Here is a 57,671-nt window from a genome sequence, read left to right as displayed (position 1 = left end):
CTTCCGATGAATTGGTCTTGGCCTTTCTTTCTGGTATTCCAAGTGACTCTGTTCGCAACTATAGGCGAATATTATCATCTCGCATGATAAATGTTCGCACTTTGCGAAATGATGCTGGAGAGATTCACTTGTTGGATCTAATCAAAAAGGTAACTAAAATATCTCTTTCTTTAAAAATCTCCTTATCAGAAGGAGTATCTGCAGAAACCATGCTTAATCGTGCAACATCGTTTCTATTTTCTGTAGCATATAATACAGATACCGCCGTCAAAATAATCCACTCTGTAAATGAACTCGAATTTGAAAGAGGTCATTTTTCATCTCGTCGTAGCACCAATTTGAGAAACTTTGAGTCTCCAAAACTTTTTTATAATCACGAACTCATTGAACAGTATAACCTGTCCTTAACTTCCGAAGATCCGTTTATCAAGTTTATCGGATACTATCATATACTGGAGTATTTCTTCGATGCGGTTTATACTGACGAATTGATTAACAGCGTAAAAGATATCATCCTGCATCCTGGTTTCTCTACAAAAAAGCCTAAGGAAATCAATAAAATTATTGATACTGTTCGCAAAAAAACAAGAGCGAATCAAGATGCTTTCCAAGGCACAGAGCTCGAAGCGCTTGAACTAACAATAAAACGGTTTGTCTCTTTGGAGCAACTCCATGAAGATTTAGCAAATTATCGACCAGACTTGATTGCTTATTACAAATCCCATGAAATTAGTTTTTCGAATGGCGATGCGATTGATTTAGATAACTATACAAGCGATAAATTGCCTAAAAAAATCGCAGCTCGTATCTATAAGACTCGAAACGCTTTGGTTCATCACAAATCAAACACCGCCCGTCTTAAAGAGCGCGGAATATATCATCCATTCAAGGATGAGGCTGAGTTGTCAAATGAAATACCTTTAATGCGTTTTGTCGCTGAAGCCATTATAATCAAAACTGCAACTGAGATTTAATGTTGAATACCACTTCTCCATATAGTTTTTCACTACAAGGCTTTATTGGCCACTCCTATTTTCTCCATCACAACCCCATCTATCTCTTCTTCCAGTTCCAGCACTTTCTCCTGTAACGCAGAAATGTGGGCGTCAAGGATTGGTTTCCTCAACGCCCACATTTTTTGCATCTGTGCCAGTTTCTTCAGTTCCTCCGTGCGGCTCTCACGAGCCGTGGAAACGAGCTCCCATACCCTCGCATCCAGTGTTTCCTCATGGATACGGTGGGAGGCGCAATAGGTTTTTCCATTCCGGTGGTATCCACGGCATACATATTCCACACGGCTCTTGCCATTCCAGCAGCGGATCATAGGAATGAACGTATTCCCACATTCCTGGCAGGCCAGCAGTCCCGCGTAACGGTGCTTGCTCTGATTACCGTTTGCAGGTCGTGCCTGCCGCTTGAGTAACGCCTGTACCTGCTCCCATTCCTGTTTTTCTATGATCACAGGAAAGAATCCCTCGTGGCGATACCAGTCGGTTTTGTCTATATGCTTGGCTTTTCCGTTGTTGTATTCTCTGCGGTGGTTGTTCAGCACGCCGGTATACGCCTCCTCCACCAGAATGTTTTTCACACTGGCGTATGTCCATAGGAACTGGCCGTCACGGGTTTTGTGCGTTTGTCGTACTTCTCTGCCGCACCGCTCGGCCCGGAGCTGTGCCGGTGTCTTTCGCCCCGCGGTATTAAGCCGCCGGGCGATCTCTTTCTGCCCACAACCCTGCAAGTACAGAGAATAGATGAGCTGCACTGTGACCGCCGCTTCTGTGTCAACCTTGATCTGCCCCGTGTTTTTGTCTTTCCAGTAGCCGAAGGGCGGCGTGATCACGATGCCGTCTTTCTGCTTCTGGCGGTATCCCGCCCGGATCTTTTTGCCAATATCCTTCGCATAATAATCATTCATCAGGCCGCGGACGCCGATGATCAAATCATCTTCGTCGCAGAATGTATCAACGCCCTCCGTGGCAGAGATCACGCGCACCTGGTGTTCCCGCAGGTAATCAATAAACAATGCAGTCTGGGTCCTATGGCGGCCAAGCCGGGATAGGTCTTTTACGATGACAGCGTCAATTTTATCAGCGTCCACAGCCGCCATGAGCTCGTCCAGCCCACGGCGGTCAAAACTCATGCCGCTTATGTTGTCATCGAAGGACTGTCCCACGATGATGTACCCGTGCTGTTCGGCAAACGCCTGGCAGATCTCCCGCTGATTCAGCAGGGAGTTCATCTCACGGTCATCATCGTTAGAAAGCCGCGCGTAGAGCCATACCCGCACCTGTTATCACCTACCCCGCATAATAATCGCCATAAATTGCCGCACCCAGCCGGTCATAGTCAAAATCCGTTGAGGCGAAGCAATCTGTCTGCTCTCCGTTTTCGAATACATCCAGATGGTCGCGGAAGGGTGCTTTCAGCCGGATCTCCAAATCCAGCTTGCCGTCCTCTTCATGAACAAGGATCTTCTCCACCAGCATCCTCAGATGTGCTTCTGACATTTTGCCCTCTCGCAGGATGTCGTCGATCAGGCTGATGTCCCGCTTCAGCTTGGCCTGTCGGCTGCGGAGCATTTCTGAGATGTTTTGCAGATCTTCGATTTGCTTCTTGGCCTCCGCAATCTGCTCCTCGCGCTTGGCGATCATGCGGTCGTAGCGTTCCGCGTTGGCCTTATCCCAAATGCGTTCCATCAGGATCACCTCCACTTCCTCCTCCAGTAAGAGAATTTGTTCTTGCAGTTTACTTATTTTGGCGCTGGCCGTGGAAGCTTTCGGCGTCCATCTCTCAATGAGCCATTCCATCCGCGACCAGTTTTCCTCATACATTTTCTTTGTTCGCAGGATCTCCGCGCCGATCAATCTGTCCAATGTTTCCTCGTCCACCATGTGAGAGGAGCAATGTTCTTTGCCATACCGATGGTAGGTGTCGCAGACATAGGCGACCCGTTCCCCGCTTTTCAGCTTGATTCGTTTTCCGATAAAGGTTCGGCCACAGTCCTTGCAGCGGAGTAATCCGCCGTACCGGAGGATACCACAGTTGGTACCAGCACGGACATTTTTCTCTTTGCGTTCTGTAAGGAGCGCCTGTGCTTGTTCCCATATCTCACGAGTCACGATCACTGGCAGATAATTCTCATGTCGGAACTGCTCCTCCGGGTCTGTGAAGCGGAAGGTCTTATTGATCTTATTGCGCTCGCTCTTGTGGCAGATCAAAGTGCCGATGTAGCTTTCATCTCTCAAGATTCGCGCCACCATCGTTGCGTCCCACAAATATTTCTTGAGGATGCCATCCTGGGTGTTGGGCAGGCGCTTATTTAGCAGTTCCGCCTGCATAAGCGCCGGCGTTTTCCTCCTCTGTTCATTCAGTGTGCGGGCAATGGCTTTCATGCCGCTGCCGCCGACATAGGCAGAGAAAATCAGTCGGACCGTTTCGGCGGCTTCTTCTACGACAACGACCTTTTTTGTGTTCTTATCCTTGAAGTAGCCGAAGGGCGGGATGGTCACGATACCTTCCTTTTGCTTTTGCCGGTAACCGGTTCGCACACGGCGGCTACCGTCGCGGGCATAGAAGTCGTTGACCAGCCCCTTGAAGCCGATGATGAGATCATCGTTCTCGTTAAAGGTGTCGATATTTTCCGTTGCGGATAGGACCCGCACATCATGTTCTCGGAGGTAGTCAATAAAGAGTGCGGTCTGCGTCCGGTGACGGCCCAGGCGGGACAGGTCTTTAACGATGATCGCTTCGATCTTGCCCGCTTCGACCACCTCATAGATTTTGTCGATGCCCTCACGGTTGAAGTGCATACCGCTGACATTATCATCGAAGGATTCGCCCACCACCTCGTGACCGTTGCTGACGGCAAAGTTGTATATGATTTTCCGCTGGTTGTTCAGAGAGTTCAGTTCTTCATCCTCATCTCTGGACAGCCGGTAATAGAGCCAAACTTTCATAATCGTTCCTTTCCGCTATGGTGTGCCGATCATGCACGACACACCATAGCACACAAGTTTCGCAATAGCTATCAAAACAAATCAAGCGACTTCTGTTTCTACTTTAACAACAAAATCGGCGGTTCGATTTGTATATGGATGATCCACAGACAGATAGTCGTGGATCATCATTTTCAGAAAATCATCAAACTGATCGTCCGTACCCACATAGGAGTACATGACGCTTGCAATATTGGATTCTTTTTTCTTTCGGCCCATAGAACTCCTTCCTCCCGAAACCAATTCGGGCAACAAAAATAGCAGACCGTCACATGGTCTGCTGCCAGTCATAACTCACCTCGTCCTCGTGGTCATCAGCCTTATGACCGAGGGCGATTTTCTTTTCCCTTTCTTTTTGCAGTGCCTTTCTGTCGGTGTAGTGCCGCGCAGGAATCACAGGCTCAGCAGGCTGGAGCTGCTCAAGACGGTGCCCAAGCCCCACCAGAGCAGAAGCAACGCCCCCGTCCCCATCAGCAGAACCGCCCATGTGGGACCATCCAGGTGTGGCAGCCGCAGTCTGGGTAGCCTGATGCCGGGCAGAGAAAAACGCTTCTCGTTCCGTTTCCCATCCTGTTCGCTCATCTGCTCCAGACGCTTCACCGCTTTCAGCAGCTCGTCCATCTGCGTCCGTGTGGGAAGCTGCGACATCTGCCTGCTGATACTCTCCAACAGATCCGTCTGCCGATCCGCATGGTACCACAGTGTATCCAGATCGTTCATCATTCGCCCCCAGTCCGCTTTCGTGGGACTCGCTTCGTGAGGCGTTGTCAGCGTCGGAAGTACTGCCTGCTGGGTGTTGCGCTGCTTGAGTTCTTGCATAGACAATCTCTGCCCGTATTCTGAATTCATGCTCCATGGCCTCCTTGCAATACTTTTCCTCGTGTAATTTGTTGTCGCGGCACTTTAGTCCGTCCGGCGTGGTGTAGGTGATGTACTTGCGCCCGTTCTCCCAGCGGACGGCGCAGCCTTCGGACGCCATCAGGGAAACGAAAGCGTCCCTGTCAGCGGCATAGCGCATACACTCGTCTATCGCATTTGTCAGCCGCAGTTTCCAGCTTTGTCCCTTGAGTGCGACATGATACTCCGCGCCGCTCATGCCGCGGGCCTGATGTGTGGTCGGCTCAAAGACCGGCAGGCCCATTTCCAGACAGATCGCGTCGTTGCGCCGCATCAGCTCCTGCAGTTGTTCCTTCGCCATGTGCAGCTTTTTGCCAGTTTCGAAGTTAACGGAGTTGATGACGCAGTGGGAGTGAATGTGCTCGCGGTCAACATGGGTGCAGACCAACACCTCGCAGCCCTCGAAGTATTCTGCCAGCCGCCGCGCGGCTTCGTGGGCCTGTCGGGGATCGACCGCCGCGCCCTTCGGAAAGCTCTGCACCATGTGGTAGAACATCACGCCGCCGTCCTTGTGGTAGAGCAGCTTGGTGTTCAGAAAATCGTCGTAGACGCTCTGCGGCTGGCAGTTGATGCCGCTGACGAGCGGCTCGCCCTCCCATGCGGTTTTCTTTTCCTGCATGACGTAGAGCATCACGCCGCGCATGGCGGCGCGGGACTGTGTGCCCCGCTTGTAGTTCACAAAATGTACGATGGCCATACGGCTCACCGCCCTTCCATGACTGACCGCAGGGCGGCGCTGACCTCGGATAATTCCTGTGCGGCCTTGTCGAGACCGATGACCTGCACCTTGCCCATGTTGGCGAGGACAGTGAGGCGGTTGATGTTGCCGCCGATGCCCTTGAGCTGGCGGAGCAGTTCCTTCTGCTCATCGATGACGGTGATCCGCTTACCGAGACAGCAGGCGGTGACATAATCGCTCATGGACATGTGGGCCTTCGCCGCCAGTGCCCTGATCTTCTCGCGGTCAGCGGACGCCATGCGCGTGCTGAATTTAATATCTTTTTTCATGCTTTTCTCCAATCGTAGCTAAAAGTGGGTCCGGGCTTCCGCCCGGAATTTGGGTGCAGGGCTTTGCCCGCTCGGTGCATTTGGCAGGGCAGCGGCTTCGCCGCAGACCAGACAAATGCGATGCTGGCCGTCGTCCGAGCGGACGACGAATCCCTCGTCCCGCCGCAAGCGGCTGGACTCGCTCTCTCTGTCGCTCGTCCTCTTCCCACCGAAACCGCTTCGCTGGGTTTCGGCGGGAGCCCTGTTGGGGGAGATGATAAGACTCCCGTTTTGCATTTTCGGCATTTCCGTGTGGGGGGTGGTATCATTACTCTCGGCGTGCGCTTCATGCCGTTGTAACGCTGGACGCGCAGGGGGTTTGGCGGCGTATTCGTCGTTTTTATGCCGCCACAGTGCTCGCCCTGTGCGGGCTGAATCTCCCCTCGTCGGGTACACACACCACCCCAGCCTTTAATCGCGCACACAGCGGCTCACACGCCGAAACACGGGGCGTTTTCACCGCCTGAGACATCGGCAGGGTCGATAGGGTCAGCAGCTCGGGTACCCTGCGCATCGTCACTTTCGGCACGGCGCAGTTCAATGAGCCGCTTGCCGTTGCTGCGGCGCACCACGGCGGAAATGCCGATTTTGCTTAGTGCGGCAACGCTTTGCAGGATCAGGCGAGACACCTTCTTCGGCGTGATGCCCTCGCTGCCCGCAGGGTCGATCTGCGCGGACAGCTCCGTGGGAGTGCCGATAAATTCCGTGCGGTCACGCATCAGCTCAGAGAGAAGAATGACGATCCGGCCACCCAACAGCTCCGGCTGCGTCCGGCTGTCCGACACCAGCTCCCACACATTTTCCGCGCTGCGCTCCAGCGTCAGCTCCCGGTACTCGATGTCGCGCCCGATACAGGAGAGTGTTGCCTTGCCGCTGCCGCGCTTGTCTTCCACCAGCGTGAAGCTGGAATCCACCGCGCCGCTGATGGCCGTTGTGCCGGAGATACGGCTGAACACATCGTCGGCAAGCTCCTTTCGCAGATGGTGGATCAGCAGAATGGCGATGCCGTGGGCATCCGCGATGTGCTTCAGCACGGAGAGGTCACGGTAGTCATTGGCGTAGGTGCTGTCATAACCGGCGCCGCGGATCATTTGCAGCGTGTCGATGATGACCAGCACCGTGTCGGGGTGCTCTGAGAGGAACGCGCGGAGCTGCTCCTCCAAGCCCTTGCCAAGGGTGTCGCTGTTTGTGGAGAAGTGGACATTGGCGGGAGCGTCCTCCGTGATCTCGAACAGACGGTTCTGGATGCGGAGGGTGGAATCCTCCAGGCAGAGGTAGAGCGTGGTGCCCTGCTTCACGCCCATGCCCCAGACAGCTTCGCCCTTTGCCACCGTGACGGCCAGCCAAAGCGCCAGCCATGACTTTCCCACCTTGGGTGAGCCTGCGAGGATGTGCAGACCCTGAGAGAGCAGCGTGTCCACCACGAAGTTCAGCGGTGTAAGCGGCTGACTCATCAGCGTTTCTCCGTCGATGGTCAGTAATCGGTTTTCTTTTTTCAATTTCGAATCCTCCTTAAAAATATTGCTCCCATCGGAACGATGAGAGCGAAAAAAGCAGAGGGGCGTTACCACGGGACGGCGCGTGGTTTCTTCCCTCTGCTTGTATTGTGGAGAAATTTATGCTATGCTGAGAAAAAGCATGGACAGATTAAAATTCATGTAGGACAGATTTTAGCAGGAGGGGTACGCATGGAGGGCAGCATCGTTTTCTACACCTATGGCAGTACGCTGGAGCTATACGGTCAGCAGTTCACTGCCGGTATGTTGACCGCCGATCTGCTGAATTTGTCGCCGGACGAATATCGACCCATGAGCAAACGCATGAAGCAGGTCACCAGCCTTGCGGAGGAATATGAGCAAAGCGGGAGCATAGAGCTTTGGTGGAAGCTGAACGAGGAGCTGGCGGCGCTATGCGGAGTGCTGCGCCGCTACGCTGTGTTCCGCTTGCTGCTGGACGAGAGCGAGGACGCTTTTTTCTCTGTCATACGGGAGGTCACGGGGCAGTTCGATTTGTTTCCGAAAGAGGAGCATGAGCCGTCAGAAGAGATACAACGGAAACGACTTGAGCGCGTGGCGAATGAAATCTCCGCGCGCAGTGAAACGGTCAAGGATGTTCCGCTTGGCCTGTTCCATCCGAGCGAAGCAGCTTTAGAAAAAGGCGATGCCTTTTATTACGAAATGCTTCGTGCCATCGGTCCTACCAAGGACGCATGGCGTGATTACAAAAAATACATCCGCCGTTATGAAACATATCTTCACGACATTCGCGCTTTCAACGGTACTATTCGGAATTTCATCAGCTTTAGTCTGTCCAAGCTGAAGCATAACAGCCCAGAGGACTATGCCGCAGCACTCTACGGCTTCTACAATGATGAACGCATTGCGGAAAAGCTCATCGTCAATCCCATCCGCAACAACGGCGACTGCTATACGACCCACGACGCCTACGAGCTTTCCTATGTGCCGCGACCGCTGCCGGACGGCTCTGTCGCTATCTGTCAGGAGCATGTGACAGATAGCTTACAGGCGCTGATGAAAGCCGATTATATGCTGGCGCTGAACAGTGGGCACAACATCCGCCGCTGCATCATCTGCGGACGGTATTTTCTGCTCAAGAGCGGTGTCCACGCGCTATACTGCGAAGGGGCGTGTCCCCACGCGCCCGGCTACACCTGCCGGCAGTTCGGCACGGTGGAGTTGCAGAAGGAACTGGCGAAGGACATTCCCAAGGTCAAAGTCAAGGTGACCGCTTTTGCCCGCTTCACAAAGGATATGCAGCGGGGTGCGATCTCACAGGAGGATGCAAGAAAAGCCAAGGACTATGTGCGGGATCTGCTCTATGATGCCCTGCGCGACGCGAATATCTCCGTAGAGGCTTTCGAGCAGCGTATTTCCTCTGAGCGCGTTTACCAGCACTGCGGGATCACCAGAACGGCCAATCCAAGGGGCCGTCCGCCGAAGGAAAAGGCGGGTGAGCAATCATGACCAACGAGCAACTAATTTACCAATATTATGACGGTGATGAAGCCGCGCTGGAAAAGCTGTACCATAAAAACATCGGTCTGATCCGCGGCATCGCCAAGGAAGCTGCGGCGGAGTTCAACTGCCCGACGGCGGACCCACATCATCCGAATCAGTGTTCCGCGTATACGAAAACGATTCTGGACGATCTCTGCGGCGAGGGTGCGTTGGAGTTCCTGACGCGGATACAGAGCAGAGAATATGACGAGAGCCGCGCCGCGCTCACCACCTACCTCTACCCGCATTTGAGGGGGCGCATGACCCGCTGGCTGGAGCAGAACATTGGCTGCATGGCACTAAGCAAGGACGAGATGTCTGCCGTCCGTCAGGCGCAGAGGCTGTATCATGCCGCATGGAAGGATACTGGTGAAATCGCGGAGGAGTTAGGCGTCCCCGAGGCTCGTGTCAGCCGATATATTCGCTACAACACCCATTTCCTCGGTGTGCATGATCTTGTCCCGGAGAGTTATGACGGCGATCCCTATGAGTGGCTGATGCCGGGGCTACTCTCCGCTTCGGCGGAGCGGGCCGTGTACCGCAAGGTCTGCATCGAGCTTCTCCGGGAGCTGTTCGACGCCCTGCCGAAGAAGGACAGGGACATTCTCGGCAAGACCTGCGGCGTGTTCGGATACCCGGAGGCAACTTTGAAAGAGATCGGGATGTATCACATGATGAAGGAGTCCGCCGTGGAGAAGGCAAAGAGCCGTGCCGTCGAGAAGCTGAGAGAATCCTATCCCGGCAGCAGACTTCAAGCGTGGAGGACTGTTCATCGCATGATGCGGAGACCGGTTCCGCCGCCGGGGGAGGACAGTGAGCTGCGGCGCAATTTTCCGCAGTATGTCCGCGCCTTGGCGGAGGTCTATGGCGTGCTGAACGAAGCCACCTCAGATATAGATAACATCTCTATATAGACAGAACAGCAATACAGACTTTTGTACACCCCCTTATGGTAACATCTATGCAAACATCGAAACCGATGCTATACTATGAGAGGAGATGTCTTTATGCATTATTCCAAAACAAACAAGGTCTGCGCCACTTGCGCCTATTGGACCGGAAGCCGAAATCTGGTGAATTCCGGAAACTCTTCGGAGCCGACCAGCAATAGCGCCAAGTGCCAAATTCCAAGCGGTTCCAATCGGGGCAGTACGAAATTTTGCAGTTCTTCCTGCTCTAATTGGGCTAAGTGGCCGGTACTGAAGTAAAACAACATGGGAGGGACTGCATCATGCTGACGGAAAAAGCCAATGCCATCTGCCTTTTGGAGGTTCTAAAGGAGTATTCCGATGCGGAACATATTCTGCCCATGCGGGAGATCATCACAAAGATGCAGTCCCTCTACGGTATCAAAATCGACCGCCGCACTGTATACGGGGCTGTTGCTCTTTTGATCGAGCTCGGTTACGACATCTCCCTTTACGAGGATAACGGCGTGGGCTATTACTTACGGGAACGGGAATTGGAGCAGTCGGAAGTCCTGCTGCTGACCGATGCGGTATATTCTTTCCCGTTCATCCCGGCAAGGCAGACCGAGCAGCTTGTCCCAAAACTGCAAAAGCAGCTCAGTGTCCACCAGCGGAAAAAGTATTGCCATCTGACCGTTGCCCGGCAGGGACATAAGACCGGAAACCGACAGATATTTTGGAATATTGAGCAGTTGGACGAGGCCATTGCACGCAAGAAAAAAGTGACCTTGGATTACTTGCACTACGGATATGACAAACGGCAGCATCCTACGGCGACCTACACTCTCAGCCCCTACGAGATGGTGTATACCAACGAGCATTACTATCTCATCTGCATTCCCGACCACGACCCCCATACGCGGTTGTACCGCATAGACCGCATGGCGGATATTCGGATACTGGACGAGCCCCGCAGCGAAAAGCCAGCGCAGAAGCAAGAGGCACAAGATGCCGTTTACGCCTTTGTAGGTGCGCCGGAGCGGGTGGTGCTGCACTGCGACCGCGCCGTGCTGGACGATGTGCTGGACCGCTTTGGTACGGACATACAGATTTTTGAGCGGGACGAGCAGACCTTTACCGCCGTATTGACTACCCCGCCGCGCGGTGTGCGCTTTTGGGCACTGCAATACCTCTCCTTTGTGGAGGTGGCAGAGCCCGCTTGGCTGCGGCAGGAGATCATTGAGCGCATTGGGCAAAACTGGTATAGCACGGGAGAACGCTAATATGGGAAATCTCATTTCCGAAGAAACCCTTCATAAATTGGAAGCTGATACATCGTTCCAACAGCTGTCTCAGAAGATGCAAACGCTGAACATTTTTGAGGTCTTGGGTATTACAAATGCCGAGATCCGCCACAGTAATTTCTTGGCATGGCTTCTTGATCCCAACGGCAATCACGGAATGGGAGATAAGTTTTTGCGGGAGTTTGTCTCAAAGTTAGGGCAAAGAGAAGTGGTCCCCGAAAATGTGACAGTCTGTATTGTGAGGCGTGAGTGGCAGCACATTGACTTGTTGGTTTTATGCCAGAAAGAAAAATACTTGCTGTGTGTCGAAAATAAAGTGTTCTCTGAAGAACACGATAATCAGCTTCGCCGTTATCGGGACATGCTATTAGAAGAATACCCCGGTTACACCATGTCGTTTGCATTTCTATCTCCGGATGGAATTGCTCCGTTATCGGCAGATGACCAGCAATACTGGCAGCCAGTCAGCTATGTAGATATTTTAGACGCAATCGAAAGTGCGAAAGGCGGTAGTGCTCTTTTGCCGGAAGTAAATATGCTGTTGGATCATTATACAGCAGCTGTCAGGAGGCACATCGTGGGGGACGATAACATTAAAAAGCTGTGTCAGGACTTTTATGACAGACACAAAGAAGTGCTCGATACCATTTATGAAAACTGTAAAACCTCGCTCAACCCAATCTGTGAAGTAGCGGAAGATTGGTGTAGAGAAAAAAGCGAACAAGGCGAGTTGATTTTCAGTCCTCAGTGGTCCAATAATACATATACCCGATTTACAACCGAGACCATCCGAAAGTTGTTTCCCCAGCACACTAAACCCATCAGTGGCTGGAAAACAACAGATATGGCATTTTATGAAATCATCAAACGCGAAAACTATTTCAAAATCACGCTCTCATTGTGCAGCGACAATCTAACAGATGAGCAACGTGCGGCTTGTGACCGCGTCAGTCAGGCACTGAATCGTCCCGACAGAAAGGAAGATTGGCGATGGAAACGCATCCGGAATTGGCCGCGTCATACAATCGAGTCCGAGCCAAACAGCGAAAACTATAAAGAAGGAATCTATAGATACTTGAATACAAATTGGCGAGAAATACAAAAATTCGAAAATGATTTGCTCAATAAAACAGAGTAATCGCGCGGAACCCTGTACGGACATTTGTACAGGGTGCTGTGCTATTCTATCAGCAGAACAGAAATCGTACGAATGGTGCCGGGACGCGGCGCAAAGAAAGGATGAGCAACTATGAAATACACTTCTGCACAGGCAAATAAGCTGCTGAAAAAGCTGAATGACGAATATTCCGCCCTGCTGGATAAAGAACAGCGCAGCCGGGATTTCCGCGCGGCGATGGGAGAGGACATTGAATCTGTGCGCCCCGCCTATGATTATGCAAAAACACAGGCGCGTCTTGAAGAACTGGAGGGAGCGCTCCGCAGACTTAAGCACGCCATCAACCGCTTCAACACGACGCAGGTCGTGGATGGCTTCGGGATTACGATCGACGAGATGCTGGTCTATATTCCGCAGCTGACCAAGCGGAAGAGCAAGCTGCTTGAAATGAAAAGCAGGCTGCCCAAAGAGCGCGTTGAAGAGCAGTACGGCCGGCAGTCGAACATTATCGACTACACCTACACGAACTACGATCTGGCGGCTGTGGAGGCGGACTATGAAAAGACCTCTGATGAACTGTCTCGTGCGCAGCTTGCGCTGGATACTGTAAATCAGCGGGATTCCTTTGAATTCTGTGAATAAACTCTTTCCGTCGTATCGAGCGGCCTGCCAAAAAGACCGACAGTTCCGTTTCCCACCTGCGTTTAAGGTCATAGACGGGAAACCGTTATTCTTTTTGTTATCTGTTATGACTGCCTAGGTTGAAGGATGGCCACCAACATTGATCTGGCACGGTACTCGACGCGAAAAAACTTTTCGGGAAACTGAAGTACGGTTATAAGTTCCCACACAGAATATGTTCTGCACAAAGTTACGAGTTACTTTCTAAAATCGCAGAGCACCTTGACAGTTTCTACTTTATGGACTTATCATATTAATAAAATCAGCCCTTTGCAGTAGCGTACAACCTAAAGCCAATTTCTTTAGGAGGGACAGCGAGTCGCTGTTCTGGATTTCAAGGTTATCCGCATCGCATAGCGATGCCCAAATCTGATACGCTCCGGCGAATAGCCAATCACTTCATGATTCTCGATTCGCCTCCGCTTAATCAGACCATTTTGTACTGCAAAGGGCTGATTTTTGGGAGGACGCTACACATGAAAATAGAAGGAAGCTGTGTGACCTTTGAGCCGTGCGATGCGGCTTTTGTGAAGAAGTTCGGACCGTTAGAAGCAGCAAATATGGTTTTGGATTACCATTCTGTCCACCCCAATATGCCATTTCTTTATGATGCCGAGCAGCTGGCCGGTTTCTTTGACATAAGCTGTGGTGAATTAAACCACATTGTCAATCACATCCAAAAAGAGTATAAAAAAGCATTTCTCCCCAAAAAAGATGGTACTTATCGCAGCCTATACATACCAAGTATCAGACTTCAATTTTGTTTGGGCCCAATCAAGGATAAAATTCTTTCACAGCTCCCTGTTTCAAAATTTGCAACTGCTTATCAAAAAGGAAGCTCTACTCGCAAAAATGCAGAGCCACATATTGGGAAAAAGAACCTTCTAAAACTGGATATTACCGATTTTTTCGGAAGCATCTCTTTTGAGCAAGTCCTCTGCGCAGCTTTCAACACCCGCTATGTATCGAAGCAGGTCGGCTTTCTGCTGACTTCTCTGTGCTGCAAAAATGATGCTCTTCCACAAGGCTCACCAACATCTCCTGCGCTCTCCAATATCGTCATGCGTCGTTTTGATGACCAGATCGGTCGCTGGTGTAACCAACGCCAAATCACCTATACTCGCTATTGCGATGATATGACCTTTTCCTCCGACCGTCCGCTTTACGGAGTCTATCAAAAAGTCAAAAAAATATTGTTTGAGATGGGCTTTGAATTGAATGAAGCGAAAACACATTTCATCAGCAATGCTGACCGGCAGACAGTAACAGGCTTGGTCGTCAATGAAAAGCTCTCTATCCCCAGCAGCTATAAACGAAACCTGCGGCAGGAAATTTACTATACTTTGAAGTTTGGCATAGAGGACAGCATCGTACACGGTAATCGGTTGAATTTTCTCGAAGACGGTCAACCAATTCGCTGCCCTACATATATGACACACCTAATAGGAAGTGTGCAGTATGTCTTGCAAATCGAACCGGAAAATCGTTGGTTTCTAAATGCCAAGCAAAAGCTGCTGGACTATGCTCGTGCATATTTTAGAGCCGAAGGATTAGGGGAAGAATACTATTTGCATCGCAGTCGCTTACGCGAAAAAGATGAATAAATTGCAGGGCAGTGACCTCGGATTTCGGGATCGCATTCAGATTTATAATGCATCATACTCACATTACCAACCGTGTCATGCGGCAGCAGAAATTTCCTCCCGTAAAGCTATAATCATGCTATACTTTTCCGGCAGAGTATGCTATGATTTAGCAGGTGTTCGGCCGGTCACGACCGAAATATCTTTTGAAACGTTGGAAAAGATGCCCTTCCCTTATGATATGGAGGGCTCTGAAAATCTTTCACTAAGGTGACATACCCCTTAGGTTCTGGTGTCCTCGACGTGCAGGTTCAAGTCCTGTTACCCGCACCAGCAAAAAAACGCTGTGGAATCTCTCCACAGCGTTTTTCTTTTGCTTATTTTTACTTGGACAGCTTGCTCTGTGCCTTCTGCTCAAAGCGCTCCTTGGCTACGATAGCGCGCTGATGCGTGCCCTCACCGATCAGGCCTGCCTCATCATATGCGGCAACCTTGAAGGTGAGCATCTTGCCGTTCGGCGCGATCTCGGTCAGCTCGGTCTCGATACGAACCTCCATGCCCTCCGGCGTAGCGGCAACGTGGCTTACGTTTACCAGCGTGCCGACCGTGGTCTTGCCCTCTTCCAGCTCACCGGCTACACTGCCTGCAGCGGTGTTCTCGATGGCTGCGATCATCATCGGAGTGGCAAACACGGATACCAGACCGCTGCCGACATTGCATGCCAGCTGATCCCTGGTTACGGTAAACTTCTTCTCGCCCTTAATACCAACCTGCATTGGAATCTCTCCTTTTTTCTATAGTAAGGTAAATTACTTTCTGCGGATCTCAGTCATGCCGCCCATATACGGCTGCAGCGGCTTCGGGATTGCAACCGAGCCGTCCTCACGCAGGTTGTTCTCGAGGAATGCGATCAGCATACGCGGAGGTGCAACAACGGTGTTGTTCAGCGTGTGTGCGAAGTACAGCTCCTTCGGATTCTCCTTGCTGCGGACACGGATGCCCAGACGGCGAGCCTGTGCGTCGCCAAGGTTGGAGCAGGAGCCTACCTCGAAGTACTTCTTCTGGCGAGGAGACCATGCCTCTACGTCGCAGGACTTAACCTTCAGGTCAGCCAGGTCGCCGGAGCAGCACTCGAGGGTGCGTACCGGAATATCCATCGTGCGGAAGAAGTCAACCGTGTTCTGCCACAGTTTGTCATACCACATCTTGCTTTCTTCCGGCTTGCAGACAACAACCATTTCCTGCTTCTCGAACTGGTGAATACGGTATACGCCGCGCTCCTCGATGCCGTGTGCGCCGACTTCCTTACGGAAGCACGGAGAGTAGCTGGTCAGGGTCTGCGGAAGGGTTTCCTCATCGTTGATGGTGTCGATGAACTTGCCGATCATGGAGTGCTCGGAGGTACCGATCAGGTACAGGTCCTCGCCCTCGATCTTGTACATCATGTTCTCCATTTCCTTAAAGGACATAACGCCCTTAACGACATCACCGTGGATCATGAACGGCGGAATGTAGTAGGTGAAGCCGCGGTCGATCATGAAGTCGCGTGCGTAGGACAGGATGGAGGAATGCAGACGGGCAATATCACCCTTCAGGTAGTAGAAGCCGTTGCCGGAGGTGCGGCGTGCAGCATCGAGGTCGATGCCGTCGAAGGACTCCATAATATCAACGTGATACGGAACCTCGAAATCCGGAACGACCGGATCGCCAAACTTCTCAATCTCAACGTTCTCGGAATCGTCCTTGCCGATCGGAACGGACGGGTCAATGATGTTCGGGATAACCATCATACGGTTCTTGACTTCCTCAGCGAAGGTCTTTTCGTCCTCCTCGAGCTTGGTCATCTCGTCGGCCATAGCCTTTACCTCGGCCTTGATCTTCTCAGCCTCTTCCTTCTGACCCTTGGCCATCAGACCGCCGATTTCCTTGGACTTCTTGTTGCGCTGTGCACGCAGCTCGTCACAGCGGGTCTTGGCTGCACGGTACTTCGCGTCAAACTCGATGACCTCGTCAACCATCGGGATCTTCTCGTCCTGGAACTTCTTCTTGATGTTTTCCTTTACCGCATCCGGATTGGTGCGGACAAATTTGATATCCAGCATTGTGTCTATATCTCCTTTTACATTATATACGTGTTATTCTTCCGTGTCGTTCGGCTCTGCATCCTGCGCTTTCTCAGCCTGCTCCAGTGCAGCTTTGACCGACTGGAACAGTTTGCTGATGTTCTCATCAAAGCCATCCTCGCTGCTGCCCATCAAACGCTCCTCGCTGTATTTCGTCAGCATTTCGTCACAGGTCTTGCGGGCATCTGCGGTCTGCTTTGCCGCCAGGGAAACGCCGATCTGCGCAAGGTACTGATACACCTCACGCTCCTCCATACGCCGCTCGGTCGCGCCGACTACATCGGTTGCCGCCTGCTCGCTGTCCAGCGTCTTGCGGACCTTATCCAGTGCAGTGTTCTGTATGTCATACTGCTTCTGTAAATCTTCCACTTTCTGGGTTGCGCCCTGTGCCACAGTCTGCTGCTGTGTCAGCTGTGAGCTCAGGTTTTCGACCTGCTTGTCCGCACGCGACTGCGCCACATAGCTGATCAGGATCAGCGCAATCGCTACAGAAAACAGTCCGACGATATAAAAGGTCAGCGTGGTACGGCTGAGCTTTTTCTCCGGTTTGTTCTGTTCCGGCTGCTTATTCTGCTCGTCCATTGCTTGCCTCCTTTATACACGCAGGTTTCGGAGTGCTTCACTGAGCCGCTCCAAATCCTCTGCGCCGTAGTATTCCAACGTCAGCTGGCCGCTGTGCTTGCCCTGCTGAATGCTGATCTTTCGTCCGAGGACGCCCTCCAGCTCCTTCTCCAGCTCGGCAATGTAGTCCACGGAAACCTCGGGCGACTGCTCAGGCTTCTCGACCGGCTTTTTGTTCATGCGCTTGGCCAGCGCTTCCGACTGACGGACCGACAGGCCGACCATCTGTCTGGCTGCCTCTACGCGCTTATCCGCTTCGTTTACTGCAAGGACTGCCCGCGCGTGACCGCCGGAGATTTCGCCTTCGCTGACCATCGTCCGCACCTCGGTCGGCAAAGCCAGCAGACGCAGTGCGTTCGCCACCGCCGAACGGGACTTGACCACACGCTTGGCTACCTGCTCCTGCGTCAGTCCGAACTGCTTCATCAGACGCTCATAACCTTCGGCTTCTTCAATCGGGTTCAGGTCCTGCCGCTGCAGATTTTCGATCAGTGCCAGCTCCATGACCTCGTCTTCCTCAGCCTCAAGCACCATCGCAGGAATGTCTTCCAAACCTGCCTGACGTGCTGCACGCCAGCGACGCTCACCTGCAATGATCTGGTAGTAGCCGTCCTTCTCGCCCTTGCGCACCGTGATTGGTGTGATGACGCCGTGCAGGCGAATGCTCTCTGTCAGCTCGTCCAGAGATACCTGATCAAAGGCCTTCCTCGGCTGATCGGGATTCGGCTCGATTTTTGCCAAAGGCAGGTTTTTTGTGCCGTTATCCAGACTTTCTTCCATTAAATCGCTGGTATCACTGCCGAAAAGGTTGGACAAGCCGCCGCCCAGACCCATTTTTGCGCCTGCCATCAGCTTCTCCCCTTTCGGTCATTTTTCTTCAGAATCTCGTCCGCGAGAGCCAGATAAGCCTCTGCGCCGCGGCACATTCTGTCGTATGCCGTTATGGGCTTGCCGTGGCTCGGCGCTTCACTCAAACGCACATTGCGCGGCACAACAGCCGAAAACACCTCGCCCGGGAAGTGCTTTTTCACTTCCTCAACCACCTGAATCGACAGATTGGTGCGTCCGTCAAACATGGTCAGCAGCACGCCTTCCATCACCAGCTTACGGTTGAGCGCCTTCTTTACCATGCGCACGGTCGTCATCAACTGACTCAGACCTTCGAGTGCATAATACTCGCACTGCAGCGGCACCAAGAAGCTGTCGGCTGCACACAGGCAGTTGAGCGTCAGCAGACCGAGTGACGGCGGACAGTCGATAAATACATAGTCGTAATCGTCCTTCACCTGATCGAGTACGTTTTTCAGACGGTACTCGCGGTCGGACATTCCAATCAAATCCAACTCAGCACCCGCCAGATTGACGTTCGCGCCCAGCAGATCAACCCACTTGGTCGATACGATTGCGCTCTTGACATCCGGCTGATCGGCTACAATCAGGTCGTAAATCGAGGTTTCCAGTGAGCGCGGATCCACGCCAAAACCGGAGGTTGCATTGCCCTGCGGATCGAAATCACACAGCAGAACGCGCTTTTCGCGCTCCGACAACGCTGCCGCGAGGTTGATGGCGGTTGTAGTTTTTCCCACGCCGCCCTTTTGATTGGCAAACGCGATAATCTTCCCCATAGTCATTTCCTCTCGTCCATGGTTTTTTCTACGGATTTCATTATATCACATTGCACTTTTAATTGCAAAGCAATCGCAGTATTTTTACAGCTGTTTCACGTGAAACATCAAGTATTTTGCCGTTTTACAGGATACAACTGGTAAATTCATTGACTTTTGTTTCACGTGAAACAAAAGAGAGCCGTTCGGCTCTCTTACCTTATTATATATACACCTTTACACGCTCTCCAATCCGCTCCCGCCCTATCCAGAATTGCCGTGCATCATACACACAGTAAAACCGTTGGTCGGCACTGTTATGCCGACCCTGCGTAGAGTAGCCGACATGTGTAGCAATACGTTATCTGTGAACTGCGAATCGTTTTTAAAAGCCACGCAAGAATAACCCGACTGCCGTTCCCCTTTTCGCAGCGATCGCCGCTCTCCGATTTTCACCGTGCTATCTAAGGGGAAAGGGAAGAAAATCAGAGGGTGATACTCATTTAATCCGCGCACGGCGCGGAAAAAAGGTTTAGTGGCCTACGGGCAAACCTTGGTGTCTACCCTCTTGTGCGCCCGCGCGGCGTCAGCGCAGATTCCGTTTGCTTCTCAAGTAACTATCCCATGTTTCACGTGAAACAAAATCCGCCCTCCTGTGGAACAAAAGTGTTTCACGTGAAACATCAGCTTTTTGCGTGCGGAATATTGATTGTAAGCGTAATTCCATCCTCGTTTTCCTGCCGGTCTACAGTTGCACCGATTCCGGCGTCCACCATTACGCCGACCGCCCGATTGAGCGTATTCAGGAAAAAACGCACATCCTTAATAAGCCGCACAACATTATCCTTATGCGGCGGCTCGGTCAACTCCGGATGCTTTTTCTGCTCCAGCAGGTTCTCGATATACTCCTCCGATCGGCTGACGTTTAATTCGTTCTCGATAATATAGTGCGTTGCGTTCATCCGTTCCTCATCATCACGCAGACGCAGCAGACAGCGCGCGTGCCGCTCTGTAAGGTTCGCACTGCGAATCAATTCCATATTTTGCGGAGAAAGCCGCAGCAGACGCAGCTTATTCGCCACCGCAGACTGTGTTTTCCCTACTTTACGCGCGGCTTCCTCCTGCGTCAGTCCGTACTGATCGATCAGACGCTTAAAGCCATAGGCTTCCTCGAAAAAATCCAGATCACGCCTTTGCAGGTTCTCCACGAGCGCAATCGCCGAGGAATCCTCGTTATCTGCCGCAATCAGCAGACACGGTACGTCGTTGAGCCCCGCAACACGCGCAGCGCGCAGTCTCCTCTCCCCTGCCACCAACTCGTAACCGCCTCCGGGCGCACGCCGTACGGTCAGCGGATTAAGTACGCCGTACTGCCGAATGCTCTCTGCCAGCTGCGCAATTGCCTCCGGATCAAAATATTTTCTCGGCTGATTGGGATTGCGCGCAATCTCACTCACACGAATACGCCGCAGCGTGCGATCCTCTTTGCCGGAAACCAGCGTTAATACAGACATCATGGTTAACCACTCTCCAATTCGTCTTATTCGTTCATTTTATTCGCGCTTATCTCTGCCGCACTACCAGCAGAATGTCGCCCTCGGTAATAGATTACCATATAATTACATATTGACAAGTAAAATCGACCGCGTAATCTGCAAAATTCAACGAAAATATGACAAATTATATCTGATATCTATAATTTTTCCCTATTTTCGGGCAAAAAATACCCTCTGTAATTTTCCGTACAGAGGGGTACTTTCCGTATATTTCTCGCCTGATTTACAGCGGCGAAGTCTGTATTTTCTTGAAGCGGCGCGGATACTTTTCCGGTGTTTCCTGCGTTTTCTGCAGGCGCACGATGGCGCGGGAAACCTCATCGAACGGCACAGTGTAGTGCAGCACTTCAGCGTCCGGCGCACCGAGAATCGTGCGGGCGTTTGCCGCTGCTTCGACTTCCTCTGTGCAGTCCTCGGCCTTCATGGCGAGGAACGCACCGCCGATCTTGACCATCGGCAGCGCAAGTTCACTCAGCACGCGCAGATCGGCTACCGCACGCGACACCGCAAGATCAAACGTGCCGCGGTTGTCCCTGGCGTAATCCTCCGCACGGGCATGCACCGCCGTGACGTTGGTCAGACCCAGATCGGCGATGACTTCATTTAGAAAATCAATGCGCTTGCGCAGTGCGTCGAGCAGCACAAACTCGGTCTGCGGGCATAGAATCGCCAGCGGCATGCCCGGAAAACCGGCTCCCGTTCCCACATCGAGCACGCGTCCATCCTGCGGCATATATGGTGCCAGTGCCGCGCAATCGAGGAAATGCCGGGTCACGATTTCTGTTGGATCGGTAATGGCGGTCAGATTCATAACCTTGTTTTTCTCACGCAGAATCTCGGAATAGCGCAGCAAGTTGTCCGCTGCAGACGGACACTCTGCGATGCCCAGCTCGCGCAGACCGGCGGTCAAAAGCTCGCGTTCGGTCATGCCTTTTCCTCCTTTTTATGGGTCTCGATGTAGATCATCAGTGCCGTGATATCCGCCGGTGAAACGCCCGAAATACGAGCCGCCTGACCGAAATTCAGCGGCTTGACAGCGTTCAGTTTCTGACGTGCTTCCAGTCGCAGCGAGTCCACCTCGTTGTAGTCCAGATCGAGCGGCAGCGGGCGGCTCTGCAGCTTGCGGTACTGCTCCACATCGCGCATCTGGCGCTCGATATAACCCGCGTATTTGACGCGGATTTCCACCTGCTCACGGATAACAGCGGGCAGCTCCGGACGCTCAGGATCGAACATTGCAAGGTCCGCATAGCTGAGTTCCGGGCGGCGCAGCAGGTCGATCAGCTTGCAGCCCGCCTTGAGCGGTGTGGAGTTTTTGCCCGCAAGAAAGCCGTTCAATTTATCGCTCGGCGCAACGCCAACCGAGGCTGTGCGGTCGATCTCTGCCTGCACGGCTTCGTACTTTTTACGCACTTTTTCTCCGCGTTCCGGCGGATTTAAGCCAACTCGAACACCAATCGGCACCAGACGCTCATCTGCGTTATCCTGCCGCAGAAGCAGGCGATACTCCGAGCGTGAGGTCATCATGCGGTAGGGTTCGCTCGTGCCGCGCGTCACCAGATCATCAATCAGCGTACCGATGTAGCCGTCCGCACGGTCGAGTACAAGTGGCTTCTCACCCTTGATTTTGAGCGCAGCATTGATGCCCGCAACCAGTCCCTGCGCAGCCGCCTCCTCATAGCCGGACGAGCCGCAGAACTGGCCTGCGCCGTACAGTCCGGGCACCTTTTTCGTCTCGAGCGTCGGCCGCAGCTCCAGCGGGTCGATGCAGTCATACTCGATGGCGTACGCCGGCCGCATAATCTCCGCGTTCTCCAATCCCTTGACCGAGCGCAGCATCTCCCGCTGCACGTCGAACGGCATGGACGACGAGAAGCCCTGCACATAGACCTCCTCGGTGTCCAACCCCATCGGCTCAAGGAACAGCTGGTGGCGCGGCTTATCCGCAAAGCGCACCACTTTGTCCTCGATAGACGGACAATAGCGCGGTCCCACGCCCTCAATCTGGCCGCCGTACAGTGGCGAACGGCTCAGATTTGCGCGGATGATTTCATGTGTTTTCGCGGTTGTGTAGGTCAGATAACACACCGCGCGGTTGTCCGGCGGGTGGTCGGTCTCAAACGAAAACGGGATGATCTCATCCTCACCGGCCTGCTCTGCCAGATCGGTATAATTAATTGAACGGCGATTGATGCGCGGCGGCGTACCTGTCTTAAACCGCTGCAGCCGCAGTCCCAGACCGCGCAGCGACTCGGTAAGCGGCTTGGCTGCCGCCATGCCGTCCGGACCGGATTCACGGGTGTACTCGCCGATGATCACACGTCCGCCGAGGAATGTGCCGGACGCAATGACAGCCGCCTTGACCGGATGTCGTGCGCCGATGGCGGTAACAACCGCGGAAACGGCACCGTTCTCCACCTCAACGGAAACGATCTCGTCCTGCATGAGAGACAGGTTTTCCTGCCGCTCAAGCGTGTGCTTCATATACTCTCTGTATTTAATGCGGTCGGCCTGTGCACGCAGCGAGTGCACTGCCGGACCCTTGCCGCGGTTGAGCATGCGGTACTGGATGCAGGCCGCGTCAGCCGCACGCGCCATCTCACCGCCGAGCGCATCTATCTCGCGTACAAGGTGTCCCTTGGCTGTGCCGCCGATTGCCGGATTGCATGGCATATTGCCTACGGCGTCCAAATTGATCGAAAAACACGCTGTTTTTGCACCCAAACGTGCTGCAGCCAGTGCCGCCTCAATACCGGCATGACCGGCGCCGATCACCGCTACATCAAAGCTCTCCGCCGGAAAAACCGTCATTGGCGCTCTCTCCCCTTTCAAAAAATTCCTGTGATTTCGGTTGTGTGAAACCTGTGCGTAATTGTTGATAACTCTGTGGATACTGTTGATAACTTGTGAGTTTTTGACCACAATATTATACTAAATGTTTTATTCATAGATTATTATTACATATAGTTGTTAAATATAGGGCAATTTTTTTAGTTATCCACTATATTTCGTATGCCGCCCGCAGAAAGCTGTGCACAAGGCAAATTCCCCGCTTTTTTCCTGCGGACATACAGTATATATCATACACGATTTCAGCATAAAATAAAAGAGGACGTTTGCACAGATTGCAAACGTCCTCTCTGAATTTTAAGTGCAATTTCTCTTAATAACAGCTGCAGCAGCATCACTTACCGACGCAGAAGTCGCTGAAAATGCGGGTAACGACCGCATCGGTCACGGTTTCGCCGGTGATCTCGCCCAGTGCGGTAATCGCGCCCTCGGCATCCATCACGACCGCATCCGGCGTCATACCGGATTGCGCCGCATACAGCGCCGCTTCACAGCGTTCGGCAGCACGCGCCAGCGCCGCCGCCTGTCTTGCGTTGGTGATGAGCGCACCGTCAAACGCGCCGTCTCCCAGACCCACGGTTCGCGGGATAAGATTGAGCAGCTTATCCAGTCCGTCACCGGTTTTCGCAGAAAGCGGCACGATGTGCAGGAAGTGCTTTTTGAGCAGCTTTTCATCCAGCTGCTGCGGCAGATCGACCTTGTTCACAACCGCGATCGCGCGGTGGCCTGCCGAGCGTGCCAGCACGAGCATATCCTCGTCGCTGATGGGCTTGGAGCCGTCGAACACAGCCAGGATGAGCGAGGAAGCCGAAGCCTCCGCCATCGCCCGGTCAATGCCCGCCTGCTCCACCGGATCGTCCGTGTTGCGCAGACCGGCGGTGTCGGTCACGCGAAGCAGAATCTGTCCGACCTTGACATTCTCCTCGATGAGATCGCGGGTCGTGCCCGGAATATCGGTCACGATCGCCCGCTCGCGGCCGAGCAGCGTGTTCAGCAGCGTGGACTTGCCGGCGTTCGGCCTTCCGAGGATAACGCACGGTACGCCTTCTCTAAGAATACGGCCGCGCTCATAGCTTTCTGCCATGCTGTACAGACGGCTTGTTGTGCGGTGCAGCAGCGCCGCCGCGTCCTCGAACAGCACCGGATCAATGTCCTCGTCCGGGAAATCCACGACCGCGTGAAAATGCGCCACCATGCCGAGCAGCTCATCGCGCATCTGCTGCACGGGAGAGCCGACCGCGCCCATGACCTGTGCCGCCGCATTCTGCGCCGCCTCTGCGGTGCGCGCGGTGATCAGATCATGCACGGCTTCAGCCTCAGAAAGGCCCATTTTGCCGTTTAAGAAGGCGCGGCGAGTAAACTCACCTGCCTCTGCCTGCCGCACGCCCTGCGCGAACAGAGCGTCCAGGCCGGCACACAGCACGGCTGTCGAGCCGTGGCACTGCAGCTCCGCCATCGTTTCACCCGTATAGGTGTGCGGTGCGTGCAGCGCGACAGCGTAGCAGCAGTCGATCACATTGCCGGACTTGTCCGTCAGCGTGCCGTAAACCAGCTTCTGCGAGGGTGCTTCCGTAAGCGGCTTGCCGTTCTTCGCCTGAAAAACGGCATTTATCGCTTCGATTGCGCGTTCACCCGACACGCGGATCAAACCGATCGGTCCGCCGGAGGAGGAAATTGCGGCAATCGTATCGTTCATAACGAATACCCCGATTTAACCGCGGTTGCGATAGCTGTTATCCGGCGCAATAACAACGCGGCGACCCGGCTCGGTGCCGGTCGAATAGGTGGTCACACCGTTGAAGTCCTGCAGCGCGGCATGGATGATGCGGCGCTCATACGGGTTCATCGGCTCAAGCGTCATGGAGCGATGCGCCTTAACGACCTTCATCGCCATCTTGCGGGCCAGACGCTCCAGACTTTCCGCGCGCTTCTCGCGGTAGTTTTCGGTATCGACAGACAGACGAACGTGCTCATCCAGCGCGTTATTCAGCACCAGAGAGCCGAGGTACTGGATAGCATCCAGCGTGTCGCCGCGGCGGCCGATGATCGGGCCCATATCCGGACCGGAAATCTCCAGACGGAGCTGGTCGCACTCTACCTGAGGCAGGGTCTTAACCTGACCCTCAACGCCCATCTTTGCCAGCAGACCGGTTACAAAATCGGTAGCCAGCTTTTCCGCCTGCTGCATGCCTGCTTCGGAAACCGGGATCAGCTCACGCTCCTTGGGAACGGACGGCGTGATCGGACGGTCCTCACGCGGGCGGCGCGGACGGCGGTCACGGCCATTGCGGTCGCCGCGGTCACGGCGCGGACGGTCGCTGCGCTCACGGCGCGGCGGACGCTCAAACTCCAGCTTTTCCGGTACAAAGTCTGCCGGAGCAGCCTTTACCAGACGCGGCGTGTTATCATCCGTGGTGATGGACAGCTTCTGCGGCTTCTCTGCGGGTTTCTCCTGCTTCGGAGCCGGCTTTTCTGCCTTGACAACAGGCTTCTCCTGCTGCTTGGGTTCGGTCTTGGACGCGGGCTTGCGCTCCTCCTTCTTAACCTCCGGCTTTGCCGCCGGAATGTCCGGTGCTTCGTAGGTTACGCGCACGCGTGCCGGCGTTGCGCCGATACCCAGAAAGCCCTTTTTACCGATCTCGAGTACCTCTACCGATACGTCGTCACGCTCCAGACCGAGCTGCTTGAGAGCATTCTCGACTGCTGCGTCACGGTTTTCACCGGTAGCCTCAAAAAACTTCTGCATGATTTACTTGTCCCCCTTTTTGTTCTTTGCGTTCTGGGACTGCTGCTTCTGTGCAGCCTTGTGTGCTTCACGCTTGGCCTGCTTCTCTGCCTCGATGCGGGCAGCCTCAGCAGCCTGCTTGGCCTCCTGCTTGCCGCGGAGCATCTTGGTAAGGATGATCTCCTGTACGCAGGTGAATACGTTGTTGAAGATCCAGTAGATGCCGATCGCACCCGGAAGGATGAACGCGAAGTACAGCGACATCAGCGGCATCATAAAGTTGAGCATCTTCATCTGACCTGCTGCCGCAGAGTTCTGCGTGCCCTGCATCTTCTGCATGATGTAGGAGGACAGGAATGCGGTCAGACCGGACAGGATCGGGATGATCCAGATAATGCTCGGATGAGAGATGGACGGCGTATCAGCCAGATTCAGACCGAAGAAGTGAAAATCCAGCGGGAAAATGGTCTCGCCGCTCTGCAGGCAGTTGGTAACAGCATCCGAGAAATGGCCGCTTCCGTCCACGAAAGCGTTCAGCTTCTCGGCGATCAGGATCTGAACGGTGTAGTTTGCGCCCGCAAGCTGATCCAGACCGATCATCTGCGCCAATGCGATAACTGTCTCGCGGCTCAGGCCGACGATGTACTGCAGCGGCTGCTGAACCGCGTAGTACAGGCCCATCATGATCGGCAGCGGGATAAGGTTGGGCAGACAGCCGCTCATCGGGCTGACGCCGTGCTTCTCATACAGCTTCTGCATCTCTTCGTTCAGCTTGACACGGTTGTTCGCGTACTTCTTCTGCAGCTGCTGGAGCTCGGCGTTCATCGCGCTCATGGCGAGCATACTCTTCTTGCTCTTGATGGTCAGCGGGATGCAGACCAGCTTTACCAGCAGCGCGAACAGGATAACGGCAAGACCGTAGTTCTGTACAATGCTGTACAGCCACTGCAGGAGCAGGCCGAACGGTCGAACGATCAAAATACCGAACAGCTTCGGATCTTTGATCAGGTTAGAAAGTTGATCCAGGGTCATAAAAACCTCCATGTTAAATTGTAAAATGACACAGTGAAAAGGATTTTGCAAAGCAAAATCCTCACTTTACCGCCGTAAGGCAGTATAAAACATGATCCCGTTCCTATTATGGAACCGGATCATAGGGTCCTCTCTTAGAGAAAGGATTGCAGCGGCAGATGCGCTTAAACGCCAGCCAGCCGCCCTTGATCGCGCCGTATTTCTCGATGGCCTCGATCGCGTACTGCGAGCAGGTCGGGATATACCGGCAGCAGGGCGGTTTGTTTGGAGAAATATACCGGCGATAAAACCGGATCATCGCCAGCAGCAGCCGCTTCATGTCCGAGCTGCCGCAACCTTGTTGTCCTTCAAGGCACGCAGCAGCGATTTTTCGATTTCCTGATAGCTTGCGCCTACGGCCCGTACCCGTGCGACCAGCACAAGGTCGATGCCGTCGGCAAATTTGTCCTCGTTAAGACGGTACGCCTCACGGAACAAACGCTTGATGCGGTTTCTTTTCACCGCACACGCCAGCTTGGCGCTGACAGTGAGCCCCAGCCGGTTGTAGCCGAGCTTGTTCCTGCGGCAGTAGATCACAACGTGTTTTCCTGCCGTGGACACGCCACGATGATACAATCGGCGGAATTCATGGTTTTCCTTTAAGGATACTGTTTTTTTCATCTTCTGATGCTCCCGTTTTTTCCTGATGCCCTCGAAAAAAACGTATTTTTTCTTTGCATCTGATGGTTTGCAAAGCTCATTTTACTGTTTCGTTCGTTTCGGTCAGTAAAATCCGAACCTGAATACCGTATTTTCGCTGCATGGACTGCACCCTAAATAGGATGACACCGCTTCAGACAGTGATTGCTTGAGTGGTGTTGCCCGTAAACGAAAAAACGAGCCGCACGAATGCGGCTCGTTACGAACTCTTTTGCGCCGCTGGCGCGAATTTTCGGGAAGTCTGAATACTCCCTTTACAGGCTGTCATTAAGCAGACAGCTTAGCGCGACCCTTAGCGCGACGGCGTGCAAGTACCTTGCGGCCGTTGGACGTGGACATACGCTTACGGAAGCCGTGCTCCTTGGAGCGCTGACGCTTCTTCGGCTGGAACGTTCTCTTCATAACTTTGTGCACCTCCCTGTTCTAAAATTTACAGATGGGCACCGGCATAGGTCCGGCGCAAGACGCGGGCATATGCCGCTGCCTGTCTGCATAATAGGATACGATATTTATTATCCTATATAGGTTCGATTTTGTCAAGCATTTTTCCGACCCTCGGAACGAATTTCAGCAGTTTGCACAGGTTGTCAACATATTGTGGATAAGTAGAAACGTATGCTCCACGGCTTGCGGAATCACGGTTTTCGGCAATCTGTGGATTTTCGGATTTTCGCGGAAAATCCGTCTATTTTCGATGAATTTTTGCATAAATTCCGCAGTTTTCATAAAAAACGCCGTGCATTTTTCCCAATCGGCTTTAATTCTCGATTTTTTTGACGTAAAAAACGCCGATTTTTTTAAATTCCGCGAAGTAAATAAACTAGTTCGGCTGTTCAAAATCATGCTGCCACGCGACACGCCGCCGAACAGTTATCCACATCGACGCATTGAACTTGTGGATAAAATATGCTATTATAAAATAGAATCATTATCGACAGGAGGCGCCCTATGGCAAACAATATATTGGAGATGGCGCTCGAGCAGCTGGACTTCCCTCCTTCCACCATTTCCGCTTGGTTTGACGACGTAACGGTCGTTTCCTTTGGGGATAATCGGCTGGTGCTGCACTCTCCGGTGCCCTTTAAGAAAGAATTTATCGAGTCCAAATTTATCGCTCCTCTGCAGGATGTGCTGCACAACCTGACCGGCGACCCGATCACGGTCGTTGTGGTGACCGGCGAATACACCGCGCCGAGCACGAGCACTTCCCCGTATGACGACTACACATTTGAGCGTTTTATCGTTGGTTCGAGCAACAAATTCGCGCATGCGGCTGCACTTGCGGTTTCGCAGCGCCCGGCGGCAGAGAACAACCCGCTTTTCATCTACGGCAACTCGGGTCTGGGCAAAACGCATCTGATGTATGCGATCGCAAACGTGCTGCGCCGCACCCATCCGGAATACCGCATTATATATGTAAAGGGTGAGGATTTCACCAACGAGCTGATCACCGCCATCCAGGAGGGCAACGTACAGGCGTTCCGCAACAAGTACCGCATGGTTGACCTGCTGCTGCTGGACGACGTGCAGTTCATCGCCGGCAAGGAGCGCACGCAGGAAGAATTTTTCCATACCTTTAACGCTCTTTATGAGGCAAAAAAGCAGATCGTGCTCACTTCTGACCGTCCGCCGAAGGAAATCAACACGCTCGAGGACCGCATGAAGACCCGTTTTGAATGGGGTCTGCTGGCTGATATTCAGCCGCCTGATTTTGAGACCAGAATCGCTATTATCCGTGATAAAGCGGTCAAAATGGGCGTTGAACTGCCCGATGACGTATCCAACTACATTGCAGAGAATATTCAGGCAAATATCCGCCAGCTCGAAGGCGCAGTCAAAAAGATCAAGGCCATGCACGAGCTGATGGGCGAACGCATCACGGTTTCGCTCGCGGAAAACGCGATCGACGCACTGCGCACCGAGAATCCGGGTCTCAATCCGACACCGGAGCGCATTATGGAAGCGGTAGCGAACTACTTCTATATCCCGGTCGAGCAGATGATCTCGCAGAACCGCTCCAAGGATGTGGCCTACCCGCGGCAGATGGCAATGTACATGATCCGGCAGGAGCTTGAATACTCCTTCCCCGATATTGCAAAGATATTCAAGCGCGACCATACCACCGTCATGCACGCCTGCAACAAGATCGAAGAGGAGCGCAAGAATTCCCGCGAGACTGAGGACGTCATCAAAAAGCTGCATAATAATATCCGCGGCGACGGCTGATCTTTGCCGTGCATTCGTGCAAAACAGCTTTTCCACAGCCTAAAAATGCACAGTTCGGTTATCCCCAACCATCCTGTGGATTCCACATGGATAACTCTGTGGATAAACAACAGGGTTATTTTCGCTGTGTATCGTTTATTTTTCATCCACAACCTCCTGTGTACGACATTTCCCGCGCCATACCTGAGGATTTTCGGGTTTTCCCCAATTTCCCCAGGTACTACTACGAATACTATATCCTATCCTTCTGTTATGTGTGATCTTTCGAGTCTCTGGCGACGCAGGCCAGAAGCTGTTCGCCCACTGCGGACATGGTCATTAGATGGTGTGTGTAATCGCACAGTATTCGCCGGTGTGTATTTATAAATATGCAGACATTACATAAATCGACTCTTTGTTTTATTTCCATTTTTGAGAGGAGCAACTATGAAGTTTTCCTGTGAAAAAGAAACCCTGCTGAATCTGCTCAACATCGCCTCCCGCGCAGTAACCGGCAAAAGCTCGATGCCGCTGCTCGAAGGTCTGCTGCTGGCAGCCGATGCAGACACCCTAACCATCACCGGCTACGATCTGTCTATGGGCATCCGCACGACCGCGCAAGTCGATGTGGTAGAGCCCGGCAGAATCGTACTGAATTCCCGCCTGTTCTGTGACATCGTTCGCAAGCTGCCGCAGGACGTGGTCTACCTTGAGACCGACGACAAACTGATGACCACCATCAAGTGCGGCCGGTCAGTGTTCAACCTGATGGCCAGCGAGGCTGACGAATATCCGGCTCTGGCTGATGTGGCCAGCGACAAGGGGCTCTCTCTGCCGCAGCCTATCCTCAAGAGCATGATCGCGCAGACCATTTTCTCGGTTTCGGATAACGAATCCAAGCCCATCCACACCGGCTGCTTGTTTGAAATCGAAGGCAGCCGCCTAAACGTCGTGGCCGTTGACGGCTACCGCCTGTCTGTACGCCGCGAGACCGTCGAGGGCGTTCCGGGTGATATGAAGTTTGTTGTGCCGGGCGCGTCCCTGCGCGAGATCGAACGAATTCTGGGAGATGATGACGATATTGTCGAGATTTTTCCGGATTCCAAGAACATTTTGTTCCGCATCGGCGGCACGACCCTCATCACCCGTCTGATCGACGGCGAGTTTCTCAACTACCGTGCGGCCATTCCGAAGGAGTTCGAGCACGAGGTTTCGGCGGATCGCCAGGAGCTGATCCAGTGCATCGAGCGTGTCTCCCTGATCGTGTCGGAGAAGCTGAAAAACCCGATCCGCTTCCACTTTGACGGCTCGTATGTGCAGATGTCGTGCGTGACCGCGATCGGCAAGAGTTATGATGAATGCCCGTTTGACGGCTCGATCGAGAACCTTGAGATCGGCTTCAACAACCGTTACATTCTGGAGGCGCTGCGCGCGGCCGGCGATGAGCAGGTGAAGCTGCAGCTCAAGGGAGCGCTCAACCCGATGATCATTTCGCCGATGGAAGGCGATAAATACACCTATCTTGTACTGCCTGTGAGACTGAAAGCCAATGACTGAAATTAAAATTGAAACCGAATTCATCAAACTTGATGCACTGCTCAAATTTGCAAACCTGGTAAGCTCCGGAGGCGAAGCGAAGATCCGCATTGCCGAGGGCGAAGTGCTGGTAAACGGCGAAATCTGCACCATGCGCGGCAAAAAGCTGCGTTCCGGTGACACGGTGGAGCTGGACGGTGAGCAGGTCTGCATCAAATAAAATAAACACTGTGTACGATAATAAACGCGATTTTGCGCGTTCGTTATCGTACAAAATGTTCAATACGGAGAAGTCCATGTACATCAAGTCGTTAAAACTGCAGAATTTCCGCAACTACGCGGAGGAATCGTTTGCGTTCGATCCGGCGGTCAACCTGATCTGCGGCGAAAACGGACAGGGCAAAACCAACTTGCTCGAAGCGGCAGCGGCCTGCTCGACCATGCGGCTGTTTCGCACGGCCCAGAAAAAAGAGGGGCTGCGGTTCGGAGAGAATCATGCCTTTATCTTTGCTGATTTTGTCGCGCAGGAGCGCGATATCTCGCTTGAACTGCGGTTTTCCCGCGCAAAAGCGATGGAAATCTATAAAAACGGTGTGCGGCAGAAACGCCAGTCAGACACACAGGGACTGCTCAAAACCGTACTGTTCTGTCCGGAGGACCTGATGCTTGTCCGCGCCGGAGCGGCGGCTCGGCGTCGGTTTCTCGATACTGCGCTGTGCCAGATGCGGCCAAACTATGCACGCTATCTCGAGGAGTACAACCGTCTGCACGAGCATAAAACGCGCATTCTGCGCGACAGCGAAGAAAAGCCTTCCCTGCTCTCCATGTGGGAGGATTTCTCGCTTCGCATGGCGCATATCGGCGCGCAGATTATCCGCTACCGCGCGTACTACTGCCGTAAGCTGCTCAAGGCTGCGGCCGCCGTCTATGCGGATATTGCGCCGCACGAGGTGCTCTCCGGTGTGTATAAGACCGTGTCGAGTGTCAGCGACCCGTTTGCAGACGCACGGACGATCGAAAAGCAACTCATCGACCATGTATTCAGCCATAAGACCGCTGAGATTGCAGCAAAAAGCTGTCTCTCCGGTCCGCATAAGGACGATTTGGAACTGTTGCTGGATGGCCGCAGTGTCGCTTCCTTCGGCTCTCAGGGACAGGTGCGGACCTGCACATTATCGCTTAAACTCGCCGAGCGTGAGCTGTTCTTCGACGAGGACGGCGAGTATCCGGTGCTGCTGCTCGACGATGTGCTCAGCGAGCTTGATCGCCGCCGTCAGGACTTTGTGCTCAACCGCATATCGGCGGGTCAGGTCATGATCACCTGCTGCGAGGATGGTATCTCGGAAAAGCTGCGTGCAGGCGCGGTTTTCCATATTCAAAACGGCGAAAAATCCGCAGAAACATATTAGAATCACATAATTTTACAAACTATTGCACGGCGGGAACAGATACCACCTCGAAATTTCCTGCCGTGCCCTTGTTTTCTTTCAAAAAAACAGAGAAATATTTGTTTTTCCTTAGGTTTAGGGTACACAATTAGTGAAAAAAGTGGTATAATTAAATCCAGTTAGTAATTAGAAATTGGGGTGTCGCGCACGGCGCGATTGTTGAAACGGATAGAAAATCCGCAGGACTTTAATTACGCATTACTAATTTCTAATTATTCCGGAGGAATAGAATGTATTTACATTTAGGTCAGGACTACATTGTGCCCTTGCAGAGCGTAGTTGCGGTGTTTGATATGGACACGGCGACCGCATCCAAGCGCACGCGCCTGCTGCTCGAACGCCTGCAGGACGAGGGACGGATCATCGAGCTGTACGACGATCTGCCGCGCGCGGCTGTGCTGTGCGAAAACGCCCTCGGTGAGACCCTGTACCTGACGCAGCTTTCTCCGCAGGCGATTCAAAGACGTGCGGAAAAGGGCTACGCCGTTTGATAATTGAAAATTGAGAATGGGTAATGGAGAATGAAGGTTCGGCGCGGTGCGCTGTGATTTAATAAAAGCATAACCGCGCAAGGATAGCGGCATTTTCCATTTTCAATTCTCGATTATTTTGTTCCCGCAATTTCTGGAAAGGAAATTTAACGATATGAGTGAAGAAATCGAAATCAAGGACGAAGTGCTCGACCTGAAGGTTACCGAGACCTATGATGAAAATCAGATTCAGGTACTCGAAGGCTTAGAGGCTGTCCGCAAACGCCCGGGTATGTACATCGGCTCTACCTCGGCACGCGGTCTGCACCATCTGGTGTACGAAATCGTCGATAACTCGATCGACGAGGCGCTGGCAGGCTACTGCACGCACATCGAAGTTACGATTGAAAAGGGCGATATCATCCGCGTTGCCGATAACGGCCGTGGTATTCCCTGCGGTATTCACCCGCAGATGGGCATCCCAACGCTCGAGGTTGTACTCACCGTCCTGCACGCAGGCGGCAAGTTCGACGGCTCCGGCTACAAGGTATCCGGCGGCCTGCACGGCGTTGGTTCGTCGGTCGTAAACGCGCTGTCCGACTGGCTGGAGGCCGAGGTCCGCGACGGTCATACCAAGCACTACATGCGCTTTGAGCGCGGTGTAACGACCGTCAAGATGCGCGATACGCCGTGTGAGAGCGAAACCGGCACGACCATCCGCTTCCACGCGGACCCGGAGATCTTCGAGACTACGGTCTATGAATACGATGTACTCGAAAAGCGTCTGCGCGAGCAGGCGTTCCTGAACGCCGGACTCAAGATCACGCTGCGCGACGAGCGCGACGATGAGCCGGTCGAGGAGGTCATGCACTACGAGGGCGGTATCCGTCAGTTCGTGGAGCACCTCAACCGCACGAAGACGCCGCTGCACGATCAGGTGATCTACATGGAGGGCAGCCGCGATACCTCGATGGCCGAGGTTGCTATGCAGTATACCGACAGCTACAGCGAGCTGATGCTGTCCTTTGCCAACAACATCAACACCACCGAGGGCGGTACGCACGAGACCGGCTTTAAGGCCGCTCTTACCCGTGTACTCAACGATTACGGCAAGAAATACAAGCTGCTCAAGGACGATGAGTCCTTCAAGGGCGAGGACGCGCGTGAGGGTCTGACCGCGATTATCTCGGTCAAGCTGCAGGAAGCACAGTTCGAGGGCCAGACCAAGACCAAGCTGGGCAACAGCGAAATGCGTGCGCTGGTGGACGCGATGGTTTCCGAGAAGCTGATGACCTTCTTTGAAGAGAACCCGCAGGTGGCCCGCACCATTATCGAAAAGGCACAGACCGCCGCGCGTGCCCGTGAGGCTGCAAAAAAGGCGCGCGAGATGACCCGCCGCAAGTCCGCACTGGATTCGGCTTCCCTGCCGGGCAAGCTGGCAGACTGCATTGAAAAGGACCCGACCTACACCGAAATCTACATCGTCGAGGGTGATTCCGCAGGCGGCTCCGCCAAGGAAGGCCGCGACCGCCGTCATCAGGCGATCCTGCCGCTGTGGGGCAAGATGCTGAACGTCGAAAAAGCGCGTCTCGACCGTGTTTACGGCAACGACAAGCTCACCCCGATGATCACCGCATTCGGCGCGGGCTTCGGTGATGATTTTGACCTCGCAAAGCTGCGTTACGGTAAGATCATCCTGATGGCCGATGCCGATGTTGACGGCTCGCATATCCGCACCCTGCTTTTGACGTTCTTCTTCCGCTTCATGCGCCCGCTGATCGAGCACGGCCATGTGTTCATCGCACAGCCGCCGCTGTTTAAGAACGAAAAGGGCAAGGATGTCCGCTACACCTATACCGAGGAGCAGCAGCGCGACTGCATCGCTGAAATGGGCGACAACGTGCGCGTACAGCGCTATAAGGGCCTAGGCGAGATGGATCCGCAGCAGCTGTGGGAGACCACCATGGACCCGGAGCACCGCACGCTGCTTCAGGTGACGATGGAGGACGCGGCAGCCGCCGATGAAACCTTTGCGCTCCTGATGGGCGAAAAGGTAGAACCCAGACGCGAATTTATCGAGCGAAATGCAAAATATGTAATGAATCTGGACGTATAAGGGAGAAAACTATGCTGTTTTTTGAAAATGATTACGGTTATGGCGCACACCCCAAGGTTTTAGAACATCTGGCACAGACGAATATGGAGCCGGTTTCCGGCTACGGCAACGATAAATTTACCGCTTCGGCGGCAGAAAAGATTAAAGCAGCGGCGGACTGCCCGGACGCTCAGGTGTATTTTCTGACCGGCGGCACACAGACCAACATGGTCGTCATTGATACGCTGCTCCGTCCGTATGAGGGCGTTGTGGCGTCCTCCTGCGGGCATGTGAATACGCATGAAGCCGGCGCCATCGAGTCCACCGGACACAAGGTGCTGACCGTTCCGCATAAGAACGGCAAGCTGGATGCGGACAATCTCCGCGAATATGTTCAGACCTTTTACGCGGACGCAAGCCATGACCATATGGTATTTCCCGGCATGGTGTACATCTCCCATCCGTCTGAATACGGCACGCTTTACACGAGAAACGAGCTGGAGCGCATTTCTGCCGTTTGCAAGGAGTTTGCCATGCCGCTGTTTCTGGATGGCGCACGCCTCGGCTACGGCCTCACGGCGGATACCGATGTGACACTGGCAGACATCGCAAAGCTCACTGATGTGTTCTACATCGGCGGCACCAAATGCGGCGCGCTCTGCGGCGAAGCCGTTGTATTCACGCACGGAAATATGCCGCGCCAGTTTGTCACGATGGTCAAGCGCCGCGGCGCAATGATCGCAAAGGGCCGTCTGAACGCGCTGCAGTTCGATGCTTTGTTCACCGATGGGCTGTACGAGAAAATCTGCGCACCGGCGGTCAAACTCGCCATCAAGCTGCGGGATGGGCTCAAGGCCAAGGGCTATCGCTTCGCGATCGAGTCCCCCACCAACCAGCAGTTCATCATTGTAGAAAACAGCAGACTGCCTGAACTGAAAACCAAGGTAGTTTACAGCTTTATAGAGAAATATGACGCGGAGCATACGGTCATCCGTCTGGCGACCAGCTGGGCGACGACCGAGGAGCAGGTGGACGAGCTTCTCAGTATCCTCTAAGCGATAAAAACAGTCGTTTTCGGCTGAAAGCCAACACTTTTGGAGGCAAAATTAAAATATGAGTCAAGAATACGAACAGCAGAAAATCATGCAGGTCGATCTCGAACGCGAGATGAAGAAAAGCTACATCGACTATGCAATGAGTGTTATTGTCGGCCGTGCGCTGCCTGATGTGCGTGACGGCTTAAAGCCGGTACACCGCCGCATCCTGTACGCGATGTACGAGGACGGCCTGACCTCGGACAAGCCCTACCGCAAGTCGGCAACGACCGTCGGTAATGTGCTCGGCCGGTATCATCCGCACGGCGACGCATCGGTTTACGACGCGATGGTGCGTATGGCGCAGCCGTTCTCGCTGCACTATCCGCTGATCGACGGTCACGGCAACTTCGGTTCCGTGGACGGCGACCCCCCGGCAGCTTACCGTTACACCGAGGCCCGCATGGCCAAGCTGGCGAACTACATGTTGGCGGATATCAAGAAAAACACGGTCGATTTCCAGCCGAACTTCGATGAGGAGCGCCAGGAGCCGGTCGTACTGCCTTCCCGCTTCCCCAACCTGCTGGTAAACGGCTCGTCCGGCATCGCGGTCGGCATGGCGACCAACATCCCGCCGCACAACCTCGCGGAGGTTATCGACGGTACCTGCTATGTCATCGACCACCCGGAAGCCGAGATGGACGAGATCTGCCAGTTCATCAAGGGACCGGACTTCCCGACCGGCGGCGTTATCATGGGTCGCAGCGGCATCCGTGCTGCCTACGCGACCGGCCGCGGCAAGATCAAGGTTCGCGCAAAGACCGAGATTGTAGATCTGCCGAACGGCAAGAGCCAGATCGTTATTACGGAAATCCCGTACATGGTAAACAAGGCGCGTCTGGTCGAGTCCATGGCAAATCTGGTCAAAGACAAGCGCATCGACGGCATCACGAATATCCAGGACCATTCCTCTCGCGAGGGTATGCAGATTGTCGTGGATGTTCGCCGCGATGCCAACGCGCAGGTCATCCTCAACCAGCTGTTCACCTATTCGCAGCTCGAGGATACCATTTCGATGATCCACATCGCGCTCGTACCGGGTGCGGGCGGAAAACTCCAGCCGCGCGTGCTGACCCTGCGCCAGATCCTCGACCAGTATATCGGCTTCCAGAAGGACGTTGTCGAGCGCCGCACGCGCTTTGATCTCAAGAAGGCGCGCGACCGTGCGCACATTCTGGAGGGTCTCAAGGTCGCAACTGACAATATCGACCGCATTATCGCAATCATCCGCGCCTCCAAGAACGAGGCCGAAGCCAAGGAAAACCTGATGGCAGAGCCGTTCTGGATCGACCAGATTGCGCTGCTCGGCATCGTGGACGGCTCGGAGCACTTCGAGTTCCACCTCGACGAGCCGCAGGCGCAGGCCATCGTAGATATGCGTCTGGGCCGCCTGTCCGGTCTGGAGCAGGAGAAGATCAACGACGAGTACAAGGACCTCGAGAGCCGCATTGCAGGCTTTGAGGAAATTCTGTCGTGCGATGCGAATATTCTTGCTGTTGTCAAGCAGGAGCTGCAGGAGATCAAGCAGAAATACGGCGACGAGCGCCATACGCGCATCGAAAATGTGGCCGACGAGATCGACATTGAGGATCTTATCGAGCAGCAGGACTGCGCCTATACCCTCACCCACTTCGGCTATATCAAGCGCCAGCCGACCTCGGTCTACCGCGCACAGCGCCGCGGCGGCCGCGGTGTTTCCGCGATGAGCACCCGCGAGGAGGACTTCGCGAAGGACATCTTTACGGCCTCCACGCATGATACCATCCTGTTCTTCTCGGACAGAGGCAAGGTATACAAGCTCAAGGGCTATCAGATCCCGGAAACCGGCCGCTCGGCAAAGGGCATGAACATTGTCAACCTGCTGGAGCTTGAAAACGGCGAAAAGATCACCGCCATGTTCCCGATTCAGGAGTTTGCGGACGATAAGTTCCTGTTCTTCGTCACCCGTCAGGGTATTGCAAAGCGTATCGTGCTGAGCGACCTGCAGAACATCCGCCGCGCAGGTCTGCGTGCGCTCAACCTCAACGAGGACGACGCACTGGTTGACGTTCGCCTGACCGACGGCGAGCAGAACATCCTAATCGCCACCCACGAGGGCAAGGCCATCTGCTTTGACGAGAATGAGGTTCGTGCAATGGGCCGTGTGGCTACCGGCGTGCGCGGCATCAAGCTGGCCGAGGGCGATTACGTTATCGGTGCGGCGCGTGCCCGCAAGGACGCATATGTGCTCTCCATCACCGAGAACGGCTACGGCAAGCGTACCCCGGTCGAGGAGTTCACCGTGCATCATCGCGGCGGCGGCGGCATGATGCTGCATAACCTGACCGAAAAGACCGGTCTGGTGGCAGGCATCGCGGTTGTAGACAGCGAAAACGATGTGATGATCATCACCGACGACGGCGTTATCATCCGCACCGGCGTTGAGGAGATCCGCGAATGCGGCCGCGGCTCGCAGGGCGTTATCGTCATGCGTACCGGCGAGGACGTAAAGGTTATCTCGATTGCCCGCACGGACAAGGAGGAGGAAGACCCGGCAGAAGCCGAGGAAGAAACCTCTGAATCCGCTGAAAGCGCAGAGAGTACCGAAGAATAAACAGCAAAAGACGAGTCCGTTTGGACTCGTCTTTTTGTGCCTGAAAAACAGAAAAACCGCCTGTAAAGGCGGTTTTTTGACTTATACAGTTTTACGCGGTAGCGACTGCAGTATCCTCGACCTGCTCGTAAACGATGCTGATGATAGACAGCACCACGGTAGCGGTAGCGATGCAGATATGCTGCAAATCGTCGTTGATGCCATGCGGCTTAGTAGAAGTGCGGTAAGCCTCGTGCATCGTGGAAATGCGGTTCACGAGTGTGTCCACGGTCGTGGGCGGAATGATGGGACTTGCCCATTTCTCAAACTTATCTTCGGTCATACGGCGACGAATTACCAGTGCAACGCGCTTTTCATAAACATAATGCGCGAGCAGATTGTGCTCGTAGATATCGTCGTTGTGCGGGTAGGTGAAAAAGTCGGTCATGTAGTGGCAGATCTCGCCGAGATCAACCGACAGCTCGCGCCCGTTGGTACGCCCGATGGTATACTTGCGCGTAAAAGTGCGGATTTTTTCCATCACTTCATCCATCATAATGGACGGGTTATGGCGTTTGGTGAGGTAAGTACCGGTCAGATCCGGTTTCAGATTGCCGTAAATAAAACCGCTCTGATCAAAGGTCACGCCGCAGGTCTGCTCAACGTAATCCATCAGCAGATTTGCAACGCGAATGTGGGATACGGAATCCATTTATCAGTCCTCCAAGACGGAACATATGTTAATGCTAACAGTAAATATTAAATTAACAACTTCTTAACACCCGAAAAGCATCCTCTCCGCTTTTCACGATTAAAGCTAGTATAGCACACTTTTTGCACATTGTCTTGCTTTTTTGAAAATTGTAACGCAAACAACACAGAATGTTAACAATTTTGCGGATTATCACAATTTAAGTTGCATTAAATTGGTTATCTTGCCCGGTATTGCTCGCTCTTGAATTTGATTTTGCCCTCAAGTGCCTTGCGCAGACGTGCACACATGGCTTCCCTGTCCTGATTGAGCGTGCCCGCCAGATTAACGTAGTTAGACGCGTGATTTGCACGGAAAACACTGCCCTCGGAGTCGATATGCTCGAGCAGGATGAGGGTTTCGTGCGCGATTTCAATCGGGTTCATCAGGTAGAAACGGCCCTCCTGCCAGTCGCGCATGAGCGGTGTCGGCAGCTCAAACAGCAGGGTCAGCAGGCCAATGTACTCCGGCTTCATGCGGGAGAGTGCTTCTGCGGTCTTGATGGCGTGCTCCTCGCTCAGCTCCAGCGAGCCGAGACCCGCAATGCAGGTAACGGACAGCTTCATGCCGGCTTCCTTGACCATCAAACCCGCATGAACGATCTCATCGGCGGTTTCGCCCTTGTTGATGCGGCGCAGTACCTCATCCGAGCCGGATTCCAGACCCAGATAGATCATATCCAGACCCAGATCGTGCAGCATGTTCAAATCTTCCTGCTTTTTGCACAGAATGGACGCCGGAGAGCCATAGCTGGTAACGCGCTCGCACTCCGGAAATACCTTCTTGATGTAGCGCAGGATTTCTGCCATGTGCTCGGGACGGCACATCAGCGCATCGCCGTCTGCCAGAAAAATACGGCCGACACGGCGGTACATGCGGCGTGCTTCATCAAAATCAGCCTTGACCTCCTCCAGCTTGCGCACGCGGAAACGCTTTTCCTTGTACATATCACAGAAGGTGCATTTGTTGTGGCTGCAGCCAATGGTGACCTGCACAATCAGGCTGTATGCCTCAGAGGGCGGACGAAAAACTCTGCCTTCGTATTCGATCATGGGTAAAAACTCCTTATATTAGCTATTTAGATAAACAAAACGGACGGAGTATTCCGTCCGTTTGCTGGTAACATTGGGTTAGTCCTCTTCGGCTTCCGGCTCTTCCTCGGCCTCAGTCTGAGGCTCCTCAGCCGCCGGTTCAGCAGCCTTGGGGGCATCGTCAAATGCATCCTGATATACCGAAGTGTCCGCGCACTCCTCTGCGCATGCGCAGGAGGCACAGTCGGACTCGGCACGCATCATTTCCTCCAGCTCATCCATGGCCTTCAGTTCAGCCTCGTGGTAAACTTCCTCTTCACGCTTTTTCTGAAGCATAACAAGCGCTGCGGTCGCACCGGCTGCACAGGCAAGGCTGGTCAGCAGCAGACCTGCTTTCACCTTGGTAGAATTTTTCACGGTATCCACTCCCTCTTAAATGATGCGGAACTATTGTCATAATAAAAATCAATCAAACAAAATACGGCGTAAATGCCGATTAAGTGCTTTGCCTATACTTTACCATACGGACGGGGCAAAGTCAATGCTAACGGCACATTTAGCCAAGCTCGTAGGCACGCTTAATGCACTTATCGCAGGCTTCCGACACGATTCCGTACAGATCGCGGTCCTCGAGCACCTTCATGCCCTCGATGGTGGTGCCGCCGGGAGAGCACACCGCGCGGATCAGCTCTGCCGGTGTCTTATCGCGGCGCAGCAGCATTTTTGCCGAGCCGATCATGGTCTGACAGATGAGTGTCAGCGCGTCGTCCTCGTTGATGCCGTGCTGCTTTGCGCTCTGCACGAACGCGTCCGCGTAGGCATACAGGTACGCCGGAGCCGAACCGGCATACGGAATGACCTCGTTGAGCATGTTCTCCTGCTCAAACGTGACGGTAACGCCCATGGTGTTGAACAGTTCACAGAGTTCGGACAGCTGCTTGTCGGTTGCGGCCGCATTCTTAACCAGCTGGGTTGCACCCTCGCCGAGCATAAGCGGCGTGTTCGGCATCACGCGGATCATCGCGGTGTCCGCGCCGAGCGCACCCTCCAGCTTGGCGAAGGTCACGCCTGCGGCAATGGATACGACAAGCGGCTTTTCTCCTTCAAATTTCGCCAGATTCGGCAGGATTTCGTCAAAATTCTGCGGCTTGACGGCCAGCAGCACGATCTCGCTTTCTGCGTAGACCTCGGTATAGTTACCCGTGACGGCGTAGCTCTTGGCTGCATGAGCGGCGCGTTTTTCCTCGCTGCGGTTGAACATCAGCACCTGCTCAGGCGCAAAACGGCCTGCGCGCACTGCGCCTTCCGCAATAGCGGTACCCATGTTGCCGGCACCGAGAACACCGAATTTGTATTTTTTCATGTCAATACACCTCGTTTATGGTTTGTTGTTTCATATATGCTTAAATGATAGAGGGCAGCCCGCTCTGCGGAAGGAATACTGCCGTTTCTTTCAAATTATGGCAGATAAAACGATCATATCCGATAAAAGATATTATAGCACAATGTACTTTTCCTGCAAACAGCTTGTGAAAAACTTTCGGATATGGTAAAATAGAAATAATTTTATTTCATTATGGCTGTCATTTCGGACAGTCTAAAAGATATTGTATGTAAGGGAGTAAAACACAAAACATGGAACAAAAAAAGAGAAGCAGCTTCTCCAGCCGAATTGGTTTCGTGCTGGCGGCGGCAGGCTCGGCGGTAGGTCTGGGCAACCTTTGGCGATTTCCCTATCTGGCGGCACGGTACGGCGGCGGTATTTTCCTGCTGGTGTACCTCATTCTCGCACTGACATTCGGCTTTTCGCTGATGATTACCGAGATTGCCATCGGACGAAAGACCCGTCTGTCCTGCATCGGTGCGTACAAGGCGCTCGATAAGCGGTTCGGATTCCTCGGCTGGCTGGCGGCGTTCGTGCCGTTCATCATCACGCCGTATTACTGTGTTATCGGCGGATGGGTTATGAAATACCTGTTCACCTTTATCAGCGGCAACGCACTTGAGGCGGCCGACAACGGCGGATTTTTCAGCAATTTCATTGGCTACGATGCGGGTTCGCTGCCCTCGACGATTTTCAGCTTCAACGGACCGACCCCGTGGTTCATCCTGTTCGTGCTGGCGACCACCATTGTCGTTATCTTCGGTGTTGAGAAGGGCATCGAGAAGGCAAGCCGTATCATGATGCCGATTCTCGCCATTCTGGCGATCGTTATCGCAATCTACTCGCTGACTATTCCGGGGGCACTGCAGGGCCTGAAATATTATATTCTGCCCGATTTCTCGCAGTTTTCGGTATCTACCGTGCTTGGCGCGATGGGACAGATGTTCTACTCGATGTCGCTGGCAATGGGTATTATGATCACCTACGGCTCCTATATGCAGAAGGAAAATCTGCTTGAGCACTCTGTCACCCAAATTGAGATTTTCGACACGCTGTTCGCGTTTGTGGCCGGTCTGATGATCATTCCGGCGGTTATCGCGTTTAACGGCGGCGATCCGTCTCAGGTAAACAGCGGTCCGGGTCTGATGTTCATCACTCTGCCGATGGTATTCGACTCCATGAAGTTTGGCACCATTATCGGCGCAGTATTCTTCCTGCTCGTGCTGTTTGCGGCGCTGACCTCCTCCATTTCGCTGATGGAAACACTGGTTTCCGTGCTGATGGACAAGGCACACATGAAGCGCAAGACGGCTACCATCGTTATTACGGCAAGCTGCCTGCTCATTGGCATGCTGTCCTGTCTTGGCTATGGTCCGTGGGCAACGATTACCGTTATTGGCATGCAGTTCCTCGACTTCTTTGACTTTATTTCCAACTCCGTGCTCATGCCGATCGTGGCGCTGCTCACCTGCATCCTGATTGGTCATGTAGTCGGCACCAAGGTCATCGCAAACGAGGTAAAGGAGGGCGCCGGTTCGTTCCACCGCGAAAAGCTGCACCGCGTTATGGTGCGCTGGGTGGCTCCGGTGATGCTGGCAGCGATCCTCGCTTCCGAGTTGGCAACCAAGGTATTCCACCTTTTCACAATTTAAAATCGCTCTCACAGGAGAAAACCAATGAAAACTGTAACCATTTACACGGATGGCGCGTGCTCGGGCAATCCGGGTCCCGGCGGCTGGGGTGCAATCCTGCAGTACGGCAAGGCGGAAAAGGAGCTTTCCGGCTCCGAGCCGTCCACCACGAACAACCGCATGGAGCTGCTCGGTGTAATTACCGCCCTCGAGACCCTCAAGAAGCCGTGCTCGGTCGATCTGTATTCGGACAGCAAATATGTTGTTGACGGCATTACCAAGGGCTGGGCCAAGGGCTGGCGTGCGCGCGGCTGGGTTAAAAGCGATAAGAAACCCGCAAAAAATCCGGAACTCTGGGGTCGTCTGCTCGATTTGCTGGATAAACACGAGGTGCGGTTCCATTGGGTCAAGGGTCACGCGGATAATCCATATAACAACCGCTGTGACGAGCTTGCCGTCGGCGAGTATCAGAAGTATAAGTAAAAGCAACACCTTCTTCACATTTGGTGAGGAAGGTGTTATTTTTTGCGTAAAAAGGTCTCTTTTACGCCGATATAGAGTAAAACTACACCGAAAGCACGCCGCAGCAGGTCGGTGTCCACTCTTGCGGCAAGCAGCGCCGCAAGGACCGAGGTCACCACGCCTGCCGGTACACAGCATTTGACCGCTTCCCTTTCGATGAGTCCGTTTTTGCGGTGCGAAATCAGCGCTGCAGGCGCACACGAGAGAAAATACAGCAGGTTGATGCCGCCCGCCTGATACTGCCCTGTCCCTTCAAAAAGCGTCAGATACAGCAGCAAAAGTGAGCCGCCGCCAATGCCGAAGCCGCTTAAAATACCGGTCAGCAGACCGATTGCGACCGCAAGTACCGCGCTCACAGCAACAGGACGGCACGGATGCCGCCGTAGAGAATCAGCACGCCGAATGCACGGCGCAGCCAGTCTGCCTTTACCCTGCCGAATAGCTTTCCGGCCAGCACGCCGCCTGCCGCGCCGCCGAGTAGATACGGCACCGCCTGCGCAATCGGCAGACCGCCCTTTAGCCAGTAAATCACCGCTGATACCGCGCACAGCGGGAAAATTACCGCGACTGAGGTCGCAAACGCGCGCTTCTGCTCCATGCCGCACCAGGAAATCAGCAGCGGTACAAGAAATAACCCGCCGCCTGCCCCGAAAAATCCGTTTGCTGCACCGGAAAGAGCACCGGTGACCGCATATTTTACTGAAATTTTCATAAAAGAAACCCTCCGGTGACAGTTTGCACCGAAGGGCTTGTTTTTATGTGTATTATTTGTCGGCTTCGCGCTCGCGTTCCTCTTCCTTTTTGAGCTTCTGCTCGTTGGCGTAAACACGGTTCTGCAGACGGCACAGTTCCTGTGCAAGCGGGTCCGGCAGGTTGATCTGGTCGAGCGCATACGCCGGAGACGGACCGACACGCTGACCGGCAATCTTGACGACGCGCGCCTTGATGCCGACAACCGTGGAATCCGGCGGAACCTCCTGCAGTACGACAGCATTCGCGCCGATACGGCTGTTGTCACCCACCTTGAACGGTCCGAGAACCTTCGCGCCGGTCGAAATGAGCACGTTGTTGCCGATGGTCGGGTGACGCTTGCCGGTGTCGTGACCGGTACCGCCGAGCGTTACACCGTGGTAAATCGTGCAGTCATCACCAATCTCGGCGGTTTCACCGATAACGATGCCCATGCCGTGGTCAATAAACAGGCGTTTGCCGATCTTGGCGCCCGGGTGGATCTCAATACCGGTCATATGCCGTGCAAACTGCGACAGTGCACGCGCAAGAAAGAAATGCTTGTGCTTGTACAGCCAATGCGCCTGACGGTGGTAAAACAGGGCATGAAAGCCCTGATAGAGCAAAACAACTTCCAATGTGGTGCGTGCTGCCGGGTCACGGTCCCGGATCGAGCGTGCATCCTCGAGCAATCCCTTAAAAATCATAGTATCCCTTCCAAACTTTAGGGGTATAAAGCAGTATATGCAATCGGAAGATAAAAGGTTCCGATTGCCGTTTATGATACTTGCATAAACGAACGATAGTATCATTATAGACTCTTTTCGGTGAAAATTCAAACACTACGTTGAATTCCGTGAAAAAAGTGGTATAATGTAAGAAGATTATGCTGAACGAGGTACGAAAATTATGAAAATTACTGTCATGGGACTGGGTTATATCGGCCTGCCGACGGCGATCACGCTGGCTGAGGCCGGTTTTGAGGTCTGCGGCTTTGACGTAAACAAAAATACCATCGAGACCCTGCAGGGTGGTCATATCCATATTGTAGAGCCGGGTCTGCAGGAAGCCTTTGAAAAGGCTGTTGCACACGGTCATCTGCATTTTTCCGAAGAGCTTGGCAAGTCCGATGTATTCTATATTTCGGTTCCGACGCCGTTTTTTAAGGACGAGAACGGCAGCCACAAGGCTGATTTGCGCTTTGTAGAGTCTGCAGGACGTATGGCAGGCAAGGTGCTCGAGCCGTCCAATCTGGTCATTCTGGAGTCCACCGTGCCGCCGCACACCTCCGAGATGCTCGCGCGCGTACTGAGCGAGGAATCCGGCATTCCGATGAATGAGATTCACGTTGCACATTGTCCGGAACGCGTTATCCCGGGCAACATGATGTACGAGCTGAAGAACAATGACCGCATCGTCGGCGCCCGCACGCCGGAGGCTGCTGAAATGGCGGCATCCATCTACGAAAAGGTGCTTGAGAAGGGTGTCGTTCACAAGACCGACGACCTGACCGCCGAAATGTGCAAGCTGACCGAGAATACCTTCCGTGATGTCAATATCGCTTACGCAAACGAGCTGTCCGTTATCTGCGACAAGATGGGCATTGACGTATTTGAGCTGATCAAGCTGGCAAACTGCCATCCGCGTGTTAACATCCTGACCCCGGGTGTCGGTGTTGGCGGCCACTGCATCGCAGTTGACCCGTGGTTTATCTACGAGCAGTTCCCGGCGGAGGCTAAGGTTATCCTTGCGGCACGCGAGCGCAACGAGAACAAGCCGCACTTCGTCGCTGACAAGGTTGTAGCAAAGATGAAGAAGGTAACCGACACGGTCGGCGTGCTTGGCTTGTCCTACAAGCCGGACGTTGACGATCTGCGTGAGTCGCCGTCCATCGAGCTGTGTCACATTCTGCAGGAAAAGGGCGTAAAGGTTATTGCGTGCGAGCCATTCGCCAAGGACACTGAGGTGCAGAACATCCCGAACGTATCGTTCGAGGAGGTTCTCAAGGCAGATTATCTGGTCATCACACTCGGTCACACACTGTTCAAGGAGAACAAGGACAAGATCGCAGAGAAGCCGTACTTCGACTGCGTTGGTCTGATGGAATAATTTCGCAAATAACAGAAAGCCGCCTGTCTGGGCGGCTTTCTGTTGTTTGAAGTAGGAATTAGTCGTTAGAAATGAGTGATTATGGGCGTTCTGCCGCTGAAATCCGGTTCATATAATGCGGAACAGGGGAGAGGTGGGATGCCGATGGACGATATCTTACAGGTAAATGAGCGGCTGCGCGGCCTGATATGGGGCGCGCCCATGCTGATTTTGCTGCTCGGCACCGGATTGTACTTCACGGCGGTGACCGGAGTTTTTCAGGTGCGGTACTGCATGCTCTGGCTGCGGAAAACACTGTTTTCCTGCTTTACCGGTGCTGCAAGACGGACAAGCGGCGGCGTTTCTCCGTTTGCGGCCATGTGCACTGCGCTTGCCGCGACGGTCGGCACGGGCAACATCGCCGGTGTGGCAACCGCGCTGACGCTCGGCGGTCCGGGCGCGGTATTCTGGCTGTGGGTAAGCGCATTTGTCGGCATGATGACCGCGTTCGCAGAGAACACGCTCGGCATGCTCTACCGTGAAAAGGGAAGCGACGGCAGCTGGCGCGGAGGAGCCATGCTGTACCTGAAAAACGGTCTGCGCAGTCCGCTATTGGCGGGAGCCTTTGCGCTGTTCTGCGTGCTGGCATCGTTCGGTATCGGCAACATGAGCCAGTGCAACTCAATCGCGCAGGGACTTTCCGGCTCGTTCGGCATACCGAGCGGGATCGTCGGTGCGGTGACAGCGGTTTTGCTCGGCGCGGTGCTGCTCGGCGGCCTTAAACGGCTGTCCCGCGTGACGGAAACGCTCGTACCGTTCATGGCGCTGTTCTACATGGGCGGTGCGGTCGTTGTGCTGTGGGTGCATCGGGCGGCGCTGCCGCAGGCGTTCGCGCAGATTTGCTCGATGGCGTTCGATACAAGGGCAGGCACGGGCGGCGTGCTCGGCTACGGCATGACGCAGGCCGTCCGGGCGGGTGTGTCGCGCGGCGTATTTTCAAATGAAGCCGGGTTGGGCTCATCCGTCATGGTACATGCTGCCGCAGACGCAAAGGAGCCGTGTGAACAGGGGATGTGGGCGGTGTTTGAGGTGTTCTTCGACACGATTGTGATGTGCAGCGTCACCGCGTTCGTCATTCTCACGAGCGGGGTATACGACGTAAGCCGCTACGCGCTCGCGTCCGGCACGCCTTTGCTTTCTCAGCTGACAACCGGTGCACAGCTTACCGCAGAGGCGTTCTCCACCGTATTCGGACGGTTCGGCGGGGGCTTCGTTGCGGTGTCGCTCGCGCTGTTTGCATTCTCGACCCTGCTCGGCTGGTCATATTACGGACAGCGTGCAGCGGCCTATTTGATGGGGGAGCGGGTGATTCCGGTCTACAAGGCGGCCTTTCTTCTGGCGGCGGTAGCGGGCTGCATGATGCGGCTTGAGCCGGTGTGGGCGCTCAGCGACACGTTCAACGGCCTGATGGCACTGCCTAATCTGGCGGGTGTGCTGGCGCTTCGGCGGCAGGTGATTGCGGAATGGTGTCGCTATAAACGCAATTTATGACGTTAAACCATTGCAAGTTGCACAAAAATATCTTTTCGGACGGAAAAAACCGGATTAGCACTTGTAAATCCGGTTAAATCCATATAAAATAGAATGGAATTGCGGACACGATTTGTCTGCGTATAAGGGGGAAATAAGGAATGGACATTACGGCAACTGTCTGGACATTGCTGCCGCCGATCATTGCAATCGCGCTTGCGCTGATTACGAAGGAGGTTTACTCCTCACTGATGATTGGTATTCTTTCGGGTGCGCTGCTCTATACGGGCTTCCATCCGCTGAAGGCTGTCGAGACGACTTTCACCATCATGGGCAGTAAATTGGGAGATAATATCAATATTTGTATCTTCCTTGTATTGCTCGGTATTCTGGTTTCGCTGATCACAAAATCGGGCGCGTCACGCGCATACGGTGAGTGGGCGGTCAAAACCATTCGCAGCCGGCGCGGCGCGTCGTTTGCGACCTCGTTCCTCGGAATGTTCATTTTCGTGGACGATTATTTCAACTGCCTCACCGTCGGCACGGTCATGCGTCCGGTGACGGACAAGTACAGCATTTCCCGGGCAAAGCTGGCGTACATCATTGATGCTACCGCCGCTCCGGTCTGCATTATCGCTCCGATTTCCTCGTGGGCGGCTGCAGTCGGCTCGTCTCTGCCGGAATCGAGCACGATGGACGGCTTCTCGCTGTTCCTCAAGACCATCCCGATGAATCTGTACGCGCTGCTGACGCTCGCGTTCCTCATCTGGCTGATGGCGGCGGACTTCGACTTTGGTGTGATGAAAAAGTACGAGCTTGCACACAAGGATGACGATCTCTCTCTGATTGAGGAGACCCACGTTGTAGCCGGCTCGGGCAAGGTTTACGACCTGATCCTGCCGATCAGCGTACTGATCGTGCTCTGCATTGCAGGCATGCTGTACACCGGCGGCATTCTGGACGGCGCAAACGTTGTTGAGGCGTTCGCAAACTGCGATTCTTCCACCGCACTGGTGCTCGGCTCGTTCTTTACGCTGCTGTTCACCTTTGTGCTGTACATTCCGCGCAAGGTGCTGTCCTTCGGTCAGTTCTGCGAGGCGTTTACCGAGGGCTTCAAGGCAATGGTTCCGGCCATCCTCATCCTGACGCTCGCGTGGACGCTGTCCGGTGTGTGCCGCGACGAGTACCTCAACATCGGCGGCTTCGTATCTTCTGTGGTGAATGCGGAATCCACCATCGGTATGTTCATGCCGGCGGTATTCTTCCTCATCGCGCTCGGTCTGGCCTTTGCGACCGGTACCTCCTGGGGCACGTTCAGCATCCTGATCCCGATTGCTATTGCGGTATTTGGCGATGCACCGTCCACCATGCTGGTCATGACCGTGGCAGCCTGCCTGTCCGGTGCGGTCTGCGGCGACCACATCTCGCCGATTTCGGATACGACCATCCTCGCATCCGCGGGTGCACAGTGCAACCATATTGATCACGTTTCCACGCAGATGCCGTACGCGCTGATGATCGCGGCGATGAGCTTTGTCGGCTTCCTCGTCGGCGGTGTGACCGGAAACGGCATTCTGGCGCTTGGCGTAGGTGTGGTACTGCTGGTGCTCACTATTGCGGTTATTACCGCACGTCAGAAGAAAAAGGCGTAACAACGTCAATTAAAGTCGTAAAATTATGCTCTCCCTTCGGGGAGAGCATAAAATTGCAATAAACCCCATTTTATCCGGTCAAAACTGGATAAGCAGACTCCCGAAAGAAGGTATCCCATTTGACCACTGACCTTACCGTCGGAAAACCGTCGCAGAAGCTGTTCTGGTTCTCGATTCCGCTGCTGCTCAGCGTCGCGTTCCAGCAGCTGTACCAGATGGCTGACTCCATCATCGTAGGCCGTTTTGCCGAAACTGTAGAAGCCGGTGAGCTGGCGCTGGCCGCCGTCGGCGCCAGCTATCCGATCACACAGCTGTTCGTTGCGGTCGCAACCGGTATCAACATCGGTACCGGCGTGCTTGTCTCGCAGCTGTTCGGCGCAAAGCGCTATCTGCGCATGAAGACCGCCATCTCGACCGCACTGCTCACCACCACGGCGGTAGCGCTGCTGCTGACGCTGATCGGCGCTGTCGGCACGACGGGCATTATGAATGCGCTGTCCACGCCGGAGAATATCTTTGCGGACGGCTCACTGTATCTGCGCGTGTATGTGTTCGGTCTGCTGTTCCTGTTTATCTATAACGTGTGTACGGGTATCTTCAATGCCATGGGCGACAGCCGAACGCCGCTGATCCTGCTTGTGCTGTCCTCGGTCGGCAATGTCATTCTGGATATGGTATTTGTTGCCGGTTTGCACTGGGGCGTTGCAGGCGTTGCATGGGCGACGTTTATCGCGCAGGGCGCGTCCGGTATTCTGGCGTTTGTGCTGCTGCTGCGCCGTGTGCGCTCGTTTGATACGGGCAACCATTTCGTGCTGTTCGCGCCCGAAATGCTGCGCCGCCTGACCAACTACGCCGTGCCGTCTATCGCACAGCAGAGCTTCGTATCGGTCGGCAATGTTGTCATCCAGTATTACATCAACCTGTGCGGTGCGACCGTTATCGCGGGCTTCTCGGCGGCAAACCGCGTCAACCAGTTTGCGCTGACCTGCTGTATGTCGTTCGCTTCGGGTCTGTCGAGCTACGTTGCGCAGAATATCGGCGCCCGCAAGATGGACCGCATCGGTCCGGGTCTCAAATGGGGTGCGGTGTATTCGCTCGGCCTGTCCGTGGTGTTTATGGCGATCTATCTGCCGTTTGCGAACAAGATCATCAGCCTGTTCGTTCCGGCGGGCAGTGCTTCCGGTGTTATTGATGTCGCACGAGGCTACCTGTTCACGGTCGTACCGTTCTATCTGGTCGTATGCACCAAGTTCGTATGCGACAGCGTCCTGCGCGGCGCCGGCGCAATGCGTCCGTTCATGGTAACGACGTTCTCCGACCTGATTATCCGCGTGGTGCTGTCCATTGCACTGTTCTATGTGGTCGGCAATGAGCACGGTATCTGGCTCAGCTGGCCGATCGGCTGGTTCCTCGGCTCGGGTCTGTCGGTGTTCTTCTATAAGTCCGGCGCATGGAAAAAGAATCTGCCTACATTCTAACCGGCCGTAAAATTGTAAATGAAAGGGTTTCCCATCGGGAAACCTTTTTTCATGCCTGTTTATTAAGAATCTGCATAACGACACGGCTGACAATTTCTCGCTTTAGGGCAGGGCCTTTCTGCATTTCGTTCCCACAAAACTGCATTTCGTGAAAAAGACGTTCCGGCTGATCGAAAATCTGCTATGGTATAAGCACAGCAGATAACACGGAAGAAGCGGACAGCACTGTCGAGTAACGGCTTCAATACCGGCTGGCGAATTGCAAGGTCGCAGCTTCCGCAATATGAAGAACAACTCCTCATAATTGAGATACCCCGCCGGATGGAAAGCGAGTATAATTCCGTTCGGCGGGGTGCTGTTTTGCACGGAAAAAACGAGGCGCGCATGCCGTTCACAGGGATGGTGGGTTTTGAAATTGCGTGACGATTGCGGCTCTGTGTGATATGATGGAGAAAAACAGCAGGAGGCGTTTGGGTGAGGATACTTTTTATCTGCCACGGCAACATATGCCGCAGTCCGATGGCAGAATATATCATGAAGGAATTGGTAAAGCGAGAAGACGTCGCGGATGACTGGGAGATTGAATCGGCGGCTGTCAGCCGTGAGGAGATCGGCAATCCGGTGTATCCGCCGGCGCGGCGCAAGCTGCTTGAACAGGGAATCCCGTGCGGCCATCATGCGGCGCGGCAGATGACACGCGCGGATTATGACCGATTTGATCTGCTGATTGGCATGGACCGGTCGAATCTGCACACCATGCAGCGCATTTGCGGCGGCGATCCGGACGGCAAGCTGCATTTGCTGCTGGATTTTACCGACCGACAGGGCGAAGAGGTCGCTGATCCGTGGTATACCGGCGATTTTGATGCCGTGTGGGAGGATTTGCTGGAAGGGTGTCAGGCGCTGCTGAGGGAATATAGGTAAGAAAAAAGGAAACCCGGGTGGGTTTCCTTTTTTTCTTACTTAGACACCGAAGGTTCTCCGGTAAATCCCGGAATGGTGATTTTCAGAGTCAAATTAGAAGTGGTATTTGTGCCAACAAATACTACATTATAAGTTGTGGACCAAAGTTCACTGGGAAAACACATTGCAATAGTCTGGTTATCGGCATCAATGCGATATGTTTTTGTAGATAAGCGGTCTCCGCCAACTTTATATTCCGAACCATCAACCGTAATGGTGTCAAGCTGTCTCAGCCACTCTGCGGCGTCGGAAAATGTCAGAAGGTAATATTGATTGCCAGAAGAATCTTGAGTTTTTTCAATCGTCGGCAGTTCGGTCGGTGCTGTTACCGCAGAGCCGCCGGAACTACTCGAATCACCAACCGTCAGCGTATACTCTACATCAGTATAGCCATCTGCGGTGAGTTTGATGTTGTAAGTGCCTGCTGCAAATGCGGGCAAGTCCAGAGAGTCATAATCCGAGATAGAGCCACCGGTAGCGGCAGCTTCAGCGGCATACAGGCGATATTTACCTTCGGTAACAGCGCCAGTGCTATAGCTCATTGGATCGAACTTTTCGCCATTAATCGTAACGGTAACTGCTTTCAGGTAAGCAGCCAAATCAAATTTTGGATCAGACGTATTAGTAAAGCTGAGACGATAAAAAGAATAAGCTGTGCCGTAGAAATCAGAATCCGTTTTCTTTTCAGCACTGGAAACCGTCGGTGCGGATTTTGCAGCTTCCGCAGGTTTTGCATTAACCGTAAACTTTGCCGTCAGCGGCTCACCATAGTACTTTGCCGAAATAGCAACCGTATGCTCACCGGACGGTACGTTATACAGAGAGATGGTTTTGTTATCCTTGCCGATTACATAATAAGCCGTTTCGGAACCGTAACCGTAATATCCGTAAGTACCGATGTCCGTTTTGTCATCCAGCTTAACAGATGCCAGATTCTTGAGGAAATCACCGTTCGAGCCATCTACCGTGAATACGACGACCGGCTTGCCCGATTCGGTAGTCTCGGCAACCGACAGAGAAAGGTTTTTCTCTAGCTGCTTTGCAACGGTCAGTGTCAGGCGCACCTTCTGGAAGGTATCGACCTGCAGCGTCAGCGCGTTATCGCCCAGCTTGAGCTTTTCAGCCGGAATGGTGATGGTGTTCTTCTCGGCGTCGATGGAGTATGCATCCTTGCTCAGCGCCGAGGTGGTGTTGAGGTAAAGCTGGCTGTCGGCATTCTCTTTCAGTTTTTCCAGATATGCCGCTGCCTTGCTGCCGGAAACGAGCAGAACTGCGTCCTCGCCCTCATTTACTTCGTTGATGGACTGGTAGCTTGTCTGACCGTCCTTGGTCACTTCCTTGACCAGAGTCAGGTCGGGAGCTGCGGAAGAGGACGCATTGCTGAACGAAGTCGTTTCGCCGAGCAGATTATCCTCCAGCACCTTCTTTACCGCATACGGACGGTTGCGTGTGGTTTCTGCGTTCTCAGAGGTGACATACTCCGCAAAGGTGAGCAGCTTGTCCTCGGTGCGCGCGGTATTTGCGGCAGCGAAGAAGCCTGCGCTGGTGTAAACCTTATCTGCGCCTTCATAATAAACCGCGTCATGGAACATATTGTCCCAGCGCTCGGAGATAGCGGCTGCATTGGCGTTGTCCAGACCCAGCTTTTCCACGATCTTCGCGTTGGTCAGCAGGTCGGCGCTGAATACCAGATTTGCGTTCATGGTGTTGCTGCCGCCTTCAGAACCGGAATCCGAGGAGGCACCGCCGCCGCCGCTGGTCGCTGCGGAAAGCGCGTCTACGCCTGCCGCTGCGGCACGCGCCGCCGGAGAAACCGACTGCTTATCTGCACCGTAGGCATAGAAGGTCTGGGAGAACGACTTGAAGCCGTTCGCGTAGATGGTCAGCGTATACTTTCCGCTGTGCGTCAGATGGTTGGTAGTATCGTTATACAGCACGAAGGTATCGCCGATGAGATACCAGTCGTCAAACTTATTGAGCACCTGTACCTCGGAATCGCCCGCATACTGCAGTTCTACGCGGTAAATCGGCTGGGTGATGCCGTACAGCATATCCTTCACCGTAAAATGCGTGTTCACGCCGCTGTATGCGCCGGTATCGCTCAGCACCAGAGACGGCGTTTTCTCGTTTACCACATGGATCGGGAACAGCTCGGCATTGCCGTTCGATACCACGCGCAGCTTGTAGCGACCGTTCGAGAAGAAGTTCGACTGACCGAGTGGGACAGTGATGCACGCAACGGTAGCGCCGTCAACACCGTGCGGCAGCGCCTTGTTGAGGCTCCACTTCAAATTGCTATTGAGCACGCTGTTACTTTCATCGTCCTGCACGAGTACAACGCTCGTAATGCCGTCCACAAACGCCTTTTCCGCGTCGGTGCCGTTGGCATAGTTGAACATAAGCTGTACTTCGCCGGAAACTTGATAGAGATTATCGTCGGATTCGCTTAGAACGGCGTCCGGAGAGTAGAAACGTACCGAATTGGAGGCAGTTTTCAGGTCAATGGTTGTGTGGGTCGGATTATAGCGTACCTTACCGGCGGCGTCCTTGTTGGTCTGGTGATAATCCCAGACGTAAACCGGACCGTTTGCAAGGAAGTAGTAATCGACTGGTACACCGGAAACGGTCGGCTTTACCGTGTTCTTGCCGCCGAGGCTGACGGTCTGGGTCTTGCCGGTGGTCTTATTGGTAACGGTCAGCGTGCTCGGGTCGAGTACGGTGGACTGCCACTTGACAATGCTGCCGTCGGTGGAAACCTTGGAGCAGCCGGCGTTGATTTCGGTGCCGTCAACGGTCAGTGTGCAGTTATCCAGCGTGTTGCCGTCCTCAAAGCGGACAACAACGAACTGACCCAGTGCGCCGAGCTGAACGGTGTTCATGTCGATGAGCTTGGTCTGCTCGGGTACGACCAGACTCTGCTGTGCAACCGAACCACCAGAGGACGAACCGCCGCCGGAAGAGGAGCCGCCGCCGGACGAACCACCCGAAGACGCACCGCCGGAAGCTGCCGCGCCGACCGTCTCGGTTTTGCCTGCGGCAACCGATTTATTGCCTGCCTTGACGCCGGAAACGCCGTTTGCGGCAGTAACCTTGGTGCCGGAGGTAGAAACGGTGACGTTATCGGCGTTCGCCTGCACCGCGCCGACCTTGCCCGAGCCGGTGATCTTTGCACCGTCGGCAACAACGGTGATGCTGTCAACTGAGCCGGAAACCGCAATGTCGGTATTGGCGATAATGCCCTTTCCGGCCTTGGTGTCCTTAAAGGTTACACCGCTTTCGCCGCCGCGCAGTACAATGCGGCCGGCAACAGTAACACCCGTCAGGTCGATTCTGCTGACGCCGTCTGCAATGATGAGGTCGCCGTTGATGGTCTTGCCAGACAGGGAAACGCCGTTTTCACGCACAATAACGCTGCCGTCCACCGTGGCAGACAGAGAATCGTCTGCATCGGCGTAGGTGCTGGCCATTTCACTGATGACCTTGGCAAATTCCGCACGGGTGATGCTGGTTTTCGGGTTCAGCTTACCATTTGCACCGTTGACATAGCCGTTTTCGATCAATGCAGCTACACTGCTTTGTGCCCATGCAGAGACCGAAGCACCATCGGTGTAATTGTTCAGAACGGACGTATCGCCGCTTTCAAGTGCAAATGCACGCGCGAGGACAACAAAAGCTTCTTCACGGGTGATCGGCGCTTCGGGATTCAGTTTGCCGTTTGCACCCTGAAATGTGCGCATGGCAACGGCCAGTTCGAGATCATTATAATACCATGCGGAAGTGTTTGCATCGCTGTAAACCGACAGGTCAGCTGTTTTGCGAGCGGCAAAGGCACGGTTGACGATAGCAGCCATCTGGGCACGGATCAGCAGGCCGGAGCTGTTAATCTGGCCGTTTGAGCCGTTCAGCAGGCCGTTCTGTACAGCGCTGCGCAGTCCGGCTGCGGACCAGTCGGTTGGGAAATCGGTAAAATCTTCAGGCGAGGCAGCGAATGCATTCGCTGGCAGGAGCATAGCTCCGGCCAAAAGCATCGCAAGGGTACGTTTTTTGTTCAAGTATATTTTCCTCCTTGCTGTTAGACTGGGCTAACCATACCAGTAAAAATTTTCCTTTCCATAGGAAAGGAGCGTGATCACAGTGAGTTATCAAATGCTAACTGATAAGTGGGTAATAAGATACCATAAAGATTTTATGTTGTCAAATCCTGATATTTACATAAAAGAACGGCCGTATCACATAAACAACACAAAAGTACACAAAATCCTGCAATGAGTTAGAATAAGCTAACTCCAAACGTGGTTTTTAATAAAAGAAAAATTTTTTGTATGTGCGATATATATTGCATACAGCGGAAAAGACACAAAGTAGCGCACAATTTCCGCGGAAATATTAAAAATATGGTATAAAAGTTAGTAATATGTGATAAAGATTACAACCGAATATTGAAATATCCTCGGAAAGATGGTGTGCTGCATTATTTCCGCGATTGTCGGTGTACAGCGGCAGGTGGTGTTTTATTTTCAGGACATTTGGACAGGAGGAATATATAATATAGGTATATATAGAGTGTACAAATTTCCTGTAAATTTTTTTTGAAAAAGTTGAAGAAAAGTGTTGACATTAGGCGCATACTGCGGTATACTAAATAAGCTGTCAGCAATAGTTGATGAGCTGAAAAAGTTCAGAAACAAGCGCAAAACAGCAGATTGTACCTTGTAAATTAAACAACGATGTGC

50 protein-coding genes (1 of these 50 running past the window's edge) are annotated in these 57,671 nt (G+C 53.7%); 22 read left to right on the top strand and 28 right to left on the bottom strand.

From position 1 onward, the window contains the following. A protein-coding gene (locus DW724_RS10465; protein WP_118761430.1) for a hypothetical protein crosses the window boundary here: on the top strand, positions 1-974 show its 3' portion. The gene continues 298 nt to the left of window position 1, outside the view; the window shows 974 of its 1,272 coding nt (coding positions 299-1,272); its start codon lies beyond the left edge, outside the window; it ends in the stop codon at positions 972-974. A gap of 32 nt (positions 975-1,006) precedes the next feature. On the opposite strand, the gene DW724_RS10460 is transcribed toward DW724_RS10465, so the two are convergent. From DW724_RS10460 to DW724_RS10435, 6 genes are all read right to left on the bottom strand, one after another. Next, entirely contained in the window at positions 1,007-2,287 is a 1,281-nt protein-coding gene (locus DW724_RS10460; RefSeq protein WP_118761429.1) for a recombinase family protein, read from the bottom strand. 10 nt (positions 2,288-2,297) lie between these two features. Further along, complete coding sequence (locus DW724_RS10455; protein ID WP_118761428.1) at positions 2,298-3,956, bottom strand: recombinase family protein; 1,659 nt, start codon at positions 3,954-3,956, stop codon at positions 2,298-2,300. Positions 3,957-4,037: 81 nt separating this feature from the next. After that, positions 4,038-4,214 carry a hypothetical protein gene (locus DW724_RS15630; RefSeq protein ID WP_158580269.1) on the bottom strand — a complete coding sequence of 59 codons (177 nt, stop codon included), beginning with the start codon at positions 4,212-4,214 and terminating at the stop codon, positions 4,038-4,040. A gap of 49 nt (positions 4,215-4,263) precedes the next feature. Continuing rightward, positions 4,264-5,589, bottom strand: coding sequence for a relaxase/mobilization nuclease domain-containing protein (locus DW724_RS10450; protein WP_118761427.1), 1,326 nt, complete (start codon positions 5,587-5,589; stop codon positions 4,264-4,266). A gap of 5 nt (positions 5,590-5,594) precedes the next feature. Beyond that, positions 5,595-5,900 (bottom strand): MobC family plasmid mobilization relaxosome protein, encoded by a 306-nt coding sequence (locus tag DW724_RS10445; protein ID WP_118761426.1) that lies wholly within the window; start codon positions 5,898-5,900, stop codon positions 5,595-5,597. A gap of 470 nt (positions 5,901-6,370) precedes the next feature. After that, complete coding sequence (locus DW724_RS10435; protein ID WP_118761424.1) at positions 6,371-7,438, bottom strand: AAA family ATPase; 1,068 nt, start codon at positions 7,436-7,438, stop codon at positions 6,371-6,373. A 189-nt stretch (positions 7,439-7,627) separates the two neighbouring features. Between DW724_RS10435 and DW724_RS10430 the strand changes: the two genes are divergently transcribed. The 6 genes from DW724_RS10430 to DW724_RS10405 all read left to right on the top strand — a co-directional run bounded on the left by DW724_RS10430 (position 7,628) and on the right by DW724_RS10405 (position 14,570). Next, positions 7,628-8,923: a DUF6076 domain-containing protein gene (locus DW724_RS10430; protein ID WP_118761423.1), complete on the top strand. Its 1,296-nt coding sequence runs from the start codon at positions 7,628-7,630 to the stop codon at positions 8,921-8,923. Then, positions 8,920-9,870 carry a sigma-70 family RNA polymerase sigma factor gene (locus tag DW724_RS10425; protein ID WP_118761422.1) on the top strand — a complete coding sequence of 317 codons (951 nt, stop codon included), beginning with the start codon at positions 8,920-8,922 and terminating at the stop codon, positions 9,868-9,870. The genes DW724_RS10430 and DW724_RS10425 overlap by 4 nt, the downstream gene beginning before the upstream one ends. A 317-nt stretch (positions 9,871-10,187) precedes the next feature. Next, positions 10,188-11,147 carry a helix-turn-helix transcriptional regulator gene (locus DW724_RS10420; protein WP_118761421.1) on the top strand — a complete coding sequence of 320 codons (960 nt, stop codon included), beginning with the start codon at positions 10,188-10,190 and terminating at the stop codon, positions 11,145-11,147. A 1-nt stretch (position 11,148) separates the two neighbouring features. After that, the gene (locus DW724_RS10415; RefSeq protein ID WP_118761420.1) at positions 11,149-12,306 is read left to right on the top strand and encodes a PDDEXK-like family protein; all 1,158 of its coding nucleotides are present in this window, start codon (positions 11,149-11,151) and stop codon (positions 12,304-12,306) included. 111 nt (positions 12,307-12,417) lie between these two features. Then, positions 12,418-12,927, top strand: a complete 510-nt coding sequence (locus DW724_RS10410) for a hypothetical protein (RefSeq protein WP_118761419.1) — start codon at positions 12,418-12,420, stop codon at positions 12,925-12,927. A 515-nt stretch (positions 12,928-13,442) separates the two neighbouring features. Next, positions 13,443-14,570: a reverse transcriptase domain-containing protein gene (locus tag DW724_RS10405; protein ID WP_158580268.1), complete on the top strand. Its 1,128-nt coding sequence runs from the start codon at positions 13,443-13,445 to the stop codon at positions 14,568-14,570. 362 nt (positions 14,571-14,932) lie between these two features. Here DW724_RS10405 and DW724_RS10400 read toward each other — a convergent pair whose 3' ends face one another. The 14 genes from DW724_RS10400 to rpmH all read right to left on the bottom strand — a co-directional run bounded on the left by DW724_RS10400 (position 14,933) and on the right by rpmH (position 28,161). Then, positions 14,933-15,325 (bottom strand): thioesterase family protein, encoded by a 393-nt coding sequence (locus DW724_RS10400; RefSeq protein WP_117491156.1) that lies wholly within the window; start codon positions 15,323-15,325, stop codon positions 14,933-14,935. A 33-nt stretch (positions 15,326-15,358) separates the two neighbouring features. Further along, positions 15,359-16,651 carry a serine--tRNA ligase gene (serS, locus tag DW724_RS10395; protein ID WP_117491158.1) on the bottom strand — a complete coding sequence of 431 codons (1,293 nt, stop codon included), beginning with the start codon at positions 16,649-16,651 and terminating at the stop codon, positions 15,359-15,361. Positions 16,652-16,684: 33 nt separating this feature from the next. Further along, positions 16,685-17,254, bottom strand: coding sequence for a hypothetical protein (locus DW724_RS10390; RefSeq protein WP_118761417.1), 570 nt, complete (start codon positions 17,252-17,254; stop codon positions 16,685-16,687). Positions 17,255-17,266: 12 nt separating this feature from the next. Continuing rightward, the gene (locus DW724_RS10385) at positions 17,267-18,142 is read right to left on the bottom strand and encodes a ParB/RepB/Spo0J family partition protein (RefSeq protein ID WP_118761416.1); all 876 of its coding nucleotides are present in this window, start codon (positions 18,140-18,142) and stop codon (positions 17,267-17,269) included. Then, positions 18,142-18,918, bottom strand: coding sequence for a ParA family protein (locus tag DW724_RS10380; protein WP_110435749.1), 777 nt, complete (start codon positions 18,916-18,918; stop codon positions 18,142-18,144). The genes DW724_RS10385 and DW724_RS10380 overlap by 1 nt, the downstream gene beginning before the upstream one ends. A 662-nt stretch (positions 18,919-19,580) precedes the next feature. Next, positions 19,581-20,414, bottom strand: coding sequence for a ParB/RepB/Spo0J family partition protein (locus DW724_RS10375; RefSeq protein WP_243022631.1), 834 nt, complete (start codon positions 20,412-20,414; stop codon positions 19,581-19,583). A 262-nt stretch (positions 20,415-20,676) separates the two neighbouring features. Continuing rightward, a complete protein-coding gene (rsmG, locus tag DW724_RS10370; RefSeq protein ID WP_118761415.1) occupies positions 20,677-21,381 on the bottom strand; it encodes a 16S rRNA (guanine(527)-N(7))-methyltransferase RsmG in 705 nt (234 codons plus the stop codon). After that, complete coding sequence (gene mnmG, locus DW724_RS10365) at positions 21,378-23,264, bottom strand: tRNA uridine-5-carboxymethylaminomethyl(34) synthesis enzyme MnmG (RefSeq protein ID WP_118761414.1); 1,887 nt, start codon at positions 23,262-23,264, stop codon at positions 21,378-21,380. Before mnmG ends, rsmG begins: the two co-directional genes overlap by 4 nt. A 373-nt stretch (positions 23,265-23,637) precedes the next feature. Further along, positions 23,638-24,999, bottom strand: coding sequence for a tRNA uridine-5-carboxymethylaminomethyl(34) synthesis GTPase MnmE (mnmE, locus tag DW724_RS10360; RefSeq protein ID WP_110435752.1), 1,362 nt, complete (start codon positions 24,997-24,999; stop codon positions 23,638-23,640). A gap of 15 nt (positions 25,000-25,014) precedes the next feature. Beyond that, positions 25,015-26,049, bottom strand: coding sequence for an RNA-binding cell elongation regulator Jag/EloR (gene jag, locus DW724_RS10355; RefSeq protein WP_118761413.1), 1,035 nt, complete (start codon positions 26,047-26,049; stop codon positions 25,015-25,017). Between the two features lie 3 nt (positions 26,050-26,052). Continuing rightward, entirely contained in the window at positions 26,053-27,060 is a 1,008-nt protein-coding gene (locus tag DW724_RS10350; protein ID WP_158580267.1) for a YidC/Oxa1 family membrane protein insertase, read from the bottom strand. 106 nt (positions 27,061-27,166) lie between these two features. Then, complete coding sequence (gene yidD, locus DW724_RS10345) at positions 27,167-27,379, bottom strand: membrane protein insertion efficiency factor YidD (protein ID WP_110435755.1); 213 nt, start codon at positions 27,377-27,379, stop codon at positions 27,167-27,169. After that, entirely contained in the window at positions 27,376-27,720 is a 345-nt protein-coding gene (gene rnpA / locus DW724_RS10340; protein ID WP_110435756.1) for a ribonuclease P protein component, read from the bottom strand. Before rnpA ends, yidD begins: the two co-directional genes overlap by 4 nt. A 306-nt stretch (positions 27,721-28,026) precedes the next feature. After that, the gene (gene rpmH, locus DW724_RS10335) at positions 28,027-28,161 is read right to left on the bottom strand and encodes a 50S ribosomal protein L34 (RefSeq protein ID WP_110435757.1); all 135 of its coding nucleotides are present in this window, start codon (positions 28,159-28,161) and stop codon (positions 28,027-28,029) included. A gap of 546 nt (positions 28,162-28,707) precedes the next feature. Here rpmH and dnaA point away from each other — a divergent pair. The 8 genes from dnaA to gyrA all read left to right on the top strand — a co-directional run bounded on the left by dnaA (position 28,708) and on the right by gyrA (position 39,200). Next, the gene (gene dnaA / locus DW724_RS10330; RefSeq protein ID WP_243022633.1) at positions 28,708-29,985 is read left to right on the top strand and encodes a chromosomal replication initiator protein DnaA; all 1,278 of its coding nucleotides are present in this window, start codon (positions 28,708-28,710) and stop codon (positions 29,983-29,985) included. 426 nt (positions 29,986-30,411) lie between these two features. Next, positions 30,412-31,521, top strand: coding sequence for a DNA polymerase III subunit beta (dnaN, locus tag DW724_RS10325; RefSeq protein WP_118761411.1), 1,110 nt, complete (start codon positions 30,412-30,414; stop codon positions 31,519-31,521). After that, positions 31,514-31,720, top strand: coding sequence for a S4 domain-containing protein YaaA (gene yaaA, locus DW724_RS10320; protein ID WP_118360550.1), 207 nt, complete (start codon positions 31,514-31,516; stop codon positions 31,718-31,720). Before dnaN ends, yaaA begins: the two co-directional genes overlap by 8 nt. A 76-nt stretch (positions 31,721-31,796) precedes the next feature. Next, positions 31,797-32,909 carry a DNA replication/repair protein RecF gene (gene recF, locus DW724_RS10315; RefSeq protein ID WP_118761410.1) on the top strand — a complete coding sequence of 371 codons (1,113 nt, stop codon included), beginning with the start codon at positions 31,797-31,799 and terminating at the stop codon, positions 32,907-32,909. 269 nt (positions 32,910-33,178) lie between these two features. Continuing rightward, positions 33,179-33,439 carry an extracellular matrix regulator RemB gene (gene remB, locus DW724_RS10310; protein WP_110435761.1) on the top strand — a complete coding sequence of 87 codons (261 nt, stop codon included), beginning with the start codon at positions 33,179-33,181 and terminating at the stop codon, positions 33,437-33,439. 154 nt (positions 33,440-33,593) lie between these two features. After that, the gene (gene gyrB, locus DW724_RS10305; protein WP_118360549.1) at positions 33,594-35,534 is read left to right on the top strand and encodes a DNA topoisomerase (ATP-hydrolyzing) subunit B; all 1,941 of its coding nucleotides are present in this window, start codon (positions 33,594-33,596) and stop codon (positions 35,532-35,534) included. Positions 35,535-35,545: 11 nt separating this feature from the next. Beyond that, the gene (locus DW724_RS10300; RefSeq protein ID WP_118761409.1) at positions 35,546-36,568 is read left to right on the top strand and encodes a threonine aldolase family protein; all 1,023 of its coding nucleotides are present in this window, start codon (positions 35,546-35,548) and stop codon (positions 36,566-36,568) included. Between the two features lie 58 nt (positions 36,569-36,626). Further along, positions 36,627-39,200, top strand: a complete 2,574-nt coding sequence (gyrA, locus tag DW724_RS10295) for a DNA gyrase subunit A (RefSeq protein WP_118761408.1) — start codon at positions 36,627-36,629, stop codon at positions 39,198-39,200. Between the two features lie 91 nt (positions 39,201-39,291). On the opposite strand, the gene DW724_RS10290 is transcribed toward gyrA, so the two are convergent. The 4 genes from DW724_RS10290 to proC form a co-directional block, all read right to left on the bottom strand. Beyond that, entirely contained in the window at positions 39,292-39,891 is a 600-nt protein-coding gene (locus tag DW724_RS10290) for a zinc dependent phospholipase C family protein (RefSeq protein WP_118284841.1), read from the bottom strand. Between the two features lie 218 nt (positions 39,892-40,109). Next, positions 40,110-40,982, bottom strand: coding sequence for a radical SAM protein (locus DW724_RS10285; protein ID WP_118761407.1), 873 nt, complete (start codon positions 40,980-40,982; stop codon positions 40,110-40,112). Between the two features lie 78 nt (positions 40,983-41,060). After that, the gene (locus DW724_RS10280; RefSeq protein ID WP_110435767.1) at positions 41,061-41,378 is read right to left on the bottom strand and encodes a hypothetical protein; all 318 of its coding nucleotides are present in this window, start codon (positions 41,376-41,378) and stop codon (positions 41,061-41,063) included. 139 nt (positions 41,379-41,517) lie between these two features. Next, positions 41,518-42,324, bottom strand: a complete 807-nt coding sequence (proC, locus tag DW724_RS10275) for a pyrroline-5-carboxylate reductase (protein WP_118761406.1) — start codon at positions 42,322-42,324, stop codon at positions 41,518-41,520. Positions 42,325-42,596: 272 nt separating this feature from the next. Between proC and DW724_RS10270 the strand changes: the two genes are divergently transcribed. Beyond that, complete coding sequence (locus tag DW724_RS10270) at positions 42,597-43,997, top strand: sodium-dependent transporter (protein WP_118761405.1); 1,401 nt, start codon at positions 42,597-42,599, stop codon at positions 43,995-43,997. A 24-nt stretch (positions 43,998-44,021) separates the two neighbouring features. Next, positions 44,022-44,459 carry a ribonuclease HI gene (rnhA, locus tag DW724_RS10265; RefSeq protein WP_118761404.1) on the top strand — a complete coding sequence of 146 codons (438 nt, stop codon included), beginning with the start codon at positions 44,022-44,024 and terminating at the stop codon, positions 44,457-44,459. 35 nt (positions 44,460-44,494) lie between these two features. On the opposite strand, the gene DW724_RS10260 is transcribed toward rnhA, so the two are convergent. Genes DW724_RS10260 through epsC form a run of 3 tightly spaced genes read right to left on the bottom strand, consistent with a single transcriptional unit; the run spans position 44,495 to position 46,039 of the window. Further along, positions 44,495-44,854, bottom strand: coding sequence for a sulfite exporter TauE/SafE family protein (locus DW724_RS10260; RefSeq protein WP_118761403.1), 360 nt, complete (start codon positions 44,852-44,854; stop codon positions 44,495-44,497). After that, a complete protein-coding gene (locus tag DW724_RS10255; protein WP_117750623.1) occupies positions 44,851-45,210 on the bottom strand; it encodes a sulfite exporter TauE/SafE family protein in 360 nt (119 codons plus the stop codon). Before DW724_RS10255 ends, DW724_RS10260 begins: the two co-directional genes overlap by 4 nt. A 52-nt stretch (positions 45,211-45,262) precedes the next feature. Continuing rightward, positions 45,263-46,039: a serine O-acetyltransferase EpsC gene (epsC, locus tag DW724_RS10250; protein ID WP_118761402.1), complete on the bottom strand. Its 777-nt coding sequence runs from the start codon at positions 46,037-46,039 to the stop codon at positions 45,263-45,265. A 97-nt stretch (positions 46,040-46,136) separates the two neighbouring features. On the opposite strand from epsC, the gene DW724_RS10245 reads away from it, so the two are divergent. The 5 genes from DW724_RS10245 (at position 46,137) to DW724_RS10225 (ending at position 52,899) form a co-directional block, all read left to right on the top strand. Beyond that, entirely contained in the window at positions 46,137-47,336 is a 1,200-nt protein-coding gene (locus tag DW724_RS10245; protein WP_118761401.1) for a nucleotide sugar dehydrogenase, read from the top strand. Between the two features lie 144 nt (positions 47,337-47,480). Then, complete coding sequence (locus tag DW724_RS10240) at positions 47,481-48,866, top strand: alanine/glycine:cation symporter family protein (protein ID WP_118761504.1); 1,386 nt, start codon at positions 47,481-47,483, stop codon at positions 48,864-48,866. 140 nt (positions 48,867-49,006) lie between these two features. Continuing rightward, on the top strand, positions 49,007-50,497 hold the full coding sequence (locus DW724_RS10235; RefSeq protein WP_442861278.1) for a Na+/H+ antiporter NhaC family protein: 1,491 nt from the start codon (positions 49,007-49,009) through the stop codon (positions 50,495-50,497). Positions 50,498-50,616: 119 nt separating this feature from the next. Next, positions 50,617-51,975, top strand: coding sequence for an MATE family efflux transporter (locus DW724_RS10230; protein ID WP_118761400.1), 1,359 nt, complete (start codon positions 50,617-50,619; stop codon positions 51,973-51,975). 474 nt (positions 51,976-52,449) lie between these two features. Beyond that, entirely contained in the window at positions 52,450-52,899 is a 450-nt protein-coding gene (locus DW724_RS10225; protein WP_118761399.1) for a low molecular weight protein-tyrosine-phosphatase, read from the top strand. A gap of 35 nt (positions 52,900-52,934) precedes the next feature. Here DW724_RS10225 and DW724_RS10220 read toward each other — a convergent pair whose 3' ends face one another. Further along, a complete protein-coding gene (locus DW724_RS10220; RefSeq protein ID WP_118761398.1) occupies positions 52,935-56,990 on the bottom strand; it encodes an S-layer homology domain-containing protein in 4,056 nt (1,351 codons plus the stop codon). Between the last annotated feature and the right edge of the window lie 681 nt (positions 56,991-57,671).

The organism is Butyricicoccus sp. AM27-36, assembly GCF_003480945.1.
Classification (GTDB): domain Bacteria; phylum Bacillota; class Clostridia; order Oscillospirales; family Butyricicoccaceae; genus Agathobaculum; species Agathobaculum butyriciproducens.
Note: the sequence above shows the minus strand (reverse complement) of the source record. Positions and strands in the feature narration are given on the sequence as shown.

What these genes read in the sequence shown, in the direction of transcription:
- DW724_RS10455 (WP_118761428.1), bottom strand. Translation starts at nt 3,956, where the DNA reads ATGAAAGTTTGGCTCTATTACCGGCTGTCCAGAGATGAGGATGAAGAA.
- DW724_RS15630 (WP_158580269.1), bottom strand. Translation starts at nt 4,214, where the DNA reads ATGGGCCGAAAGAAAAAAGAATCCAATATTGCAAGCGTCATGTACTCC.
- DW724_RS10450 (WP_118761427.1), bottom strand. Translation starts at nt 5,589, where the DNA reads ATGGCCATCGTACATTTTGTGAACTACAAGCGGGGCACACAGTCCCGC.
- DW724_RS10445 (WP_118761426.1), bottom strand. Translation starts at nt 5,900, where the DNA reads ATGAAAAAAGATATTAAATTCAGCACGCGCATGGCGTCCGCTGACCGC.
- DW724_RS10430 (WP_118761423.1), top strand. Translation starts at nt 7,628, where the DNA reads ATGGAGGGCAGCATCGTTTTCTACACCTATGGCAGTACGCTGGAGCTA.
- DW724_RS10425 (WP_118761422.1), top strand. Translation starts at nt 8,920, where the DNA reads ATGACCAACGAGCAACTAATTTACCAATATTATGACGGTGATGAAGCC.
- DW724_RS10420 (WP_118761421.1), top strand. Translation starts at nt 10,188, where the DNA reads ATGCTGACGGAAAAAGCCAATGCCATCTGCCTTTTGGAGGTTCTAAAG.
- DW724_RS10415 (WP_118761420.1), top strand. Translation starts at nt 11,149, where the DNA reads ATGGGAAATCTCATTTCCGAAGAAACCCTTCATAAATTGGAAGCTGAT.
- DW724_RS10410 (WP_118761419.1), top strand. Translation starts at nt 12,418, where the DNA reads ATGAAATACACTTCTGCACAGGCAAATAAGCTGCTGAAAAAGCTGAAT.
- DW724_RS10405 (WP_158580268.1), top strand. Translation starts at nt 13,443, where the DNA reads ATGAAAATAGAAGGAAGCTGTGTGACCTTTGAGCCGTGCGATGCGGCT.
- DW724_RS10400 (WP_117491156.1), bottom strand. Translation starts at nt 15,325, where the DNA reads ATGCAGGTTGGTATTAAGGGCGAGAAGAAGTTTACCGTAACCAGGGAT.
- serS (WP_117491158.1), bottom strand. Translation starts at nt 16,651, where the DNA reads ATGCTGGATATCAAATTTGTCCGCACCAATCCGGATGCGGTAAAGGAA.
- DW724_RS10390 (WP_118761417.1), bottom strand. Translation starts at nt 17,254, where the DNA reads ATGGACGAGCAGAATAAGCAGCCGGAACAGAACAAACCGGAGAAAAAG.
- DW724_RS10385 (WP_118761416.1), bottom strand. Translation starts at nt 18,142, where the DNA reads ATGGCAGGCGCAAAAATGGGTCTGGGCGGCGGCTTGTCCAACCTTTTC.
- DW724_RS10380 (WP_110435749.1), bottom strand. Translation starts at nt 18,918, where the DNA reads ATGGGGAAGATTATCGCGTTTGCCAATCAAAAGGGCGGCGTGGGAAAA.
- DW724_RS10375 (WP_243022631.1), bottom strand. Translation starts at nt 20,414, where the DNA reads ATGATGTCTGTATTAACGCTGGTTTCCGGCAAAGAGGATCGCACGCTG.
- rsmG (WP_118761415.1), bottom strand. Translation starts at nt 21,381, where the DNA reads ATGACCGAACGCGAGCTTTTGACCGCCGGTCTGCGCGAGCTGGGCATC.
- mnmG (WP_118761414.1), bottom strand. Translation starts at nt 23,264, where the DNA reads ATGACGGTTTTTCCGGCGGAGAGCTTTGATGTAGCGGTGATCGGCGCC.
- mnmE (WP_110435752.1), bottom strand. Translation starts at nt 24,999, where the DNA reads ATGAACGATACGATTGCCGCAATTTCCTCCTCCGGCGGACCGATCGGT.
- jag (WP_118761413.1), bottom strand. Translation starts at nt 26,049, where the DNA reads ATGCAGAAGTTTTTTGAGGCTACCGGTGAAAACCGTGACGCAGCAGTC.
- DW724_RS10350 (WP_158580267.1), bottom strand. Translation starts at nt 27,060, where the DNA reads ATGACCCTGGATCAACTTTCTAACCTGATCAAAGATCCGAAGCTGTTC.
- yidD (WP_110435755.1), bottom strand. Translation starts at nt 27,379, where the DNA reads ATGAAGCGGCTGCTGCTGGCGATGATCCGGTTTTATCGCCGGTATATT.
- rnpA (WP_110435756.1), bottom strand. Translation starts at nt 27,720, where the DNA reads ATGAAAAAAACAGTATCCTTAAAGGAAAACCATGAATTCCGCCGATTG.
- rpmH (WP_110435757.1), bottom strand. Translation starts at nt 28,161, where the DNA reads ATGAAGAGAACGTTCCAGCCGAAGAAGCGTCAGCGCTCCAAGGAGCAC.
- dnaA (WP_243022633.1), top strand. Translation starts at nt 28,708, where the DNA reads ATGGCAAACAATATATTGGAGATGGCGCTCGAGCAGCTGGACTTCCCT.
- dnaN (WP_118761411.1), top strand. Translation starts at nt 30,412, where the DNA reads ATGAAGTTTTCCTGTGAAAAAGAAACCCTGCTGAATCTGCTCAACATC.
- yaaA (WP_118360550.1), top strand. Translation starts at nt 31,514, where the DNA reads ATGACTGAAATTAAAATTGAAACCGAATTCATCAAACTTGATGCACTG.
- recF (WP_118761410.1), top strand. Translation starts at nt 31,797, where the DNA reads ATGTACATCAAGTCGTTAAAACTGCAGAATTTCCGCAACTACGCGGAG.
- remB (WP_110435761.1), top strand. Translation starts at nt 33,179, where the DNA reads ATGTATTTACATTTAGGTCAGGACTACATTGTGCCCTTGCAGAGCGTA.
- gyrB (WP_118360549.1), top strand. Translation starts at nt 33,594, where the DNA reads ATGAGTGAAGAAATCGAAATCAAGGACGAAGTGCTCGACCTGAAGGTT.
- DW724_RS10300 (WP_118761409.1), top strand. Translation starts at nt 35,546, where the DNA reads ATGCTGTTTTTTGAAAATGATTACGGTTATGGCGCACACCCCAAGGTT.
- gyrA (WP_118761408.1), top strand. Translation starts at nt 36,627, where the DNA reads ATGAGTCAAGAATACGAACAGCAGAAAATCATGCAGGTCGATCTCGAA.
- DW724_RS10290 (WP_118284841.1), bottom strand. Translation starts at nt 39,891, where the DNA reads ATGGATTCCGTATCCCACATTCGCGTTGCAAATCTGCTGATGGATTAC.
- DW724_RS10285 (WP_118761407.1), bottom strand. Translation starts at nt 40,982, where the DNA reads ATGATCGAATACGAAGGCAGAGTTTTTCGTCCGCCCTCTGAGGCATAC.
- proC (WP_118761406.1), bottom strand. Translation starts at nt 42,324, where the DNA reads ATGAAAAAATACAAATTCGGTGTTCTCGGTGCCGGCAACATGGGTACC.
- DW724_RS10270 (WP_118761405.1), top strand. Translation starts at nt 42,597, where the DNA reads ATGGAACAAAAAAAGAGAAGCAGCTTCTCCAGCCGAATTGGTTTCGTG.
- rnhA (WP_118761404.1), top strand. Translation starts at nt 44,022, where the DNA reads ATGAAAACTGTAACCATTTACACGGATGGCGCGTGCTCGGGCAATCCG.
- DW724_RS10255 (WP_117750623.1), bottom strand. Translation starts at nt 45,210, where the DNA reads ATGAAAATTTCAGTAAAATATGCGGTCACCGGTGCTCTTTCCGGTGCA.
- epsC (WP_118761402.1), bottom strand. Translation starts at nt 46,039, where the DNA reads ATGATACTATCGTTCGTTTATGCAAGTATCATAAACGGCAATCGGAAC.
- DW724_RS10245 (WP_118761401.1), top strand. Translation starts at nt 46,137, where the DNA reads ATGAAAATTACTGTCATGGGACTGGGTTATATCGGCCTGCCGACGGCG.
- DW724_RS10240 (WP_118761504.1), top strand. Translation starts at nt 47,481, where the DNA reads ATGGACGATATCTTACAGGTAAATGAGCGGCTGCGCGGCCTGATATGG.
- DW724_RS10235 (WP_442861278.1), top strand. Translation starts at nt 49,007, where the DNA reads ATGGACATTACGGCAACTGTCTGGACATTGCTGCCGCCGATCATTGCA.